At 41.4% G+C, this 56,700-nt stretch carries 69 protein-coding genes, 1 other RNA gene and 1 riboswitch; of the genes, 53 read left to right on the forward strand and 17 right to left on the reverse strand.

Annotated elements, in window-relative coordinates; genetic code table 11:
* Positions 1-173 precede the first annotated feature (173 nt).
* The 11 genes from secG (at position 174) to EKC99_RS06805 (ending at position 9,319) form a co-directional block, all read left to right on the forward strand.
* Positions 174-407 carry a preprotein translocase subunit SecG gene (secG, locus tag EKC99_RS06755; protein ID WP_009362284.1) on the forward strand — a complete coding sequence of 78 codons (234 nt, stop codon included), beginning with the start codon at positions 174-176 and terminating at the stop codon, positions 405-407.
* A gap of 53 nt (positions 408-460) precedes the next feature.
* A complete protein-coding gene (locus tag EKC99_RS06760) occupies positions 461-1,198 on the forward strand; it encodes an alpha/beta hydrolase (protein ID WP_075039411.1) in 738 nt (245 codons plus the stop codon).
* Between the two features lie 20 nt (positions 1,199-1,218).
* Positions 1,219-3,495 (forward strand): ribonuclease R, encoded by a 2,277-nt coding sequence (gene rnr / locus EKC99_RS06765; protein ID WP_163151180.1) that lies wholly within the window; start codon positions 1,219-1,221, stop codon positions 3,493-3,495.
* A gap of 78 nt (positions 3,496-3,573) precedes the next feature.
* A complete protein-coding gene (gene smpB / locus EKC99_RS06770) occupies positions 3,574-4,038 on the forward strand; it encodes an SsrA-binding protein SmpB (RefSeq protein ID WP_003399367.1) in 465 nt (154 codons plus the stop codon).
* 100 nt (positions 4,039-4,138) lie between these two features.
* Positions 4,139-4,491, forward strand: a transfer-messenger RNA (tmRNA) gene (ssrA, locus tag EKC99_RS06775).
* Positions 4,492-4,657: 166 nt separating this feature from the next.
* A complete protein-coding gene (locus tag EKC99_RS06780) occupies positions 4,658-5,587 on the forward strand; it encodes an ABC transporter substrate-binding protein (RefSeq protein ID WP_163151182.1) in 930 nt (309 codons plus the stop codon).
* A 3-nt stretch (positions 5,588-5,590) separates the two neighbouring features.
* Positions 5,591-6,640, forward strand: coding sequence for a FecCD family ABC transporter permease (locus EKC99_RS06785; protein ID WP_163151184.1), 1,050 nt, complete (start codon positions 5,591-5,593; stop codon positions 6,638-6,640).
* A complete protein-coding gene (locus EKC99_RS06790) occupies positions 6,621-7,418 on the forward strand; it encodes an ABC transporter ATP-binding protein (protein ID WP_425339073.1) in 798 nt (265 codons plus the stop codon). Before EKC99_RS06785 ends, EKC99_RS06790 begins: the two co-directional genes overlap by 20 nt.
* A gap of 18 nt (positions 7,419-7,436) precedes the next feature.
* Positions 7,437-7,916: a HugZ family pyridoxamine 5'-phosphate oxidase gene (locus EKC99_RS06795; protein WP_055441484.1), complete on the forward strand. Its 480-nt coding sequence runs from the start codon at positions 7,437-7,439 to the stop codon at positions 7,914-7,916.
* A 17-nt stretch (positions 7,917-7,933) separates the two neighbouring features.
* On the forward strand, positions 7,934-8,989 hold the full coding sequence (locus EKC99_RS06800) for a Surface layer protein (protein WP_240468824.1): 1,056 nt from the start codon (positions 7,934-7,936) through the stop codon (positions 8,987-8,989).
* Between the two features lie 18 nt (positions 8,990-9,007).
* Complete coding sequence (locus EKC99_RS06805; RefSeq protein ID WP_163151188.1) at positions 9,008-9,319, forward strand: antibiotic biosynthesis monooxygenase; 312 nt, start codon at positions 9,008-9,010, stop codon at positions 9,317-9,319.
* A gap of 36 nt (positions 9,320-9,355) precedes the next feature.
* Here the strand turns inward: EKC99_RS06805 and EKC99_RS06810 are convergent, their stop codons facing one another.
* The 4 genes from EKC99_RS06810 to EKC99_RS06825 all read right to left on the reverse strand — a co-directional run bounded on the left by EKC99_RS06810 (position 9,356) and on the right by EKC99_RS06825 (position 11,411).
* Positions 9,356-9,526, reverse strand: a complete 171-nt coding sequence (locus EKC99_RS06810; RefSeq protein WP_003398351.1) for a hypothetical protein — start codon at positions 9,524-9,526, stop codon at positions 9,356-9,358.
* A 74-nt stretch (positions 9,527-9,600) separates the two neighbouring features.
* Positions 9,601-10,752 carry an HD-GYP domain-containing protein gene (locus EKC99_RS06815; RefSeq protein ID WP_163151190.1) on the reverse strand — a complete coding sequence of 384 codons (1,152 nt, stop codon included), beginning with the start codon at positions 10,750-10,752 and terminating at the stop codon, positions 9,601-9,603.
* 71 nt (positions 10,753-10,823) lie between these two features.
* Positions 10,824-11,147 (reverse strand): spore coat protein, encoded by a 324-nt coding sequence (locus EKC99_RS06820; protein WP_055441481.1) that lies wholly within the window; start codon positions 11,145-11,147, stop codon positions 10,824-10,826.
* 12 nt (positions 11,148-11,159) lie between these two features.
* Positions 11,160-11,411 (reverse strand): hypothetical protein, encoded by a 252-nt coding sequence (locus EKC99_RS06825; RefSeq protein ID WP_055441480.1) that lies wholly within the window; start codon positions 11,409-11,411, stop codon positions 11,160-11,162.
* Positions 11,412-11,574: 163 nt separating this feature from the next.
* On the opposite strand from EKC99_RS06825, the gene EKC99_RS06830 reads away from it, so the two are divergent.
* On the forward strand, positions 11,575-12,492 hold the full coding sequence (locus tag EKC99_RS06830; RefSeq protein WP_032101373.1) for a proline dehydrogenase family protein: 918 nt from the start codon (positions 11,575-11,577) through the stop codon (positions 12,490-12,492).
* 19 nt (positions 12,493-12,511) lie between these two features.
* Here the strand turns inward: EKC99_RS06830 and EKC99_RS06835 are convergent, their stop codons facing one another.
* Positions 12,512-12,658, reverse strand: coding sequence for a YuzL family protein (locus tag EKC99_RS06835; protein ID WP_009362277.1), 147 nt, complete (start codon positions 12,656-12,658; stop codon positions 12,512-12,514).
* 148 nt (positions 12,659-12,806) lie between these two features.
* On the opposite strand from EKC99_RS06835, the gene EKC99_RS06840 reads away from it, so the two are divergent.
* From EKC99_RS06840 to EKC99_RS06885, 10 genes are all read left to right on the forward strand, one after another.
* A complete protein-coding gene (locus EKC99_RS06840) occupies positions 12,807-15,185 on the forward strand; it encodes a 3-hydroxyacyl-CoA dehydrogenase/enoyl-CoA hydratase family protein (RefSeq protein ID WP_163151192.1) in 2,379 nt (792 codons plus the stop codon).
* A 12-nt stretch (positions 15,186-15,197) separates the two neighbouring features.
* Positions 15,198-16,370 (forward strand): acetyl-CoA C-acetyltransferase, encoded by a 1,173-nt coding sequence (locus tag EKC99_RS06845; RefSeq protein ID WP_009362275.1) that lies wholly within the window; start codon positions 15,198-15,200, stop codon positions 16,368-16,370.
* A 15-nt stretch (positions 16,371-16,385) separates the two neighbouring features.
* Positions 16,386-18,167: an acyl-CoA dehydrogenase family protein gene (locus EKC99_RS06850; protein WP_021093670.1), complete on the forward strand. Its 1,782-nt coding sequence runs from the start codon at positions 16,386-16,388 to the stop codon at positions 18,165-18,167.
* Between the two features lie 72 nt (positions 18,168-18,239).
* On the forward strand, positions 18,240-18,599 hold the full coding sequence (locus tag EKC99_RS06855) for an arsenate reductase family protein (RefSeq protein WP_021093669.1): 360 nt from the start codon (positions 18,240-18,242) through the stop codon (positions 18,597-18,599).
* Between the two features lie 57 nt (positions 18,600-18,656).
* Positions 18,657-19,040 (forward strand): glycine cleavage system protein GcvH, encoded by a 384-nt coding sequence (gcvH, locus tag EKC99_RS06860; protein ID WP_021093668.1) that lies wholly within the window; start codon positions 18,657-18,659, stop codon positions 19,038-19,040.
* A gap of 42 nt (positions 19,041-19,082) precedes the next feature.
* Positions 19,083-19,322, forward strand: coding sequence for a YusG family protein (locus EKC99_RS06865; protein ID WP_021093667.1), 240 nt, complete (start codon positions 19,083-19,085; stop codon positions 19,320-19,322).
* Positions 19,323-19,419: 97 nt separating this feature from the next.
* Positions 19,420-19,767, forward strand: coding sequence for a ribonuclease M5 (locus EKC99_RS06870; protein ID WP_021093666.1), 348 nt, complete (start codon positions 19,420-19,422; stop codon positions 19,765-19,767).
* Positions 19,768-19,775: 8 nt separating this feature from the next.
* Entirely contained in the window at positions 19,776-20,045 is a 270-nt protein-coding gene (locus EKC99_RS06875) for a thioredoxin family protein (protein ID WP_035062821.1), read from the forward strand.
* A 129-nt stretch (positions 20,046-20,174) separates the two neighbouring features.
* Positions 20,175-20,474, forward strand: coding sequence for a hypothetical protein (locus EKC99_RS06880; protein WP_021093664.1), 300 nt, complete (start codon positions 20,175-20,177; stop codon positions 20,472-20,474).
* A 64-nt stretch (positions 20,475-20,538) separates the two neighbouring features.
* On the forward strand, positions 20,539-21,831 hold the full coding sequence (locus EKC99_RS06885; protein WP_075039414.1) for an O-acetylhomoserine aminocarboxypropyltransferase/cysteine synthase family protein: 1,293 nt from the start codon (positions 20,539-20,541) through the stop codon (positions 21,829-21,831).
* Positions 21,832-21,870: 39 nt separating this feature from the next.
* Here EKC99_RS06885 and EKC99_RS06890 read toward each other — a convergent pair whose 3' ends face one another.
* Positions 21,871-22,470, reverse strand: coding sequence for a response regulator transcription factor (locus EKC99_RS06890; protein WP_055441469.1), 600 nt, complete (start codon positions 22,468-22,470; stop codon positions 21,871-21,873).
* Between the two features lie 385 nt (positions 22,471-22,855).
* Between EKC99_RS06890 and EKC99_RS06895 the strand changes: the two genes are divergently transcribed.
* The 17 genes from EKC99_RS06895 (at position 22,856) to EKC99_RS06975 (ending at position 38,266) form a co-directional block, all read left to right on the forward strand.
* Positions 22,856-23,329, forward strand: a complete 474-nt coding sequence (locus EKC99_RS06895; protein ID WP_055441468.1) for a hypothetical protein — start codon at positions 22,856-22,858, stop codon at positions 23,327-23,329.
* A 331-nt stretch (positions 23,330-23,660) separates the two neighbouring features.
* Positions 23,661-23,766: riboswitch (SAM riboswitch) on the forward strand.
* Positions 23,767-23,840: 74 nt separating this feature from the next.
* Positions 23,841-24,869: a methionine ABC transporter ATP-binding protein gene (locus EKC99_RS06900; RefSeq protein ID WP_021093662.1), complete on the forward strand. Its 1,029-nt coding sequence runs from the start codon at positions 23,841-23,843 to the stop codon at positions 24,867-24,869.
* The gene (locus EKC99_RS06905) at positions 24,859-25,527 is read left to right on the forward strand and encodes a methionine ABC transporter permease (protein WP_009362265.1); all 669 of its coding nucleotides are present in this window, start codon (positions 24,859-24,861) and stop codon (positions 25,525-25,527) included. The genes EKC99_RS06900 and EKC99_RS06905 overlap by 11 nt, the downstream gene beginning before the upstream one ends.
* A gap of 17 nt (positions 25,528-25,544) precedes the next feature.
* Positions 25,545-26,369, forward strand: a complete 825-nt coding sequence (locus EKC99_RS06910; RefSeq protein ID WP_021093661.1) for a MetQ/NlpA family ABC transporter substrate-binding protein — start codon at positions 25,545-25,547, stop codon at positions 26,367-26,369.
* Positions 26,370-26,440: 71 nt separating this feature from the next.
* Positions 26,441-26,785, forward strand: a complete 345-nt coding sequence (locus tag EKC99_RS06915; RefSeq protein ID WP_021093660.1) for a carboxymuconolactone decarboxylase family protein — start codon at positions 26,441-26,443, stop codon at positions 26,783-26,785.
* 182 nt (positions 26,786-26,967) lie between these two features.
* The gene (gene sufC, locus EKC99_RS06920) at positions 26,968-27,747 is read left to right on the forward strand and encodes a Fe-S cluster assembly ATPase SufC (protein ID WP_021093659.1); all 780 of its coding nucleotides are present in this window, start codon (positions 26,968-26,970) and stop codon (positions 27,745-27,747) included.
* Positions 27,748-27,762: 15 nt separating this feature from the next.
* Entirely contained in the window at positions 27,763-29,067 is a 1,305-nt protein-coding gene (sufD, locus tag EKC99_RS06925) for a Fe-S cluster assembly protein SufD (protein ID WP_163151194.1), read from the forward strand.
* Complete coding sequence (locus tag EKC99_RS06930) at positions 29,067-30,287, forward strand: cysteine desulfurase (RefSeq protein ID WP_163151196.1); 1,221 nt, start codon at positions 29,067-29,069, stop codon at positions 30,285-30,287. Before sufD ends, EKC99_RS06930 begins: the two co-directional genes overlap by 1 nt.
* Positions 30,277-30,723 (forward strand): Fe-S cluster assembly sulfur transfer protein SufU, encoded by a 447-nt coding sequence (sufU, locus tag EKC99_RS06935; RefSeq protein WP_009362259.1) that lies wholly within the window; start codon positions 30,277-30,279, stop codon positions 30,721-30,723. Before EKC99_RS06930 ends, sufU begins: the two co-directional genes overlap by 11 nt.
* 17 nt (positions 30,724-30,740) lie before the next feature.
* Positions 30,741-32,138 (forward strand): Fe-S cluster assembly protein SufB, encoded by a 1,398-nt coding sequence (gene sufB / locus EKC99_RS06940; protein ID WP_009362258.1) that lies wholly within the window; start codon positions 30,741-30,743, stop codon positions 32,136-32,138.
* Between the two features lie 78 nt (positions 32,139-32,216).
* Positions 32,217-33,065 (forward strand): DUF72 domain-containing protein, encoded by an 849-nt coding sequence (locus EKC99_RS06945; RefSeq protein WP_163151226.1) that lies wholly within the window; start codon positions 32,217-32,219, stop codon positions 33,063-33,065.
* 13 nt (positions 33,066-33,078) lie between these two features.
* Positions 33,079-33,897 (forward strand): sulfite exporter TauE/SafE family protein, encoded by an 819-nt coding sequence (locus tag EKC99_RS06950; protein ID WP_163151198.1) that lies wholly within the window; start codon positions 33,079-33,081, stop codon positions 33,895-33,897.
* Between the two features lie 23 nt (positions 33,898-33,920).
* Positions 33,921-35,309 (forward strand): bifunctional metallophosphatase/5'-nucleotidase, encoded by a 1,389-nt coding sequence (locus EKC99_RS06955; RefSeq protein ID WP_163151200.1) that lies wholly within the window; start codon positions 33,921-33,923, stop codon positions 35,307-35,309.
* A 53-nt stretch (positions 35,310-35,362) separates the two neighbouring features.
* On the forward strand, positions 35,363-35,665 hold the full coding sequence (locus tag EKC99_RS06960; protein WP_009362254.1) for a YunC family protein: 303 nt from the start codon (positions 35,363-35,365) through the stop codon (positions 35,663-35,665).
* 51 nt (positions 35,666-35,716) lie between these two features.
* Positions 35,717-36,463: a sporulation protein YunB gene (gene yunB, locus EKC99_RS06965; protein WP_019417417.1), complete on the forward strand. Its 747-nt coding sequence runs from the start codon at positions 35,717-35,719 to the stop codon at positions 36,461-36,463.
* 187 nt (positions 36,464-36,650) lie between these two features.
* Positions 36,651-38,162 (forward strand): sodium-dependent transporter, encoded by a 1,512-nt coding sequence (locus EKC99_RS06970; RefSeq protein ID WP_163151202.1) that lies wholly within the window; start codon positions 36,651-36,653, stop codon positions 38,160-38,162.
* Entirely contained in the window at positions 38,162-38,266 is a 105-nt protein-coding gene (locus EKC99_RS06975) for a methionine/alanine import family NSS transporter small subunit (protein WP_009362251.1), read from the forward strand. The genes EKC99_RS06970 and EKC99_RS06975 overlap by 1 nt, the downstream gene beginning before the upstream one ends.
* Positions 38,267-38,285: 19 nt before the next feature.
* On the opposite strand, the gene EKC99_RS06980 is transcribed toward EKC99_RS06975, so the two are convergent.
* On the reverse strand, positions 38,286-39,257 hold the full coding sequence (locus EKC99_RS06980; RefSeq protein ID WP_163151204.1) for a M23 family metallopeptidase: 972 nt from the start codon (positions 39,255-39,257) through the stop codon (positions 38,286-38,288).
* Between the two features lie 125 nt (positions 39,258-39,382).
* Here EKC99_RS06980 and lipA point away from each other — a divergent pair, with 125 nt between their 5' ends.
* Positions 39,383-40,297: a lipoyl synthase gene (gene lipA, locus EKC99_RS06985; protein WP_327850487.1), complete on the forward strand. Its 915-nt coding sequence runs from the start codon at positions 39,383-39,385 to the stop codon at positions 40,295-40,297.
* 49 nt (positions 40,298-40,346) lie between these two features.
* On the opposite strand, the gene EKC99_RS06990 is transcribed toward lipA, so the two are convergent.
* Complete coding sequence (locus EKC99_RS06990) at positions 40,347-40,982, reverse strand: YhcN/YlaJ family sporulation lipoprotein (protein ID WP_163151206.1); 636 nt, start codon at positions 40,980-40,982, stop codon at positions 40,347-40,349.
* Between the two features lie 111 nt (positions 40,983-41,093).
* Here EKC99_RS06990 and EKC99_RS06995 point away from each other — a divergent pair, with 111 nt between their 5' ends.
* Positions 41,094-41,369 carry a YutD family protein gene (locus EKC99_RS06995; RefSeq protein ID WP_003398297.1) on the forward strand — a complete coding sequence of 92 codons (276 nt, stop codon included), beginning with the start codon at positions 41,094-41,096 and terminating at the stop codon, positions 41,367-41,369.
* Between the two features lie 22 nt (positions 41,370-41,391).
* Here the strand turns inward: EKC99_RS06995 and EKC99_RS07000 are convergent, their stop codons facing one another.
* On the reverse strand, positions 41,392-41,664 hold the full coding sequence (locus EKC99_RS07000; RefSeq protein WP_009362247.1) for a hypothetical protein: 273 nt from the start codon (positions 41,662-41,664) through the stop codon (positions 41,392-41,394).
* 37 nt (positions 41,665-41,701) lie between these two features.
* Positions 41,702-41,968 carry a DUF3055 domain-containing protein gene (locus EKC99_RS07005; RefSeq protein ID WP_009362246.1) on the reverse strand — a complete coding sequence of 89 codons (267 nt, stop codon included), beginning with the start codon at positions 41,966-41,968 and terminating at the stop codon, positions 41,702-41,704.
* A 115-nt stretch (positions 41,969-42,083) separates the two neighbouring features.
* Between EKC99_RS07005 and EKC99_RS07010 the strand changes: the two genes are divergently transcribed.
* The 3 genes from EKC99_RS07010 to EKC99_RS07020 all read left to right on the forward strand — a co-directional run bounded on the left by EKC99_RS07010 (position 42,084) and on the right by EKC99_RS07020 (position 44,070).
* Positions 42,084-42,524, forward strand: coding sequence for a DUF86 domain-containing protein (locus tag EKC99_RS07010; RefSeq protein WP_163151228.1), 441 nt, complete (start codon positions 42,084-42,086; stop codon positions 42,522-42,524).
* 50 nt (positions 42,525-42,574) lie between these two features.
* Entirely contained in the window at positions 42,575-43,207 is a 633-nt protein-coding gene (locus tag EKC99_RS07015; protein WP_009362244.1) for a helix-turn-helix transcriptional regulator, read from the forward strand.
* 92 nt (positions 43,208-43,299) lie between these two features.
* On the forward strand, positions 43,300-44,070 hold the full coding sequence (locus tag EKC99_RS07020) for a TIGR01457 family HAD-type hydrolase (protein WP_163151208.1): 771 nt from the start codon (positions 43,300-43,302) through the stop codon (positions 44,068-44,070).
* A gap of 31 nt (positions 44,071-44,101) precedes the next feature.
* Here the strand turns inward: EKC99_RS07020 and EKC99_RS07025 are convergent, their stop codons facing one another.
* A complete protein-coding gene (locus EKC99_RS07025; RefSeq protein ID WP_009362242.1) occupies positions 44,102-44,599 on the reverse strand; it encodes a phosphatidylglycerophosphatase A family protein in 498 nt (165 codons plus the stop codon).
* 133 nt (positions 44,600-44,732) lie between these two features.
* Here EKC99_RS07025 and yutH point away from each other — a divergent pair, with 133 nt between their 5' ends.
* The 5 genes from yutH (at position 44,733) to thrB (ending at position 50,115) form a co-directional block, all read left to right on the forward strand.
* On the forward strand, positions 44,733-45,671 hold the full coding sequence (yutH, locus tag EKC99_RS07030; RefSeq protein WP_163151210.1) for a spore coat putative kinase YutH: 939 nt from the start codon (positions 44,733-44,735) through the stop codon (positions 45,669-45,671).
* Between the two features lie 47 nt (positions 45,672-45,718).
* Positions 45,719-46,690: a 2-hydroxyacid dehydrogenase gene (locus EKC99_RS07035; RefSeq protein ID WP_163151212.1), complete on the forward strand. Its 972-nt coding sequence runs from the start codon at positions 45,719-45,721 to the stop codon at positions 46,688-46,690.
* A 154-nt stretch (positions 46,691-46,844) separates the two neighbouring features.
* Entirely contained in the window at positions 46,845-48,146 is a 1,302-nt protein-coding gene (locus tag EKC99_RS07040) for a homoserine dehydrogenase (RefSeq protein ID WP_163151230.1), read from the forward strand.
* A complete protein-coding gene (gene thrC, locus EKC99_RS07045) occupies positions 48,146-49,204 on the forward strand; it encodes a threonine synthase (protein ID WP_019417407.1) in 1,059 nt (352 codons plus the stop codon). The genes EKC99_RS07040 and thrC overlap by 1 nt, the downstream gene beginning before the upstream one ends.
* Positions 49,201-50,115, forward strand: a complete 915-nt coding sequence (gene thrB / locus EKC99_RS07050) for a homoserine kinase (RefSeq protein WP_163151214.1) — start codon at positions 49,201-49,203, stop codon at positions 50,113-50,115. The genes thrC and thrB overlap by 4 nt, the downstream gene beginning before the upstream one ends.
* 52 nt (positions 50,116-50,167) lie before the next feature.
* Here the strand turns inward: thrB and EKC99_RS07055 are convergent, their stop codons facing one another.
* Positions 50,168-50,404, reverse strand: coding sequence for a NifU family protein (locus tag EKC99_RS07055; RefSeq protein ID WP_003398276.1), 237 nt, complete (start codon positions 50,402-50,404; stop codon positions 50,168-50,170).
* A gap of 94 nt (positions 50,405-50,498) precedes the next feature.
* Between EKC99_RS07055 and EKC99_RS07060 the strand changes: the two genes are divergently transcribed.
* A complete protein-coding gene (locus tag EKC99_RS07060) occupies positions 50,499-50,804 on the forward strand; it encodes a YuzD family protein (RefSeq protein ID WP_163151216.1) in 306 nt (101 codons plus the stop codon).
* Between the two features lie 11 nt (positions 50,805-50,815).
* Here the strand turns inward: EKC99_RS07060 and EKC99_RS07065 are convergent, their stop codons facing one another.
* Both EKC99_RS07065 and EKC99_RS07070 read right to left on the reverse strand, forming a co-directional pair.
* Positions 50,816-51,172, reverse strand: coding sequence for a hypothetical protein (locus tag EKC99_RS07065; RefSeq protein ID WP_163151218.1), 357 nt, complete (start codon positions 51,170-51,172; stop codon positions 50,816-50,818).
* A gap of 159 nt (positions 51,173-51,331) precedes the next feature.
* Positions 51,332-52,399: an NAD(P)/FAD-dependent oxidoreductase gene (locus EKC99_RS07070; protein ID WP_009362234.1), complete on the reverse strand. Its 1,068-nt coding sequence runs from the start codon at positions 52,397-52,399 to the stop codon at positions 51,332-51,334.
* A gap of 166 nt (positions 52,400-52,565) precedes the next feature.
* Here EKC99_RS07070 and EKC99_RS07075 point away from each other — a divergent pair, with 166 nt between their 5' ends.
* Positions 52,566-52,805: a YuzB family protein gene (locus EKC99_RS07075; RefSeq protein ID WP_163151220.1), complete on the forward strand. Its 240-nt coding sequence runs from the start codon at positions 52,566-52,568 to the stop codon at positions 52,803-52,805.
* Between the two features lie 4 nt (positions 52,806-52,809).
* Here the strand turns inward: EKC99_RS07075 and EKC99_RS07080 are convergent, their stop codons facing one another.
* Positions 52,810-53,493 (reverse strand): DUF2225 domain-containing protein, encoded by a 684-nt coding sequence (locus tag EKC99_RS07080; RefSeq protein ID WP_009362232.1) that lies wholly within the window; start codon positions 53,491-53,493, stop codon positions 52,810-52,812.
* A gap of 145 nt (positions 53,494-53,638) precedes the next feature.
* Here EKC99_RS07080 and dapF point away from each other — a divergent pair, with 145 nt between their 5' ends.
* Positions 53,639-54,493, forward strand: coding sequence for a diaminopimelate epimerase (dapF, locus tag EKC99_RS07085; protein ID WP_163151222.1), 855 nt, complete (start codon positions 53,639-53,641; stop codon positions 54,491-54,493).
* 16 nt (positions 54,494-54,509) lie between these two features.
* Positions 54,510-54,872: a HesB/IscA family protein gene (locus EKC99_RS07090; protein ID WP_163151224.1), complete on the forward strand. Its 363-nt coding sequence runs from the start codon at positions 54,510-54,512 to the stop codon at positions 54,870-54,872.
* Between the two features lie 27 nt (positions 54,873-54,899).
* Here EKC99_RS07090 and EKC99_RS07095 read toward each other — a convergent pair whose 3' ends face one another.
* Positions 54,900-55,895, reverse strand: coding sequence for an NAD(P)/FAD-dependent oxidoreductase (locus EKC99_RS07095; protein ID WP_026011616.1), 996 nt, complete (start codon positions 55,893-55,895; stop codon positions 54,900-54,902).
* Between the two features lie 212 nt (positions 55,896-56,107).
* On the reverse strand, positions 56,108-56,700 hold a 593-nt coding region (locus EKC99_RS07100), incomplete at its 5' end, for a UPF0236 family transposase-like protein (protein ID WP_205597784.1).

Consider the following 56,700-nt stretch of genomic DNA (forward strand, 5'->3'; position numbering starts at 1 on the left):
AAAAGCGCTTACATATAACGATTTTATAAAACCATATATAACCAAAAAAATCGGTCGAGAAAAAAATCTCCCACAAAGTCTTGACTCAAACGTATCTTTTCGTCCGTTGTACAAATGAATCGTGTTATGTTAAAATGAAATTATTGTGATGTGCGTTGTTGGGGGTGTGAAGTATGCATACGTTTCTTGTTACGTTGCTCGTAATTGTTTCCATTGGAATGATTGCGGTCGTTTTATTGCAATCCGGTCGAAGCGCAGGGCTTTCTGGTGCGATTACAGGCGGCGCTGAACAATTGTTTGGCAAGCAGAAAGCGCGTGGTATCGATGCGGTATTACACCGTGTGACAGTTGTGCTTGCGGTATTGTTTTTCGTGTTAACAGTAGCTGTCACTTATTTTGAACTGTAACAGCGGTCCAGCGATGCGGATCGCTTTTTTCATGGAAGAAGGGAGGAATCGTTTTGAAGCTAGTTGCCCCACAACCGTTTACGTTTGAAGCTGGTGAACGCGCTGTCTTGTTATTGCACGGATTTACAGGGAATTCTGCCGATGTGCGGATGCTTGGGCGTTTTTTACAATCAAAAGGATACACGTGCCATGCGCCCATTTATAAAGGACACGGAGTGCCGCCAGAGGAGCTCGTTCATACCGGCCCAGAAGACTGGTGGCAAGATGTGATAAACGCTTACGAATATTTAAAACAAACCCATGAAAAAATCGCTGTTGTTGGATTATCGCTTGGCGGTGTGTTTTCGTTAAAACTTGGCTATACTGTTCCTGTCGTTGGCATCGTACCGATGTGTGCCCCGATGTATATCAAAAGCGAACAGACGATGTATGAAGGAGTTTTAGCATACGCTCGCGAATATAAAAAGCGAGAAGGAAAAAGCGAGGAGCAAATCGAGCGCGAAATGGCGGAGTTTGCGAAAACGCCGATGAAAACATTGAAAGCATTGCAACAACTTATTGCCGAAGTACGCGATCATTTAGATTTCATTTATGCGCCTGTTTTTGTTGTACAAGCGCGTCATGATGACATGATTAACCCGGATAGTGCAAATATTATTTATAACGGCGTTGAATCTCCAGTAAAACAAATAAAATGGTATGAGGAGTCAGGACACGTCATTACGCTTGATAAAGAAAAAGAACAGCTTCATGAAGACATTTATACGTTTTTAGAATCATTAGATTGGTAATCCTCAAAAGGAGGGATTGAATGAAAGAAAAATTATTAGCGTTTATGCGCGATGAAGCGTACAAACCGCTTACGGTGCAAGAGTTAGAAGAAGCGCTTCATATTACGGATGCGGCCGAGTTTAAAGAGCTTGTTAAAACACTTGTGGCGTTAGAAGAAGAAGGATTGATCGTCCGGACGAGAAGCAATCGGTATGGATTGCCAGAGAAAATGAACTTAATTCGCGGCAAAGTGACAGGTCATGCGAAAGGTTTTGCGTTTGTCGTCCCAGAAGACTCAACGCTCGATGACATTTTTATTCCACCGTCGGAATTAAAAAATGCGATGCATGGCGACACCGTTCTTGTGCGTGTGAACGGACAGCCAACAGGGGCGCGTCAAGAAGGGACGATCGTCCGCATTATTGAGCGGGGCATTACAGAAGTCGTCGGCACGTATACAGAAAGCAAAAACTTTGGCTTTGTTATTCCAGACGATAAAAAAATCGTCAACGACATTTTTATTCCGAAACATGCCGCAAACGGTGCCGTCGAAGGGCATAAAGTTGTCGTTCGTTTAACGACGTATCCGGAAGGACGTATTAGTGCAGAAGGGGAAGTTATTAAAATTTTAGGGCATAAAAACGATCCGGGGGTCGATATTTTATCGATCATTCATAAACATGGATTGCCGCTTCAATTCCCAGAAGACGTCCTTGAACATGCGAACAGCATTCCAGATACGATTTCGGAAGAAGATTTACAAGGACGGCGTGATTTGCGCAATGAAATGATCGTCACTATTGACGGGGAAGACGCAAAAGATTTAGACGATGCAGTGACTGTAACGAAATTAGAAAACGGAAACTATAAACTCGGTGTTCATATTGCTGATGTCAGTCATTATGTTACAGAAGGGTCGCCGATTGACCGCGAAGCATATGAGCGCGGAACGAGCGTTTATTTAGTTGACCGCGTCATTCCGATGATTCCGCATCGTTTGTCGAACGGCATTTGCTCGCTCAATCCGAAAGTCGATCGGTTAACGTTATCGTGTGAAATGGAAATCAATGACCGTGGCGAAGTCGTTCACCATGAAATTTTCCAAAGCGTCATTCGCACGACCGAACGCATGACATATTCTGATGTAAACCGCATTCTCGTTGATCGTGATGAAACGCTGCGAGAAAAATATGCTCCGCTTGTGCCAATGTTTGAGTTAATGGCACAATTAGCGGATATTTTACGAAATAAACGAATGAAACGCGGTGCAATTGATTTTGATTTCAAAGAAGCAAAAGTGCTTGTCGATGAAAATGGAAAGCCTTATGATGTCGTCTTGCGTGAACGTTCCGTTGCTGAACGATTAATCGAAGAATTTATGCTAGCAGCGAACGAAACGATTGCTGAACATTTCCATTGGATGAACGTGCCGTTTATTTATCGTGTGCATGAAGATCCGAAACCAGAGAAGTTACAACGCTTTTTAGAGTTCATTACAAACTTCGGTTATGTCGTCAAAGGAACGGGCAATCAAATTCATCCGCGTGCTTTGCAGGAAGTGTTGGAAGCGGTACGTGGCGAGCCAGAAGAAATGGTCGTGTCGACCGTCATGCTTCGGTCGATGAAGCAAGCGCGATATGATGCTGAAAGTCTCGGTCACTACGGATTATCAACGGAATTTTATACGCATTTTACATCACCGATTCGTCGCTATCCAGACTTAATTGTGCACCGACTCATTCGCACGTATTTAATCAACGGGCAAATCGATGAACAAACGCAACAAAAATGGGCGGAGAAGTTACCGGAAATTGCCGAACATACGTCGAATATGGAACGTCGTGCAGTCGAGGCAGAACGCGAAACGGATGACTTGAAAAAGACAGAGTTTATGGAAGATAAAATTGGCATGGAGTTTGACGGCATTATTAGCTCGGTGACAAACTTTGGACTGTTTGTCGAACTACCAAACACAGTCGAAGGGCTTGTGCACGTCAGCTATTTAACAGACGATTACTACCATTACGACGAGCAACATTATGCAATGATTGGTGAACGGACGGGGAAAGTGTACCGCATCGGCGACGAAATTACGGTGCGCGTCATTAACGTCAATAAAGAAGAACGTATCGTTGATTTTGAAATTGTCGGCATGAAAGGGCGAAAAAACAAACAGCCAAAAGCTGCTCCAGTCGTTATTGAAGGAAAGCGGAAAAAGAAAAAAGAAGAACAATGGCCGACGAAAAAAACAAAGAAAAGTAAAAAGTTTTTCGAAGACATCCCAAAAATGAAAAAGAAGAAAAAGAAAAAACGATAAGAAAAGCCTCGTCAGTAGAGGCTTTTCCTTTCTTCTTATTTTTGCTAAAATATTGGTTGTCTGAAGGGAGGGAAACAAATGCCAAAAGGGGAAGGAAAGCTGATCGCTCAAAATAAAAAAGCGCATCACGATTATTTTATCGAAGAAACGTACGAAGCAGGACTTGTGTTGCAAGGAACGGAAATTAAGTCCATTCGCGCAGGGAAAGTGAACTTAAAAGATTCATTCGCAAAAGTGGAAAAAGGCGAAGTGTTTTTACATAATATGCATATTAGCCCGTATGAACAAGGTAATCGCTACAATCACGATCCGTTGCGGACTCGCAAATTATTGCTTCATCGCCGCGAAATCAATAAACTCATCGGTTATACGAAAGAACAAGGCTATACGCTTGTTCCGTTAAAGCTTTACATTAAAGACGGCTTTGCAAAATTGTTATTGGGCGTCGGCAAAGGAAAGAAAAAGTACGACAAGCGCGAAGATATGAAAAAGAAAGAAGCGCAGCGTGAAGTCGAACGCGCTTTCCGCGAACGGCAGAAATAAACCCAGTATGTTACAATTGCAAAACACATGAAATGTGATATAATAAAACGTGTCAGCCAGTTACGAAAGCTTAAGCTTCCTTCGTACGTTTCTCTTATACGGGGACGTTACGGATTCGACAGGGGTAGATCGAGCTTAAGCTGCGAGCCGAGGGGATCGTCCTCGTAAAAACGTCACTTAAAGATAACTGGCAAAGAAAACTACGCTTTAGCTGCTTAATTTATGCGGCTAGCTCCTACCGCCATCGCCCATGTGGCGGCCTAGGGGTTCATAACAAGTGGGCTACGCCCAAGTCCGCCGTCTGAGGACGCGGGAAGAGAACAATCAGACTAGCTGCTCGGATGCCTGTCGGTAGGCGGAAGAAGCGGCGAAACATAAATATACCGACTACGCTCGTAGATGCTTAAGTGGCGATATCTCTGGACGTGGGTTCGACTCCCACCGTCTCCATACTTAATTAAAGATGAAAACGACTGCGTTCGCGGTCGTTTTTTATTTATTATCCCGTTTTTACCGTTAGCAACTTATATACTAAAAAAACTTATTGACAAAGATTATCAATATCGATTATGATTTTTTTGTAAATGATAATGATAATCATTAGAAAGGGGAAGGCGAGATGAGGAAAATATTTTCTTATGTGCTATCGCTCTGCCTGCTTGTTGGCTTGTTTACTTTTACAGGTGAGCTTACTGAGGCATCGACTAAGCTAACGATTAAAGATTTAGCAGGGCGAACGGTAACGTTTAATCGCGCACCGCAACGTGTCGTTGTATTAAGCCCGGGGGATCTACATACGCTTCGAGCGCTCGGTGTACAAGTGGTTGGGCGACCGACTACTGCGACGCCTGTTGATGCGAGCTTGCAATCAGTACCACAGGTAGGAAACATTCATCAACCAAACTTTGAAAAAATCGTTAGTTTACAACCAGACGTCGTTATTGCAAGTACATCTTTTTTAGGACATATTCAAAAAGCAGAATCATTGGGATTGAAAGTCGTTATCACTTCTGGTAGTTCTGTTCGTGATATTCAATCGTCTATTACGTTGCTAGGAAAACTATTTAACAAAGAACAAACAGCGAAAGTATTAGTCAGAAAAATTGATAATAAAGTAAAAAAATATAGTAAAACAAAAACGAAAGTGCGTGCTGTCATTTTATTCGGCTCAGGTGCTAGCTCACTTGTTGCTCTACCAACATCGTTTTCTGGTGATGTATTAGCAAAAGCTGGCGGGGAAAATATTGCGGCGAGCTTTTCGCAATTGAAAGACTATCCTGGCTACGCTAATTTGAGCACGGAGCGCATTATCGCAAGCAATCCGGATGTTATTTTCATTATCACACATGCGAATCATGCGGAAACAAAAAAAGCGATGATTAAACTCATGTCAACAAGTTCATGGCGCAACTTGAAAGCGGTGAAAAATAAAAATGTTATCTTTTTACCGAGTGAGTTATTTGCAGCAAACCCTGGTGTGAAAATTACTGATGCATTAGATCATATGAATAAAGAGCTATTAAAAGTGCGTGCGAAAACGAAAAAGTAGTGGATGAGGGATGACATCGTGGAAACGTTTCTCAGCGACATAAAAGAAAGAAAACATCCTTATGCGAAAAGAAGAGTATGGACGTTCGTTTTCCTTCTTATCTCGATCGTATTCGTATGTTTATACTCTGTCGTTACAGGAAGTGTAAAATTGCAATTGCACGAAGTTTGGGAAGGTCTTACAGGAGAAAAAGATTCTATGTTTTATACGATCGTATGGGACTTACGGTTGCCGAGAACGATCGTTGGATTAATTGTCGGCATGTGTTTAGCTATTTCTGGAACGATTATGCAAGGGGTAATGAAAAACCCGCTAGCTGATCCTGGCATTATCGGTGTATCGTCAGGAGCAGCATTAATGGCGGTCATTATTACAATTGTACTGCCGCAATATATCATTTTGTTGCCGTTTGCAGCGTTTATCGGAGGATTTGTCACAGCGATGCTTATTTATGCTTTAGCGTGGCAAGGTGGTTCATCAATTGCAAGAATTATTTTAGTTGGGGTGGCTATTAATGCGATTATTGGAGCAACGATGAGCGCCATTATGTTGCTGTACAGCGATCGCGTGCAAGCTGTTCTCCCCTGGATGGCAGGCGTCATTTCAGGAGCGACGATGGAACAGGCTAAATTACTTGTGTTTTACAGCATTCCGAGTTTGATTTTGTCACTCTTTGCTATTCGCCACATTCGCATTCTACATTTAGGGGATGAAATGGCGAAGTTGTTAGGGCATCATGTCGAACGTTCTCGTTTCCTTCTGATTGTAATTAGTACATTTTTAACAGGTATCGCTGTTAGCGTCTCTGGACTTATTGGCTTCATTGGTCTTGTTGTTCCCCATATGATTCGACTAATTGTTGGGAGCGATGATCGTTTTGTATTGCCGCTATCAGCATTAGGTGGTGGGGTGCTTCTTGTATTTGCAGATACGATTGCGCGCAGCTGGTTTGATCCAATTGAATTGCCTGTCGGTTTGTTACTATCCTTTTTAGGTGGACCATTCTTTTTATATATTCTCCATAAAAGGGGGAATGTGCGTGCTTTCGGCTAAATATGTCACCTATCAACATTCAGATCATTTCTCAATTGAGGATGTGCATGTCGACATTCAAAAAGGGGAAGTTGTTAGTCTAATCGGTCCAAACGGCTCTGGAAAATCGACGCTTCTTCGCCTTCTTTCCCATGTGTTAAAGCCAATTGGTGGGACGGTTTTATTGGACGGAAGTGAAATGCATACGTTAAGTCGTAAGGCGATCGCTAAAAAAATGGCGATGTTGCCACAAACGAACAATCATCAGTTAGATATGACTGTTCGAGAGCTCGTAGAGTTTGGAAGAAACCCTCATAAAGGTTGGTTTCAATCGTTAAACGAAGAAGATGAACAAGTCATTCGCTGGGCGCTAGAGATGACCAATTTACAATCGTACGAGTATCGTTTTTTACATTCTTTATCCGGTGGGGAGCGTCAACGCGCTTGGATTGCAATGGCTTTGGCACAGCGTCCACAAGTGTTGCTTCTTGATGAACCGACAACGTATTTAGATATCGCGCATCAGTTGGAAGTGATGGAACTCATTCAAATGTTAAATCAACAATTAGGAATGACGGTTGTGATGGTTTTACATGATATTAATCAAGCTGCACAATATAGCGATCGAATGATTGTGATGAAAGACGGAAAAATCCAATATGATGACCGCACGCAATGTGTGATTTGTAAGCAAATGTTTCAACATATATTCGGCATAGATGTAGATATTCGATATGAGGGGGATAAACCGTTTTTCATTCCCCTTCGAAAAAAGTGTTCCATTCCGTGCTTGACTTAGAAAAGGTGGCTGAACGCATTGGAAGATAAAAAAAGAGAGCGCTATGTGCAATTTTTAAAAGAGTGTAAAACGTTGATCATGAGTACGATAGATGAATGCGGGCATCCGTTCATTAGTTATGCACCGTTCGTTATGGATGAAGGTCATTTTTACATTTTTATTAGTCGAGCTGCTGAGCATTTTCAATATATTGAACGTTGTGAACGTATTTCGGTACTTTTGATTGCGGATGAATCGTCATCACCTCACTTGTTTGCGAGAGAGCGCGTTCGCTTCACATGTAAACGAACACATATAGAAAACGAAGGAAACGACCATATTTTTGCGAAGTTTCAACATATTCATGGAAAACCGATGATCAATTTGTTGCGAAGTATGGATTTTTCACTTTTCCAACTTACTCCGATCGAAGGGCGTTATGTTGCAGGTTTTGGGCATGCGTTCGATGTCGATTTGTTTGGTGAACGATTTGCGCATGTTGTCATTGATCAAAAATGAGAAGGGAGAATAGGGAGATGGTGAATGCAAAAAAAATGATAAGTATAGTCATGATGAGTTTTCTGTTTTGTAGTTTACTTTTTTCATTTCAGCCAACGGTTTCTGAAGCGAAGGGAAATGTCGCTACAACCGTTCATGAGGCGAAAGCGCAAATGAAAAAGGCGCATGCTACATATGTGACGCACGTTCAAAAAACAGGGAAACTTCCACCGCATGCTACCGTTTTAGCAGAGTATAAAAAAGCACACCATTTATATGTACAGGCGAAAAGAGTTGTTCAAACATCCGCGGGAAAAGAGAAAAAGAAATATGTGAGCGAGTTAGATGGGACGTATAAAACGTATATGGCTAAACGAGTGATTCCTTATTTGAATGCGTCCGTTGTATTTGAAGGATCAACGAAAGCAAGAATGGCTGTAGAGCAAGCTGTTGCCGATGAAGATATCGATGCGTTACAAACGGCGCATAAACAGCTACAAGTATACGTCCAAAATCGTCAACTTCACGCGTATAACAAAGTATTCGAAGCAAACGTTCGTCAATTGTTTTTAGGGGAGTTTTCTAAAGGTAAAACGCTTTACGACAAGTACGCACGCGATGTAAAGGTGTATGAGCAACTATTAAAAGCTCATGAATATCTCGAAGATGGAAAGGTTGTCGAAGCGAAAAAAGCGCTCGATATAGTTGAAGGGCTGTTAACAAAATTATCGGATACGTTTCGAACAGATTTGATAAATGAGTATCACACTTTGTTAGAGGTATATAACGATTTAATGACTTCGCCTGTAGCCGGGTTAGATTATGTTGAAGCAACAAACGGTGCTCTTACATTGTACTTTGATATCGCAGTTTCTTCATTGACGGCTGCTGATGTGAAAATCACCATGTCATTAAATAAAGGGGAAGAGCAAGTCGTTCAACCATTGGAAATTACACTAAGCGATGATCGAACAATGGCGACGATTACAGTTCCAATGATTCCGCAAACGGATCAGGAACAATCTGTCGTGTATGCAGTTGAGTACGCGGGGGGCAAAGTCTCTGCTGACCCTTTCACCATATCTAAAAAATAAAAATGGGAGAGATGAAAGATGTACGTTGTTACAAATGCAATTCGTGTAAAAAAAGGATATGCTCCACAGTTAGTTGAGCGATTTAAAGAAAGAAAAGGTATTGAGCAATCACCAGGGTTTATTCGCTTAGAATTGCATATTACACAAGGGCTTGAAGATCACGATGAAGTACGTGTATGCACTACGTGGGAAAATAAAGAATGTTTTGAGGCTTGGACAAAAAGTGAAGCATTTCGTAAAGCGCATGAACATAGGTCTAAAGATCGTCCTGACTATGTGCTTGGAAACCAAATGTTTTCATATGAAGTTGCCCTTTCTTTTCAAGCATAGAAAAAAAGCTAGGGAGCTAGTGCTCCTTAGCTTTATTTAATAATACCATCCGCCATATGGGTAAAACGGATACGGACGCGGTGGATAATAATATGGGCGTGGTGGATAAAACGGATAAGGCGTTAATGCGCTACCGAGCAATCCGCCTAAAAATCCTCCGAAAAATGGGGCGCCGAAAAAGCCGAAAAACGGTCTGCGACCATACATTGAGCCATCCCTCCTCTAAAATTCATCATTACATTTATACGATATGCAAGGCGTTTGTCCAATGGTTGGGCGACTTATCGTTTTCGTGATAAATCAATCGCTGTTCCATCATGTTTTTGAACGATAGGGCGTAATGGAGTATGAATGTAGTCTGTAAATCCAATGATCGTTGCCCACTCGTACGGACGGATTTGGATCAATTGTCCAACTTTATATAAAGTTGTTTTATCTAAAAAAATACGCAAAATGTGCGGGTCTAATTTTTTCTCCCGTTCGTTCCATACTGCTTCTAAAGCTTCGAATGATGTGTAACTCTTTTCACCAATATATCCGCCGACAAGTTCATCATAATATTGCGCAATGGCGATGATGCGACCGTATAAATGAATCGATTCCCCTGATTTTTTGTTCGGTGAATGGACGCCATCAAAATGTTCATGATGATCAAGAATGCCGTAAATAATTTCCTTCTTTCGGCAATATGTTGATGTCGAAATAAGCTCGATGGAATGTTTGAGATGTAATTGAATTAACTCTTTGTTTGCTCTTTCATTGTTTAAGTACACAACAAATTGTTCTTTAGGGACTTCTGTAAAACCGATATCTGCAAATAATGTCGCTAGACAAAGATTGATTAAATCTTCGTCACGCAGTTCTAAAGTTAAGCCGATCATTAAAGCGATAGATGTCGTGTTAATGCTATGAATGGCTAGTACGTCATGATATCGTTTTATTTTTTCATATAAATTTAAAATTTCTTTATCTTTTGAAATGATAAGATTTAGCCGTTCATCCATCTCTTTTGCTCGCCGTAGTAGACGAGTAGAATCTAATGTTTTTTCAATTAATCCCCATGTAGGCGCGAAGACGTTTAATTCGGATAAAAAGATCGGCTGTACATTTGTTTCTTCTGCTATCTCTATATCATATATCGCTGCTGTAATTGGAACTTGAATAAATTGTTTATGTATGTCAATAAGTTGTTTCATAGCTTCTATAAAAGCACGACTTGTATGTTCGCCAGCAAGCATAAACTCGTTCAGCTGTGGTTCAGATGATACAACGAGAAATGGAAAGTCGCGAGGGAACTGCTTTTTTATATGTTCAATAATCGATTCGCTTAACTTTTTATGTTTTTGTACGAATAATAATCCGTCGGGACGATATAAAGGATGTAAAAGAATATCTCCTGGAACGAGCTCATACGTCTGTTTTTGTTGGAACATACTAATCCCTCATTTCTAAAGCATTTTTCCTCATTATACAAAAAACCGACTGCATAAGCAGCCGGCTTTTCTCATTGCATCATATTGTTGTATGGAAATTGGCTCGCATATCCTTGGAATTGCTGATACGACTGTTGCAGTTTTTGTTGATCCGCTTGCTCGAGTGCATACCATCCTTTTTTGAACATTAAGTTGTACAATTCACGTTGACAGTTTTGTGTTTCGGTAAACATATGCAAAATTTCGTCATACAAATGTTGATGACTTGCTTCGTTTAAAAATGTACAATAACTGTCTGTCATATATTTTTCAGTCGATAACATATCATTAATAAAATCGCGATCGTTCATTTGTGGCGTTTTTGGAATTTGTGTTTCTGGATTTTGCACCTTCATGTCATGTCCTCCTTATTGAATATGCGCTGATGGTTGTAGTTGATGTAACAATTGTTGATAATGGCGCTGGTGCATTTGTCCAACGCGTTCAATCGCTTGTTTAATTTCTTGATCTTGACATTGTGAAGCGAAAAAATGTGCTTTTTTCATCGCAAGTAAATTCCATGAGAGCGCATCCGTTAAATAAAGAGCGTCTTTTGTTGAAATCATTTCAGGCGGTTGAGCCATCATTCCATGTTGATGCATGTTTATTTGCTGTTGCATGATCATCCCTCCATATAAAATCATGTTCGACTGTATATTACCCACGTGCTGTATAGTTATACGTATGTAGACAAAAAATATGATTATTCGACAAAAACATATTCAAGCTACTGAAAACGTGTTACAATACGGGTGGATGCGCTTGCAAAAGGGGGAAACAACAATGGAACAACTCATGCGCGATTTTTTCTTGTTTTTGTCAAAAAATAAAACGTTAACAAAATTGGCGAAACGGTACGGTCTTCGTTTCGGTGCGTCGCGTTTTGTAGCGGGAGAAACAATTGAACGGGCAGTGGAAGTCATTAAAGAACTCAATCGTAAAGGACTAGCGGTCACGATCGATTATTTAGGGGAATTTGTTGATAATGAACAAGAGGCCAATGAAATGGCGAACCATTCGATTGAGGCGATTCGTGCGATCGGCGCCAATCAATTAAATTCTCAACTATCACTAAAAATGACATCGATGGGATTAGACATTTCCGATGAGCTTGTCATGAAAAATATGCGCCGTATTTTAGATGAAGCAAAAATACATGGCGTATTTGTTACGATTGATATGGAAGATTATTCTCGTTGTCAAAAAACGATTGATATTTTTAAACAGTTGAAAAAAGAGTATGACAATGTCGGGACGGTACTACAAGCATATTTGTATCGGACAGAAAAAGATATTGAAGATTTAAATGCATATCATCCGAACTTGCGCCTTGTGAAAGGTGCGTATAAAGAGTCGCCGGAAGTCGCTTTTCCAGATAAAAAAGATGTAGATGAAAACTTTAAAAAGATTATTAAAATGCATTTGTTAAATGGTAACTATACAGCTGTTGCTACGCACGATGATGCGATTATCGAATATACGAAACAATTGGTAAAAGAGCACAATATTCCAAACAATCAATTTGAGTTTCAAATGTTATACGGCATTCGTCCAGAGCGCCAAGAACAATTAGTGCGCGAAGGCTATACGATGCGCGTCTATGTTCCATACGGAACGGATTGGTATGGCTATTTTATGCGTCGTCTAGCGGAACGTCCAGCCAATGTGGCGTTTGTGTTAAAAGGCATATTCAAAAAATAAAGGTGGGTATCTCCCACCTTTATTCATTTCCCATATTTTCTTTTCCGTATTGTTGGTTTTGGCTCGTTTTCTTTCCGCCTCCATCACGTTCTACCGTCGGACCAGCATTTCCTTTCACACTTGCAGCACTCACACCTGCTTTAGACGGGTGTTTTTTCATTTTCATCGCAAACTCACCTCCTTTCGTATCATGTCCTAAATCATTGACAAAATTCGCTACATTTATTTGTTGCGAAAATTTGAAATATAATTTATATTTAAGATAAAGGGAAAATGAATGATCATTCATTCAATTCGGATAAGGGGGAAGGAGCATGCGAATTAAAAAAGCAGCTGTTCTCGGTTCCGGTGTCATGGGATCGGGAATTGCGGCGCATTTAGCGAACGTTGGCATTCCGACATTGTTGTTAGACATCGTACCGAAAGAGTTGACAGCCGAAGAAAAAGCAAAAGGGTGGACGCTTGAACATAAACAAGTACGCAATCGCATTGTCAATCAAGCGGTCGAACGTTTAATGAAGCAAAAGCCAGCACCGCTCATGTCGAAAGAAAATTTAGCGTTCATTGAAGTCGGTAACTTTGAGGACGATTTTCACCGTTTAGCAGAATGTGACTGGATTATTGAAGTCGTTGTTGAGCGGCTTGATGTGAAAAAAAGTGTGTTTGAAAAAGTGGATGAAGTAAGAAAACAAGGAAGTATTGTCAGCTCGAACACATCTGGCATTTCCATTGAAGCGATGGCAGAAGGACGATCGGAAGATTTTAAAAAGCACTTTTTAGGCACGCACTTTTTTAATCCGCCGCGCTATTTAAAACTATTAGAAGTCATTCCGACAAAACATACTGATCCGGCAGTTGTGGCGTTTATGAAACAATTTGGTGAAAACGTGCTCGGTAAAGGAGTCGTTCTTGCAAAAGATACGCCAAACTTTATCGCCAATCGGATCGGTACGTACGGCTTGCTTGTGACGGTACGTGAAATGATGAAAGGCGGTTATAGCGTTGGTGAAGTTGACTCTGTAACAGGTCCATTAATCGGCCGTCCGAAAAGCGCAACGTTCCGCACGCTTGATGTCGTTGGTTTAGATACGTTTATTCACGTTGCTAACAACGTGTTTGAAAAAGTAGAAGGTGAAGAAAAAGAAGTATTTGCTGTTCCATCTTTTATGAAAACAATGGTTGAAAAAGGATGGCTCGGCAGTAAATCTGGTCAAGGATTTTTCTATAAGAAAGGAAAAGACATTTTTGAATTAAATTACGAAACGCTTGAGTATGAACCGACGAAGAAATTGAAGGCACCGTCTGTTGAAATGAGCAAACAAGCAAAAGGAACAACGAATAAATTGAAAGCGCTTGTATATGCGAACGATCGGGCAGGGCAATTGCTTTGGAACATTTTAAGTCCAACGTTATTATATTCGGCTGAGCTGCTTGGAGAAATCGCAGATGACATCGTAGCGATTGACCGTGCGATGAAATGGGGGTTTGGCTGGGAGCTCGGTCCTTTCGAAACGTGGGATGCAATCGGTGTGAAGCAGTCTGTTGAAAAAATGAAAGCGGAAGGTCGTCAAGTTCCATCATGGGTAGAACAGATGTTGGAAAAAGGGCATGAAACGTTTTATAAACACGAACATGGCCGAGTATCGTACTACGACCGTGGGCAATATAAACCGGTTGAAGAAAACGAAAAAGTCATCCATATTCAACGCTTAAAAGAACAAAAAGGGGTAATTAAGAAAAATAGTGGTGCAAGTTTGATCGACCTCGGTGACGATGTGGCGTTACTTGAGTTTCATTCACCAAACAATGCGATCGGTTTTGATATTGTTCAAATGATTAACTATGCGTTAGAAGAAGTTGACCGCAACTATAAAGGACTTGTCATCGGAAACCAAGGGAAAAATTTCTGTGTCGGTGCGAACCTTGCGATGATTTTAATGGAAGCGCAAGATGACAACTATTTTGAAATCGAAATGGTCGTTCGTCAATTCCAACAAGCGATGATGAATATTAAATATAGCGCAAAACCGGTTGTCGTTGCCCCATTTGCGATGACGCTTGGCGGCGGAACGGAAATTTGCTTGCCAGCTTCACGCATTCAAGCATCCGCTGAAACGTATATGGGACTTGTCGAAGTCGGCGTTGGTCTCATTCCTGGTGGCGGTGGAAATAAAGAGCTGTATATTAAACATTTGAGCGGCATGCCGAACGGTGTGGAATTTGATCTACAAAAAGTTGCAAATAAAGTGTTTGAAACAATTGCGATGGCGAAAGTATCAACGTCTGCCGCGGAAGCGCGTGAATTGAATTTCTTAAACGGGCAAGATGGCATTTCGATCAATGGCGACCATCTCATTCATGACGCAAAACAAGCGGTGTTAGCGTTATATGAGAGCGGATACAAGCCACCGGTGCGCAAAAAAATTCCGGTTGTCGGGGAAACAGGCTATGCGACGTTGTTGCTCGGTGCGCAAGGAATGTATCATTCCGGTTACATTTCGGAACATGATTTAAAAATCGCGAAAAAACTTGCTTACGTCATTGCTGGTGGAAGCGTACCGTACGGAACAGAAGTGGACGAACAATATTTGCTTGATTTAGAGCGGGAAGCATTTTTAAGCCTTGTCGGCGAGCCGAAAACACAAGCGCGCATGCAACATATGCTTGTGAAAGGAAAACCGTTAAGAAACTAAGGGGGGATTGACGTGAAAGAAGCGGTCATCGTTGCCGGAGCGCGTACGCCTGTCGGCAAAGCGAAAAAAGGGACGTTAGCTAACGTCCGACCAGATGATTTAGGGGCGATCGTTGTCAAAGAAACGTTGAAACGAGCAGGGAACTACGAAGGAAATATTGATGATCTGATTATCGGATGTGCCATGCCAGAAGCGGAACAAGGACTAAATATGGCGCGCAACATTGGTGCGCTTGCTGGTTTGCCATACACGGTACCAGCGATCACGATTAACCGTTATTGTTCATCAGGACTACAAGCCATTGCTTATGCGGCTGAAAAAATTATGCTTGGACACGCGGATACAATTATTGCTGGCGGCGTGGAGTCGATGAGCATGGTGCCGATGATGGGGCATGTCGTACGTCCGAACGTGAAGCTCGCAGAAAGCGCGCCAGAGTACTACATGTCGATGGGACATACGGCTGAGCAAGTGGCGATGAAGTACGGTGTGACGCGGGAAGAACAAGATGCATTCGCGGTTCGTAGCCATCAAAGAGCAGCAAAAGCGATTGCAGAAGGAAAATTTGTCGATGAAATTGTACCAGTTGATGTGACTGTCCGTCATATTGAAAATAATAAATTAGTAGAAAAAAAGGTGACGTTCAGTCAAGATGAAGGGGTTCGCCCAGACACAAATATGGAGACGCTTGCGAAGTTGCGTCCTGCGTTTTCGGTAAACGGAACAGTAACAGCTGGAAACGCTTCGCAAACGAGTGACGGAGCAGCTGCGGTGATGGTCATGGATCACGAAAAAGCGAAAGCGCTCGGTTTACAACCACTTGGTAAGTTCCGTTCGTTTGCAGTGGCAGGTGTTCCACCAGAAGTGATGGGCATCGGTCCGATTGCAGCGATTCCAAAAGCACTTGAGCTTGCGGGACTTGAGCTTTCTGATATCGGTTTAATTGAATTAAATGAAGCGTTCGCATCGCAAGCGATTCAAGTCATTCGTGAACTCGGATTAGATGAAGAAAAGGTGAACGTGAACGGAGGAGCGATTGCTCTCGGTCATCCGCTCGGTTGCACCGGAGCGAAGTTAACGTTGACACTTTTACATGAAATGCGTCGTCGCAACGAACAATTTGGTATTGTCACGATGTGTATTGGTGGCGGCATGGGTGCTGCTGGCGTATTTGAATTATTATAAGAGGGGGAATAAACAATGGAAAAAGCATTACAAATTGCGCAAGGTGGTAGCTTTTTAATTGAAGATATATCGCCAAATCAAGTGTTTACACCAGAAGATTTTACAGATGAACAAAAAATGATTGCGAAAACGACAGAAGAATTTGTCGTTAATGAAGTGTTGCCACAACTTGAGCATTTAGAAAATCATGAATTTGATCGCTCAGTTGCTCTTTTAAAACAAGCAGGCGAACTTGGATTGCTCGGCGCAGATGTGCCAGAAGAATACGGCGGCTTGAGCTTAGATAAAATTAGCTCCGCATTAATTGCTGAAAAAATGGCGCGCGCTGGAGGTTTCTCTATTTCGCACGGTGCGCACGTCGGAATCGGTTCGCTTCCAATCGTCTTGTTCGGAACAGAAGAGCAAAAACAAAAATATTTACCAGCGCTTGCGACAGGCGAAAAAATTGCTGCTTATGCGTTAACTGAGCCAGGTTCTGGTTCGGATGCGCTCGGTGCAAAAACGACAGCAAAACTCAATGCGGAAGGTACGCATTACATTTTAAATGGAGAAAAGCAATGGATTACAAACGCTGGATTTGCTGATGTGTTTGTTGTGTACGCAAAAGTAGACGGTGAACACTTTACAGCATTTATCGTTGAGCGCGAATTCCCAGGCGTATCGACAGGCGCAGAAGAGAAGAAAATGGGCATTAAAAGCTCATCGACGCGCACATTAATTTTACAAGATGCCCTCGTTCCGAAAGAAAATGTACTTGGCGAAATTGGAAAAGGTCACGTCATTGCGTTTAACATTTTGAATATCGGTCGTTATAAACTCGGTGTTGGTGCTGTCGGTGGAGCAAAACGTGCGCTTGAAGTGACGATTCAATATGCAAATCAACGTCAACAGTTTAAAACGCCAATTTCGAAGTTTTCGTTAACACAAGAAAAATTAGCAACAATGGCATCGAAATTGTATGCAGCTGAAAGTTCCGTTTATCGCACAGTCGGTTTATTTGAAGCGCGCATGGGACAATTAACAGATGAACAAGCAAAAGATGGAAAAGAAACGGCAAAAGCGATCGCCGAATATGCGATTGAATGTTCGTTAAATAAAGTGTTTGCGACAGAAATGCTCGATCACATCGTAGATGAAGGCGTACAAATTCACGGTGGCTATGGTTTCATGCAAGAATACGAAATTGAGCGCATGTATCGCGATTCGCGCATTAATCGTATTTTCGAAGGAACGAACGAAATTAACCGCCTCCTTGTGCCAGGTATGTATTTGCGTAAGGCGATGAAAGGTGAATTGCCACTTTTACAAAAAGCACAACAACTGCAAGAAGAGTTAATGATGCTTATGCCTGAAGAAGTAGGCGATGGCGTGCTTGAACAAGAAAAATATCTTGTTCGCAACGCGAAAAAAATTGCTTTAATGATCGCAGGATTAGCGGCTCAAAAATTCGGTCCGAAACTTGAAAAAGAACAAGAAGTGCTTGTAAATATTGCAGATATTGTCAGCAACGTGTATGCGATGGAGTCAGCACTATTGCGTACGGAAAAAGCAATTGCGCAATCTGGGGTTGAGAAAAATAAACAAAAAGTATTGTATACACAAATTTTCTGCCAAGAGGCGTTTAACGAAATTGAAGCGCATGCGAAAGAAACGATCGTTGCTGTGGAACATGGGGACATGTTGCGCATGATGCTATCGGCGTTGCGGAAATTAACGCGCCATACGCCAATCAACGTCATTGCGAAAAAACGTGAGGCGGCAGCAACGTTAATTGAAGCAGAGCGATATGTTGTGTAATAATGGAAGTACCAGACACATCGTCTGGTACTTTCGCTTTGTTATTGTACATAAGGATGATGAGGTGAGAAAATGACGACATTTTATTGGTATCCAAAATGCGGCACATGTCGCAAGGCGAAAAAATGGCTAGATGACAACAACATTTCCGTACAAGCTGTACATATTGTAGAACAGCCCCCGTCAAAAGAGCAGTTGCGGACGTTATATGAAAAAAGTGGGCTTGATTTGAAAAAATTTTTTAATACGAGTGGCATGAAGTATCGTGAACTTGGATTAAAAGACAAATTAAAGACGATGACAGAAGAAGAAATGTTACAATTGTTGTCATCGGACGGCATGTTAATTAAGCGTCCAATCATCACAAATGGAGAGCAAGTCATTGTCGGATTTGACGAACAAAAATATCATGAAATGTTTAAATTGTCGTGAAATCGTGTCGAAAATCGTGTATGATGAAAAGGAAAACAATGTGTTGGAGGGACAACGATGAGCATTCCAAAAGAGCTGCGTTATTCACAAGAACATGAATGGGTGCGTGTCGAGGGGGATACGGTTCGCATTGGTATTACAGATTTTGCCCAATCGGAACTCGGCGATATCGTATTTGTTGAGTTGCCAGAAGTCGGCGCACAACTTACAGCAAACGAGCCATTTGGTAGTGTTGAATCAGTAAAAACAGTATCTGAACTATATGCACCGATCAGTGGCAAAGTGATAGCTGTGAATGAAGAGTTAAACGATAATCCAGAGTACGTGAATGAATCACCGTATGATAAAGCGTGGATGATCGTCATCGAGCCAAGCGATATGAGCGAAGTAGACAACCTACTAACTGCTGAACAATACGAACAAATGATTAATCAAGACTAAAAAACAAATCGCAGGGCACCCTACAACACAGGGGTGTCTTTTTTGTTGAAACAAAAAACAATTGATATTACAAACGATGTTGTTGGGAAATTAAATAAGCATGGAAGTTTTCAGCTGTTTTATGACAACGAATGTGTTGGAGAGTTTGCTCAGGAAACGAACGAATTCAAGCTGAAAAGCGGATATGTAGAACAACAAGGGCGCATTTTGAAAACGGTGACAGTTACTGAACATCCAGATGCGAAATATGTGGATTGCGACACAGAAGGTGGTTGGTGTTAAGGACAGTGGCATCGCTGTCCTTTTCGATTTCATAAAAGGAGAAAAAGTGAACGACAACGAATATAATATACATAAATGAATGTGCAAGGTGATGACGATGGCGATCATTGAAGTGGAAAAAGTGATTATTGTCGAGGGGCGGTCAGATAAAAGAAAGATCGAGAGCATTATTAGTGAGCCAGTAGAAATTATATGCACAAACGGAACGCTCGGTACCGCCAAACTTGATGAATTAATCGAAGCTTTGTATGATAAAGATGTGTACATTTTAGTTGACTCTGATGAGGCGGGAGAAAAATTGCGTCGCCAACTTCGCCGTGAGTTTCCGGAAGCTGAGCATTTATATATTGATAAAATGTATCGTGAAGTTGCAGCTGCTCCGAAACATCATATTGCGGTCGTATTATTAAGCGCAAATATCGATGTACACGCACAATATTTGTAGAAAGTTGTGTGATGATTGTGAAGGTCGTTTATATGTACACGCCATTATGTGGCACATGCCAAGTGGCAAGCCGTATGGTTGATGTGCTTGAACAGTTATTGCCAACTGTCACGTTTGAGCGTCAAGACTTAAATTATGTGCCTGACAAAGCGATCGAATGGCATATTGAAAGCGTTCCATGCTTACTTATTTTTAAACGTGGTAAACTCGTGAAAAAAATATACGCCTTTCATTCCGTTCCACATGTATATGAAACGTTGCGAAAGCTGGCTGAATAAGCCAGCTTTCGACATATTTCTTGGGAAATTGACGAGGAAGGAAGACATTTGTCGAGCAGTTATAGAAGGAACTCACCGTCTTCGTATGGAAACAATGAATACGACAATACATGGGACGGGGGCGGTTGTATGAATATGTTAACACCAATTTTACCAAATGACGGTTTATATATTCAATTGCAATGGGAAAGCGGGCAAATTTTATTAAGCATATCAAAAGAAGGAATTCAACGCGTTGAAAAAGCGAACGAGGATCGGGTCATATCGATTCGTGGTTCCGCACAGGCCATTATGTCACTACTACAAGGATCGTTAAAACTTCAGCAACAACTTCGCTTAAACGAATTGTCCGTCACAGCATCGTTTCGCCACATTTTATTATTAGAGTCAGTTTTCTTTCTTGCTAAACCGTACGATCTTGTTCATTGACGAGCAGTTTTTATCGTGTTAAAATTCAAAATATTCAACAATTATTCGTTCAGGGGGAGAAATGATGAAATTTGAAACGATTGCTGTACACGGGGGACTACAAACCGATCCGATAACGAAAGCGCGTGCGGTACCGATTTATCAGTCAAATGCGTATTTGTTTGATAGCACAGAGCATGCGGCAAACTTATTTGCATTAAAAGAAGCAGGATACATTTACACGCGCATTCATAATCCGACGGTGACCGTATTTGAAGAGCGAGTAGCAAAGCTTGAAGGTGGTGTAGGGGCTTTAGCAGTGGCGAGCGGCATGGCGGCGATTACGATGGCCATTTTAAACGTCGCTCAAGCAGGAGATGATATTGTGTCTGCTTCCACGCTGTATGGAGGGACGTACAATTTGTTTGCAAATACGTTACCGAAATACGGCATTACAACTCATTTTGTCGATCCAGCTAACCCAGAAAATTTCCGCGCTGCAATTACACCGAAAACGAAAGCTATTTTTGCGGAAACGATCGGCAATCCGAGTTTGCATGTGTTAGATATTGAGGCGGTTGCAAACATTGCCCACGAAGCAGGTGTCCCGCTCATTATCGATAATACGTTTGCGACGCCGTATCTTTGCCGTCCGATTGAACATGGAGCAGACATTGTCGTTCATTCTGCGACGAAATGGTTGCTTGGCAACGGGACGACGCTAGGAGGCATCATTGTCGACGGTGGAAATTTTGATTGGAATTCGCCGAAGTTTCCATCGTTTACGACACCAGATCCAAGCTACCATAATCTCGTATACGCACACATTGGTGCAGCAGCGTATATCGTGAAAGCACGCGTGCAACTATTGCGCGATTTAGGACCAGCGATGAGCCCGTTCAACGCATTTCAGTTTAATTTAGGGCTTGAAACGTTACACGTACGCATGAAAGAACATATTGCCAACACGAGAAAAATTGTTGAGTATTTAGACAACCATCCAGCAGTCAATTGGGTGTTATATCCTGAGCATGACAATCACCCAGCAAAAGAGTTAGCGAAAAAATATATGCCCAAAGGGGCAGGTGCAGTCGTCGTCTTTGGCATTCAAGGCGGTCGTGAAGCGGGGGCGACATTAATTAACAACGTTAAACTTTGGTCGCATGTCGCCAACGTCGGCGATGCAAAAAGTTTAATCATCCATCCAGCAAGCACGACGCATCAGCAACTAAGCGGAGAAGATTTACAAGCGTCTGGTGTGACGGAAGATATGATTCGTTTATCAGTCGGAATCGAAAACGTGGACGATTTAATTGAAGACTTAGAGCAGGCAATTGAAGCGGCGACAGGTATTCGTTCTGTATATTCGCAAGTGTAGGTATGAAAGGTGCTAGTTATATATTTCGACTAGCACCTTTCATTTTATGAGTTGTAACCGTAGCGCTTCCGCAACCGCTCCAGTTCGTGACGAAACCTTTAGTTTTTCGAAAATACAAGAAAGGTGACGTTCTACTGTTCGTTTGCTTATCATTAGCTGTTCGCTAATTTGTGTACTCGTTTGATCATCCGCTAACATTTGTAATATATCGATTTCCATGTTTGTTAAACCGTGCTTTGTTAAATACGCAGTTTCATTATCCGCTAAAAAAAGTTTTTCTCCTTCGTTGCTGTATCGGATCACATGTGCTAAATGAGTGGAAACTTTTTCTTTTGACAATACGCCGGATACACCTGCTTCGTACGCAGATAAGGCGAGCGGTGGATAGTTGCATAGCATAATGATATTTATCGTGGGATGTGTCTCCTTCACATTTTTTACCCAGTCCCATGCTTTTGCTATGTGCATGTGTACATTTATTACAATGACGTCTGGTACATGTATATGTATGAGAGTATCTAGTGAATCAAGACAAGAAACAGAACCGATAACTGTTATGTTACTTTCGTTTTCCAATAATTTTTCCAACCCAAGCAAATAGATAGGATCAGAATCAATAAGCAATGTACGAATAGTCATGCGATTTCCCCTCCATTATTTTTTACTAGATTCTACTTCATTTAATAAACTTTGTCATTTATTTTGAAGAAATTGGCGGATTTTCGTCAAAAAATTGGCGGAAAATACGGATTTTTTTCTTTTCTATTTTTGGTAAAATGAAAATAGCTGATCAGCTATTTTTGGGAGAAGAAGCGGAGGAGTATGAGCAATGTATAAGTTGAGATAAAGAACGTCCGATTTTTATACAATATGTTGTACCTATGGTGAGTAATCAGCTAAATAAAAATTCCTGCTTATATTCATGATACCGATGTTTAACTGGCGCTAATGTACAAGTCTATCTCATTATGGACAAGTAGCGGAGAACTAGCATTACAATTGGACTATGTGAGGAGAGAAAATAATGAAAAGGCAATTTAGAAGGCTTATTTTAGTTGCTACCCTAGCACTAACTGCTACTCTGTTATTAGATGGTTTTTTTGGGTCGTTAATTACTACTGAAGCTAGTACGCTCCCGAAACGAGTATATAAAGAGGGGAATGTAACAATTACAGTTACTCCTGCAGTAGGGAGTTCAATAGCAAAATTAAGCAATTCAAAATCAAAAATTGCTCCACTTGATACGATTGTCCGAGGAAATAAAGAAACAAAAACGGTTCAGAGTATGTATGGTACAGTGACGATGACAGTTACGTACGATCGAAATCTAACGACTAAGACTTCTACTATTACGGGGATTTATTCTTTAGAAAACACTGATTCTTACTTAAAATTAGTTGATAAATGGTATACCTCTAGTGTTGCACAAGCTGACTACTATGACTCCTTTCATAAAGTGTACGTAACGATTAAAATTACAAAAGAAGAATGTAATTAAAGGATCCGTTTGTCATGTAACTATGTATGCCTACAATTGGAAAGTTTAACTTCATTTTTTGAACTGAAGAGGCTGATCTAAAACGCTAATGCGTTTTGGGTAAGCCTCTCACACTGTTTACATAACAAAAGCAGAGGGTTGTTCGTAGCCCGACATCCTAGGAGTAGCGATTCCTCAATGATATATATATTCAGTTCACTTAATCATGACGGGAAATAGTTGAAAAAATTTTTATTGACACCGTCCTTCTTTCGATGATATAATCACTTTCGTAGTTTAAAAATGTCCTTGAATGCATTAAAACGTTAACTGAATAAAGCGTTTAAAAGCGCTCTTATCAAGAGAGGTGGAGGGATGTGCCCGATGAAACCCGGCAACCGTCAGCGCTGCTGAAATGGTGCCAATTCACACAAAGCGTTTGCTTTGAGAGATAAGAGACAGAATGGACGATAACGCCTTTCTGTTCTCTTGAACAGAAAGGCTTTTTTCATGGAAGGAAGGTGACAGCGACGTGATTACTTTATCAAATGTAACGAAAGTATACAAAGCAGCAAGCGGAAATGTGACTGCGGTCGATCATGTAAACTTGCATATTGCAGAAGGAGAAATTTTCGGCATCATCGGTTATAGCGGAGCGGGAAAAAGTTCGCTCATTCGATTGTTAAATGGACTAGAAAAGCCGACAAGCGGTGAAGTCATTGTCGATGGAAAAGATATGGGGAAAATTAGTGGGAAACAATTACGACAAGCTCGTCAGCAAATCGGGATGATTTTCCAACATTTCAACTTACTTTGGTCGCGAACGGTGTGTGAAAATATTGCTTTCCCGTTAGAAATTGCGGGTGTGCCGAAAGAGGAACGGATGAAGCGTGTCGATGAGCTCATTCAACTCGTCGGCTTGCAAGGAAGAGAAAATGCATACCCGTCGCAATTGAGCGGAGGGCAAAAACAGCGCGTCGGCATTGCGCGTGCGTTAGCGAACAACCCGAAAGTGTTGCTATGTGATGAAGCGACGTCAGCGCTTGACCCACAAACGACGGACTCCATTTTAGATTTGCTCGTCGATATTAATAAACGTCTCGATTTAACGATCGTGTTAATTACACACGAAATGCATGTCATTCGTAAAATTTGCGATCGCGTAGCGGTCATGGAAAACGGAAAAATTGTTGAAATGGGCGAAGTGCTTCATGTATTCCGTAAGCCACAGCAACCGATTACGAAACGATTTGTCCAACAAGTGACGGAGCCGGAGGAAACGAAAGAAGCGATGTTGCATCTTCTTGAACGATATCCAAACGGCAAAGTTGTTCAACTTACATTCGTCGGCGAAGCGGCTGAGCAACCGCTCATCACGCAACTTATTCGCCATTTTGATTTAAACGTGAATATTTTACAAGGCAAAATTTCACAAACGCATCATGGCTCATATGGAGTGTTGTTCATTCATTTAGACGGTGCGAATGAAGAAGTTGAGCGAGCGCTCGCTTTTATTCGCCAGCAAGAAGTGGAAGCGGAGGTGTTGGCGAATGTGGAATGAACTATTCCCGAACGTCGTTTGGGATAAAATATGGGCGGCGACGATGGAAACATTGTATATGACAGCTATCTCTGTTATAGCAACATTTGTGCTTGGCATTTTACTTGGTTTATTGCTGTTTTTAACGTCTAAGGGAAACATATGGGAAAATCGTCTCGTTAACGGTGCCATTGCGTCGTTCGTCAACATTTTCCGCTCGATTCCGTTTATTATTTTAATTATTTTGCTTATTCCGTTTACAAAACTTGTCGTTGGCACGATTCTTGGAGCAAACGCTGCGTTGCCAGCACTCATTATCGGTGCCGCACCGTTTTATGCGCGCATGGTGGAAATTGCGCTTCGTGAAATCGATAAAGGTGTCATTGAAGCAGCAAAAGCGATGGGTGCGACGACATCGACAATTATTTGGAAAGTGCTCCTCCCAGAAGCGCTTCCAGCACTTGTATCTGGAATTACAGTGACGGCGATTGCGCTCGTCGGATATACAGCGATGGCAGGAGTTGTTGGCGCTGGAGGGCTCGGAAATTTAGCGTATTTAGAAGGGTTCCAACGCAACAATAACGATGTTACGTTTGTTGCAACAGTGCTCATTTTAGTCATTGTCTTTATTATTCAGTTTATTGGTGACTTTGTCACTTCTAAAATAGATAAACGATAAAAAGGAGGAAGAAACAAATGAAAAAATGGATCTCTTTACTTGTTGCTGCAATTGTTGTTTTAGCGCTTGCTGCTTGCGGAAAAAGCGAAAGTGCGGAAGAAAAAACGAATAAACTTGTCGTTGGTGCATCAAACGTACCACATGCGGAAATTTTAGAACAAGCAAAACCGATTTTAAAAGAAAAAGGGATTGAATTAGAAATCGTGACGTTCCAAGATTATGTATTGCCGAATAAAGCGTTAGCTGATAAAGAGTTAGATGCAAACTATTTCCAACACATTCCTTACTTAGAAGCACAAATGAAAGAACATGGTTATGATTTTGTGAATGCTGGCGGTATTCATATTGAACCAATCGGCGTATACTCTAAAAAATATAAAAGCCTTGAAGAACTACCGAACGGGGCAAAAATTATTATGAGCAACTCTGTTGCAGACCACGGTCGCATTTTATCGATGCTTGAAGAAAAAGGTTTAATTAAATTAAAAGATGGTGTTGATAAAACGAAAGCGACAGTTGATGATATTGTTGAAAATCCGAAAAACTTAGTGTTTGAAGCAGATGTCGAAGCCGGTTTACTTCCTCAAGTATATAAAAATGACGAGGGAGATGCGGTATTAATTAACGCTAACTATGCGTTAGATGCTGGCTTAGACCCAGCGAAAGATCCAATTGCGGTAGAGTCACCAGAAAACAATCCATATGTTAACATTATTGCGGTTCGTAAAGGTGACGAAACACGTAAAGAAATTCAAACGCTCGTTGAAGTGTTGCAATCAAAAGACATTCAAGACTTCATTTTAGAAAAGTATAACGGTGCAGTCATTCCAGCGACAAAATAAGGATGTCCATTCGGGCATCCTTTTATATTTTTCGGAAAACGACACATGATAAAAAGGAAGGAGGAGTGATTATGTCGATGGAACAATTTTTACACGAATATAAACAAGGGCTAGGAACGTTTACACAACAAATGCCGAAGGTTGGGCAAACGTTTAATGCGTTTACAGAGGCGTGTTTTGCGCAAGGGGCGTTGTCGAAAAAAGAAAAGCAATTGATCGCATTAGGCATTAGTGTTGCTAAACAAGATGAATATTGTACGATTTATCATACGAAAGGATGCATCGATGAAGGAGCGACAGAAGAACAAATATTTGAAGCATGTGCGGTTGCTGCTGCGTTAGCTGGCGGGACGACAATGAGCCAAGCAGTCACGCTCGTTCGCCAATGTATTGATGAATTTACTCGCACGCATTAAAAGGATAGGGCTCTCCTATCCTTTTTTACATATGTGATAAAGTAAACAAACTTTCTAAACAAAAAAGTATCAAAATGCTTGCAATAAGGTTGCTAATACTTTTCATCTGTTATAAAATTGTAATGAGAATAAAATGAGAATTACGTTTTTATGAACATAAGCGAAACTGGAGGTATTTTTTTATGGCAACATTAACGATTAAAGATCTTCACGTTGCAATTGATGGAAAAGAAATTTTAAGAGGGGTCAACCTTGAAATTAAAGGTGGCGAGTTTCATGCCATCATGGGACCAAACGGAACGGGAAAGTCGACATTATCTGCCGCAATCATGGGCCATCCAAAATATGAAGTGACAAAAGGAAGCATTACATTAGATGGGCAAGACGTATTAGAAATGGAAGTAGACGAACGTGCTCGCGCAGGTCTTTTTTTAGCGATGCAATATCCGAGCGAAATTAGTGGTGTGACAAACGCTGACTTCCTTCGTTCAGCCATTAACGCACGTCGCGGAGAAGGAAATGAAATTTCATTAATGAAATTCATTCGTCAATTAGATGAAAAAATGGCGTTTTTAGAAATGAATCCAGATATGGCGCATCGTTATTTAAACGAAGGATTTTCAGGTGGAGAAAAAAAGCGGAATGAAATTTTACAATTAATGATGTTGCAGCCGAAAATTGCAATTTTAGACGAAATTGACTCAGGTCTTGACATCGATGCATTAAAAGTTGTTGCAAAAGGTGTAAATGAGATGCGCAACAGCGAATTTGGCTGTTTAATTATTACCCACTATCAGCGCCTATTAAACTACATCACACCAGATTATGTGCATGTTATGATGCAAGGACGCATCGTGAAATCAGGCGGTCCAGAATTGGCGCAACGTCTTGAAGCTGAAGGATATGACTGGATTAAAAAAGAGCTAGGCATTGAAGATGAAGTCGTTGAGCAAGAAGCGTAAGCGTTAGGAGGATTTATGATGATTGAGACGAAACTACCATTCGACCAACAGTATGTGCGCTCTTTTTCCGAAGGGCGTGGAGAACCGGACTGGCTTTTAAACGTTCGCTTACAAGCTCTTGCACAAGCGGAACAACTTCCTTTACCGAAGCCAGATAAAACGAAAATCGATCGTTGGAACTTTACACAATTTTCTACTCATCTCGTTGAAAGCGCTCCGCTTTCTTCTTTAGAAGAGTTGCCAGAGCAAGTGAAAGTGCTTATTGATATCGATGAACAACAAAAAAACGTATATGTGCAACGCGACCATACATGTGCATACGTATCGCTTGCGGATGAGTTGAAAGAAAAAGGCGTCATTTTTACTGATTTAGCGACAGCTGTTCGCGAGCATAGCGATCTTGTGCAAAAATATTTTATGGACGGTGTGAAAGTAAATGAGCATCGTTTGACAGCGCTTCATGCTGCCCTTGTAAACAGCGGGGTGTTTGTATACGTGCCGAAGCATGTACAAATTGACGTGCCGTTGCAAGCGGTGTACGTGCATGAAAAAGCGGAAGCGTTGTTTAATCACGTCATTATTGTTGCGGATGTGGGCAGTAAAGTGACGTATGTGGAAAACTACATTTCAACATGTGAACGTTCGGAAGCGATCGTCAACATCATTACAGAAGTGTTTGCGCGAGATGATGCGCAAGTATTTTTCGGTGCGGTAGACAATTTGGCAAAGGGAACGACTGTCTATGTTAACCGCCGCGGTGTGACAGGGCGTCATGCGCGCATCGAATGGGCGCTTGGTTTAATGAATGACGGAAATACAATTTCAGAAAACATTACGCGCTTAATCGGTGATGGATCAGTCGGCGACACGAAGACAGTCGTTGTGAGCCGTGGTGAGCAAGTGCAAAACTTTACGACAAGCGTCATTCACTACGGAAAACATACAGAAGGCTACATTTTAAAACACGGCGTTGTCAAAGATGAAGCGACATCGATTTTTAACGGCATTGGAAAAATTGAACACGGGGCATCGAAATCGAATGCGGAACAAGAATCGCGTGTGCTTATGTTAAGTCCAAAAGGACGAGGAGATGCGAATCCGATTTTATTAATTGACGAAGATGACGTGACAGCAGGCCATGCGGCATCGGTCGGTCGCGTGGACCCAACGCAATTATATTACTTAATGAGCCGCGGTATTCCGAAAACGGAAGCAGAGCGATTAATTATTCACGGCTTTTTAGCACCTGTTGTGAATGAAATTCCAATTGAGCGTGTGAAAAAACAATTAATTGAAGTGATCGAAAGGAAAGTTAAGTGATGAACGTAAAAGAACTTCGTCAACTATTCCCGATTTTAGATCAACAAGTCAATGGCAAACCGCTCGTTTATTTAGATAGCGCGGCAACATCGCAAAAGCCGTTGTCGGTTATTGAAGCGATTGACAATTATTATCGCCAATACAATTCGAACGTTCATCGCGGTGTGCATACGCTTGGCACAAAGGCGACGGATGCCTACGAAGGGGCGCGCGACAAAGTGCGCCGCTTCATCGGTGCTGCCTCGACGGAAGAAATTATTTTTACACGCGGGACGACAACGGCGATTAACTTAGTGGCGGCAAGCTATGGTCGAGCTCATGTGCGTGAAGGCGATGAAATCGTTATTACGTACATGGAACACCATAGCAACATTATCCCTTGGCAGCAAGTTGCGAAACAAACAGGGGCAACGTTAAAGTATATCCCGCTACAACCAGATGGTACGATTCGATTAGAAGATGTCGAACAAACGGTGACACCGAATACGAAAATTGTAGCTGTCATGCACGTATCCAACGTGCTCGGTACAATCAACCCAGTAAAAGAAATTGCCCAAATTGCTCATAAGAACGGCGCGGTTGTTGTTGTTGATGGAGCGCAAAGCACTCCGCACATGAAAGTAAACGTGCAAGACATCGATTGTGACTTTTATGCGTTTTCAGGCCATAAAATGTGCGGTCCGACAGGTATCGGGGTACTATATGGAAAAAAACATTTGCTTGAGCAAATGGAACCTGTTGAGTTCGGTGGGGAAATGATTGATTTTGTCGGGTTGTATGAGTCAACATGGAAAGAGCTTCCGTGGAAATTCGAAGGTGGTACACCAATTATCGCTGGAGCAATCGGCTTAGGAGCTGCGATTGATTTTCTTGAGCAAGTCGGTTTAGATCATATCGCTGAGCACGAACATCGTTTGGCGCAATATGCGCTTGAACAGCTCGCGACGATTGAAGGATTAACGATTTACGGTCCGAAAGAGCGGGCAGGGCTTGTGACGTTCAATATCGATGGTGTGCATCCGCATGATGTAGCAACGGTTTTAGATGCGGAAGGCATTGCTGTTCGTGCTGGTCATCATTGTGCGCAGCCACTTATGAAATGGCTAAATGTGACAGCAACCGCACGCGCAAGCTTTTATTTATACAATACAGAAGAAGAAATTGACGCACTCGTTTCAGCATTAAAGAAAACGAAGGAGTATTTCAGCTATGTCTTTTAATAGCCATTTAGATACGTTGTATCGGCAAGTGATTATGGATCATTATAAAAACCCGCGAAATCGCGGGGTATTAGAAGGGGAACACGTCGATATAAACATGAACAACCCGACGTGTGGCGACCGTATTCATTTAACGTTAAAAGTAGAAGACGGAAAAATTGTCGATGCGAAATTTGAAGGAGAAGGTTGTTCTATTTCGATGTCATCTGCATCGATGATGACAGAGGCGATTAAAGGGAAAACGATTGAAGAAGCGTTGAAGTTATCAACGATTTTTTCCGACATGATGCAAGGGAAAGATTATGACGATTCAATCGATTTAGGAGATATTGAAGCGCTTCAAGGCGTATCGAAATTTCCTGCACGCATTAAATGTGCAACGTTAGCTTGGAAAGCGATGGAGAAAGGGTTGCACGGGCAACAAGGACAGTCATAAAAAAGGAGGCGAACGGAATGGCGAAAAAAATGCCAGAAATCGGTGAATATAAGTACGGTTTCGCCGATAAAGACGTATCTGTTTTCCGCGCTGAGCGCGGATTAACGCGCGAAATTGTAGAAGAAATTTCGCGAATGAAAAATGAACCACAATGGATGCTTGAATTTCGTTTAAAAGCGTTAGATATTTTTTACAGCATGCCGATGCCACAATGGGGTGGCGATTTATCGAGTTTAGATTTCGATGAAATTACGTATTACGTTAAACCATCAGAAAAATCTGGACGTTCATGGGATGAAGTGCCAGAAGAAATTAAAGCAACGTTCGATAAACTCGGTATTCCAGAGGCAGAGCAAAAATATTTAGCAGGGGTATCTGCGCAGTACGAATCGGAAGTTGTATACCATAACATGAAAGAAGATCTCGAGAAATTAGGGGTCATTTTTAAAGATACAGACTCGGCGTTAAAAGAAAATGAAGATTTGTTCCGCGAGCATTGGGCAAAAGTCGTTCCGCCGACAGATAATAAATTTGCGGCACTAAACTCAGCCGTTTGGTCGGGTGGCTCATTCATTTACGTTCCAAAAGGTGTAAAAGTTGATACGCCGTTGCAAGCGTATTTCCGTATTAACTCTGAAAATATGGGACAATTTGAACGGACGTTAATTATTGTCGATGAAGGAGCGCATGTTCATTACGTCGAAGGCTGTACGGCGCCTGTATATACGACAAACTCGCTTCATAGTGCGGTCGTTGAAATTATCGTGAAAAAAGGCGCGTATTGCCGTTATACAACGATTCAAAACTGGGCGAATAACGTCTTTAACCTTGTTACAAAGCGCGCGGTTTGTGAAGAAAACGCAACGATGGAGTGGATTGACGGAAACATTGGATCGAAATTAACGATGAAATATCCAGCGGTCGTTTTAAAAGGAGAAGGTGCACGTGGATTGACCCTTTCGATCGCGATTGCTGGCAAAGGGCAACATCAAGATGCTGGTGCGAAAATGATTCATTTAGCACCAAACACGTCATCAACGATCGTATCCAAATCCATTTCAAAACAAGGTGGAAAAGTCACATATCGCGGTATCGTTCATTTCGGACGAAAAGCGGACGGTTCCCGTTCAAATATTGAGTGTGATACGCTCATTATGGATAATCAATCGACATCCGATACGATTCCATATAACGAAATTTTAAACGACAATATTTCGCTTGAACATGAAGCAAAAGTATCGAAAGTATCGGAAGAACAACTATTTTATTTAATGAGCCGCGGCATTTCCGAACAAGAAGCGACAGAAATGATCGTGATGGGCTTTATCGAGCCGTTTACAAGAGAATTGCCGATGGAATACGCGGTTGAAATGAACCGTCTCATTAAATTCGAAATGGAAGGTAGCATTGGATAATAAATAGCTGATGATCTGCGCCATGCAGATCATCGGCTTTTTTTGTATGTTGTGGTAAGATGAATGTAGGTGATGAATATGATTTATGTCGGATTAACGGGATGGGGCGACCATGACAGTTTATATCCGTCTCGGCTTGCGCCAAAAGATAAGTTACAAGCATATGCGGCTCACTTTCCAACCGTTGAAGTTGATGCGTATTTTTATGCCATTCAACCGCGTCAAAACGTTGAAAAATGGTTGACGGAAACGCCTGCGTCATTCCAATTTATCGTGAAGGCGTATCAAGGAATGACGGGGCATCAACGGGGCGACATTCCATATGCAAACAAAGACGAGATGTTTACTGCATTTCTTCAATCGATTGAGCCGTTTCAACAAGGAAATAAGCTCGCCATGGTATTGTTTCAATTTCCGCCGTGGTTCGATTGTAAAAAAGAGCATGTTCACTATTTGCGTTGGTGTCGGGAGCGAATGAAAGATATTCCTGTAGCGCTTGAATTTCGTCATCAATCGTGGTTTTCCCCTCCGTTTTACGAGAAGACGTTGCGTTTTATGGAGGAAGAGCGGTGGATACATAGCATTTGCGATGAACCGCAAGCGGGGGAAGGATCGGTACCGACCGTTCTTCATCCAACAGATCCAAATAAAACACTTATTCGTCTACACGGACGCAATGTCGCAGGCTGGAATAAAAGAGATGATGAAAATTGGCGTGCCGTCCGTTATTTATACCGCTACAACGAGCAAGAGCTACAAGAGTGGGCACAACATATTCGTATGTTACAAACAAAATGTAAACACATTTACGTACTATTTAACAACAACTCAGGCGGAGATGCTGCTCATAATGCAAAACAGTTGTTGCAGTTGTTAGGCATTGAGTATACAAATTTGGCACCGCGACAATTAGATTTGTTTTCATAATGGGGGATCAAAAATGGAATATATATTTCTTTTAATCATCGGTCTTTTAGCAGGAACGATTGGTAGCCTTGTCGGTTTAGGGGGAGGGGTCATTATCGTTCCCGCGCTTCTTTTTTTTAGTGCTGCGCACATATTGCCGACCATTTCACCGCAAGCAGCTGTCGGAACATCGCTTGTTGTCATTATTTTTAACGGATTATCATCAACTTTAACGTATATGAAGCATAAAATGGTTGACTATAAAAGCGGTTTGTTTTTTTTCATCGGCAGTGGACCAGGGGCGATGCTTGGCGCATGGGTGAATCAACATGTACATATGCACCATTTTTCGCTTTATTTTGGATTGTTTCTCATTGCCGTTTCGTTTTTGCTTATGTTTCAATCACGTTTCTCCCCATCTAAAAAACGAACGTTTCCTGTTGTGCGTACATATGTCACGAATGAAGGGGAGGAAGTGACGTATGGGTATCATCCGTTTAGCGCTACGCTCATTGCGTTTGTTGTCGGGTTTGTTGGTGGATTTTTTGGTATCGGTGGCGGGTCGCTTATGGTGCCTGCGATGATGCTATTATTTTTATTTCCTCCTCACGTTGCCGTTGCGACATCGATGTTTATCGTCTTTTTATCATCTATTGTTAGTTCAATGACGCACGTCTTTATGGGGAATGTCGCTTGGACGTTTGCTCTTTCGCTTATTCCTGGCGTATGGATTGGGGCGAAATGTGGGGCGTGGCTTAATCGACGATTAAAAGGAAAAACGGTCGTGACGTTATTAAGAATGGTACTTATTTTACTTGGTGTTCGTTTAATCATGCAAGGACTTGGATTGTAAAAAAGAAAGGTGTGTTGCAAGCGTTGAGGGAGACAATACATATTTATCATACAAACGATGTGCATAGCCATTTTGAGCGATGGCCAAAAGTTGTTCATTATTTAAAAACAGTAAGAAAAAAGCATCAACAAAATCGCGAGCATATGGTTTTACTTGATATTGGTGATTTTATCGATCGATTTCATCCGATCACGGAAGCATCCTCTGGAAAGGGAAACGTCATTCTTTTAAACGATGCCGCATACGATGCGGTTACGATCGGGAATAACGAAGGAATAACACTTAGTCATGAACAGCTCGATACGTTGTATACGCACGCGACGTTTTCGGTCATCGTGGCGAACGTATTTTATGAAAACGGAGAGCGCCCGCATTGGATGAAGCCATATGTTATGATGACGTTTGGACATGTTCGCGTTGCGTTTATTGGGGTGACCGTTCCGTTTCAGACGTTTTATGAATTGCTTGGATGGCGTGTTGCCGATCCGTTTGATACGGTTGCTAAGCTCATTGAACAACTTTCGGAAAAAGTAGATGCCATTGTTTTATTGTCTCATTTAGGGATAAGTGATGATGAAAAAATGGCTCATATGTTTCCACAATTGACTGCAATTTTAGGTGGCCATACACATCACGTATTTGAACATGGCAAGCGCGTGAATGAAACGTTGCTTTGTGGAGCAGGGAAGTTTGCGCAATATGTCGGATGTTTAACATTGTCAATTGATAAAAATAGCCGAAAAGTTGAGTCATGCGCATATGTCCAACATACCGATGCATTAGAACATGAATGTGCGGAAACGAAACAAACATTAAATCATATGATTGAGCAAGCAACAAATGCATTGGCACAACCGATTGTGCATTTGCCCGAACCGTTACATATGGACTGGTTTTCCCCTTCCCCATTTGCGTCGCTTCTTGCGCAAGCGTTGAACGAATGGTGTGAAGGTGATATAGCGATGGTCAATGCGGGTGTTTTGCTTGCATCATTGCCAAAAGGCGTTGTGACGAAAGGGGATATTCATCGCATTTGTCCGCACCCAATTAATCCGTGCAAAGTATATTTACGTGGAAGCGAATTAAAAGAGGTCATTTTGCAAGCGGAAACGGAACAAATGAAACAGTTGCGGGTGAGAGGATTTGGATTTCGTGGTGAAGTGATGGGACAGATGGTGTACAATGGCGTCACAATTGAGAAAGAGACCATGTCGGACGGTCAAGCACATGTGCGTCGCATTTTGATTCATCATCAGCCAATTGATGAGCAAAAAACGTATGCGGTCGCAACAATTGATATGTTTACGTTCGGACACTTGTATCCAGAAATATATCGTGCGAAAAAGAAATATTACATGCCTGAAATGTTGCGGGATGTGCTTGCGTGGAAGCTAAAAAACATGTATCAATAGGCACCCTTCGATCTTTTATTCATACATTGAATAAAAGAAAGGAGCGTGAATATATGATCGAATTAAAGCCGTTATGGATTGACGGAGAGCCGTTTACGGCCATTTCTGTTCAGTTGCCTAAAACGACGTTGTTAGCTGTTGCTAATGATAAAGGATATATTATGTGTGGGGCGTTAGATGTGGCTTTGTTAAACGAAAAATTGCGCGACCGTGGCATTGTAGCTGGAAGAGCGGTAGGAGTGCGGACAATTGATCAACTGTTAGAGGCACCGCTTGAGTCTGTTACATTTGCTGCTGAACAATTAGGTATTTCACGTGGCATGAAAGGGAAAGACGCCTTGCTCCTGATGAAATAAAATAATAATCCCCTGCTTGATCGCATACATATAGCGTGAGAGGGGGGATTTTTGTTGTATCAACAACTACGTAAAAGAAGAAAACCGCTACCCATCCGCTATATTTTTTTAATTACTTTCGTTTTTTTTATCATTTCGACTGTTGCGAGCCTTTGGTTTATTAATAGAGGAATCGAACCAACGCTGATGGCGATCGCAGAGAAAGAAACGCGCCGCTTAGCGAATTTAGTGATCAATAATGCGATTAATCAACAAATTGCTGAGGACGACTTTCGCGTTGAAAATTTTATCAAAATTGAAAAAGATGAGCATGGGAAAATTTCTGCGATCGATTTTAATGCTACCGTTGTGAATCGAGTATTAGCTAAAACGACAAATCGTGTTCAACGAAATTTAAAAGCGGCATCAGAAGGAAAACTATCCGCGCTTGAGTTTCCAGATGTTCAAATTGAAACAGAAAAAGAACAAGGAATCGTCTATTATATCCCGCTCGGACAAGCAACGAATAACGTATTGTTAGGAAATTTAGGACCGCGCATCCCGGTTCGTTTTTACGTTATTGGGGATGTTCATTCGGATGTAAATAAAAATATACGTCCGTTTGGCATAAATAATGCTTTAATAGAAATAGCAATTCATATCGAAGTCAACGTGCAAATTATTATTCCATTTGCAACAAAAACGGCAACGATTCAAAACGACATTCCTGTAGCGATTCAAATTATTCAAGGGGAAGTTCCACAATTTTATAATCAAGGTGGGGAAGGAAATACGTCAATTGAAATTCCAGTTGAATAATAAAAAATTCTGAAAATTTTATTTTTTAAAATATTATTTTGACAAAAGGCTTGTCCGTTGATATACTTAAAACTAAAATGAAACAAAAAAGTCTGAAAAATTAAAATAATCGAACGAGGAGGTGTTCATCTTTTTATTACGTAATGATATGAAAAAATGAAAAACTGACTGAGGAGGGTATTTTATTATGGAGAGTCGTCAACAATGGGGCACACGCGCTGGCTTTATTTTAGCAGCTGCTGGCTCGGCAATTGGATTGGGAAACATTTGGAGGTTTCCGGCTGTTGCATATGAAAATGGTGGAGGGGCATTTTTTCTCCCGTATTTATTCGCATTATTAACAGCAGGTATTCCAATTCTTATATTGGAATTTGCGCTTGGACATAAGTATCGCGGTTCAGCACCGTTAACGTTCGCCCGTCTAAGCAAAGGAACAGAATGGATTGGTTGGTGGCAAGTCCTTATTTCATTCGTTATCTCAACGTATTATTCCGTCGTTATTGCATGGGCGATGTCTTATACGTATTTTGCATTTACATCGAAATGGGGAGAAAATACAGGGGACTTTTTATTCGGTGAATATTTGAAATTAGCAGAAACACCGGGTACGTTCGGAAGTTTAGTTCCAGCTGTTTTCATTCCACTTCTTCTCGTTTGGATCATTAACTTAGCCGTTTTGTATAAAGGTGTTCGAAAAGGAATTGAAGTCGCAAATAAAATTTTCTTACCAACGCTTATCGTTCTTTTCTTTATTATCGTCATTCGCGCTGTGACGTTAGACGGAGCGATCGAAGGATTAAATGCATTTTTCAAACCAAATTGGGATCAAATTATGAACGGAAAAGTATGGCTTGCTGCATATAGCCAAATTTTCTTTAGCTTATCGATTGCGTTCGCTATTATGATTACTTATTCAAGTTATTTACCAAAAAAATCTGATATTACGAATAACGCATTTATTACCGGTTTTGCAAACTCAGGATTCGAGTTATTAGCTGGTATCGGCGTATTTAGCGTCCTTGGCTTTTTAGCGCAACAACAAGGCGTAGAAGTAAGCGAAGTTGTGAAAGGTGGCGTTGGATTGGCGTTCGTCGTCTTCCCACAAATTATTAACCAGTTCCCTGCATTCAATGAGTTTTTCGGAGTATTATTTTTCCTTTCATTAACATTAGCAGGACTGACATCGCTTATTTCGATTTCAGAAACATATGTTTCAGCGATTCAAGAAAAGTTTGGTATATCTCGAACGAAAGCTGTTCTCGGCGGTGGTGGAGTAGCTGCGCTCATCGCATTAATATTCGCTTCGAACGGCGGATTATATTTCTTAGATGTCGTTGACTATTTCATTAACAACTTTGGCGTTGCGCTTGTTGGATTAGTGGAAGTAGTTGTCATTGCATGGGTGTTAAAAGAACTAAATGCCCTTCAAACACATGCAAATAGCGTATCAGATATTATGGTAGGCGCATGGTGGAAAATTTCGCTCTCTGTTGTCACACCAATTGTATTAGGATACATGATGTTTGATAGCATTAAAACAAATGTGAAAGAAAATTATGGTGGATACGATACGTTATTCGTCGTTAAATACGGATGGACTGTTGCGGCGCTTGTCATCGTTCTCGGTTTTGTTCTTTCAGTAAAACGTTGGAAAGATGGAGTGCTTTCCGTTCCGACAGACAAGGAGGTTTCAAGCTAATGGAAACAAGTGCACTTATTATGATGCTTGTCGGTATGGTAATTATTTGGGGAGGTTTTGCTGCGAGCGTCGCTCATGCAGTAAAGAAAAGTCGGCAATCATAAAAAAGATGGGGCAAATGCCTCATCTTTTTTTCATGCGTTCTTGTCGTTCCCACTGTTTTAAGTAAGGATATGGGTCAAACGACCATTCCGTATAGCCGTTATCTTTATACATGCCGTAGTGAAGATGCGGCGGAAATTTACCTGATGTGCCAGGTGGTCCGTAACCAGAACTTCCGACTGAACCGATCAACATGCCGGGCTCTACAATCGTTCCTTCCTCTAAGCCGTTAGCGAATCCATTTAAGTGCGCAAAATAATGATACGTATTGTTTATATCGCGAATGCCGATGCGCCAGCCTCCGTATTTATTCCATCCTTTTAATTCAACGATACCGTAACATGTTGAGCGAACAGGGGTACCGTAATGTGCAAAAATGTCTGTTCCTTCATGAATCCGTCGTCCGCCCCATCCGCGTGCATCTCCCCACGTACTGCGATAACTATATTCAAATCGTCTTGGAATTGGAAAGGCATATTGATCGAGTTGTAGCGTCCCAAAATGTTTATATAGCTTTACTTTTCCTAAAATGATATCGACGGTTTTGCTTCGCTCATAATAGTCCCACAGCGCCATTTTAATATGTGTATGGTCTGTGCCGTATGATCGTAAAAAGCGAGCAAACGCAAATAATACATCTTCATCGTTTGTTCGATCAGCGATACCGTCTCCATTCCCATCTATCCCCATTCCACCAAATTGGCTAATTGTAAATGGATTTTGATCTTCTTTATTTTGATTGAGTGGCCCAGCCCATCGTTCAGGGGGGATGTAAATACCGATAATTCCAGTTGGTTTTGGTAAATCGCGGCGCGCTTGGCGAATGCTCCGTTCATATTGATCAACAGCTGCGAAGTAGTACCACGGAATGAGCGAAATGGCTTCTGCTTTTTTATAAAGTTCCATTCGTTGATCATACAAATCATTTGGTGCAGCAGCGAATGATTGGAACGGAATGAGAAGAAAAACGATTATGCACCATAATGTTTTCACGCATTCTTTCTCCTTTCTCCGATGTTCATATCATTAGTTTGAGGTAATCGACTGTTTTCATAAATAAAAAATGTTGGAAAAACAAACTGTTTTGTATTGTAAGGCAATAACTCGTATAATGGGTAATGTACATTAACGAGTGGAGCGTGAAAATGATGTCAACAAAAGAACAGCACCTTCGCAAACCAGAGTGGTTAAAAATAAAGTTAAATACGAATGAACATTATACAGGCTTGAAAAAAATGATGCGCGAAAAACAATTGCATACGGTGTGCGAAGAAGCGCGTTGTCCAAATATTCATGAATGTTGGGCCGTTCGTCGCACAGCGACGTTTATGATTTTAGGCGATGTATGTACGCGCGCTTGCCGCTTTTGCGCTGTGAAAACAGGATTGCCAACGGAGCTAGATTGGCAAGAACCAGAGCGTGTTGCTGAATCCGTTCGTTTAATGAATTTAAAACATGTTGTTGTGACTGCTGTTGCGCGCGATGATTTAAAAGATGGCGGTGCAGCTGTATTTGCTGAAACGGTACGTGCTATTCGACGGAAAAATCCGTTGACGACGATTGAAGTATTGCCGTCTGATATGGGTGGTGTATATGAAAACTTAAAAACGCTAATGGACGCTCGTCCTGATATTTTAAATCATAATATTGAAACAGTTCGTCGCCTCACTCCGCGCGTTCGTGCGCGCGCAACGTATGAACGCTCACTTGAATTTTTGCGCCGTGCGAAAGAAATGCAACCGGATATTCCTACAAAATCAAGCTTAATGGTCGGGCTTGGTGAAACAAAAGAAGAAATTTTAGAAGCGATGGACGATTTACGGGCAGTCGGGGTGAATATTTTGACGATCGGGCAATATTTGCAACCGACAAAAAAACATTTAAAGGTAGAGAAATATTACCATCCGCATGAGTTCATGGAGTTAAAAGAAATTGCGTTAGCGAAAGGATTTAGTCATTGTGAGTCTGGCCCGCTCGTCCGCTCTTCTTATCATGCTGATGAGCAAGTACAATCGGCAAAAGCGAATGAGTAAACATATAATTAAGGATGTCCCTTTCATGTATGTGGGACATCCTTTTTCGTTATTGCATCATGTTCATTTCTTCGCGTTGCACACCGTTTTCATTTTCTCCGCTGCTCACTTTTCTACCTTGTGGCGACTTGAGCATTTCTTTAATCGTTTGTTGTAAAACTTGATCGATATTTTGACTATTTGCATCTAAACGGCCGAATCGTTCAATATCTTGAAACATGCGCGGATTGTCTGAAACGTATACGTGATAATAACGTGGAACGACAGAAATAGCTGTTTTTTTCACTTGATCGGCTGTTTCAAACCGATTTGTACTGTCTGTCTTGTAAACGACAAACACGGTATCGTCTGTGACGAGCGTCCCAACGTCATAAACGTTCGGAAGTTGGGTGCACAGTTTACTAATTAAATCGGCAACATTTTCTCTGTTTAATACAGGCATTGTCGCATACTGTGTTGTATCGCCCGGAATTGGGCTTTTTTGATGTCTCACGTAACCGAAATTTGTTAATCTCGAATCCATTCCGTTTCGAACACCATGTTCGTTATATAAATCGTTTCTTGAACGAACGTTGATCGTTGTTCCGCTTTTCTCATACAAAGATGTGGATTCGTCGTTTATTCCAGCGCATCCAGATAAGAAAGCGATTGTACTAATTCCTGTCAGTAACCATGTATTCCGCAAAACAACTCCCCCCTTCTTTTTTATTGTTCGTTTTATTCAAAGCGTTATAATGGTGATTGCTTGGGAGAAAGACATGTTTTATGATAGAAATGGAAAGAAGAGGTGAGATATATGATTTGCATTCATAATACATGTTACGAGCTTGTAGAAAATGTACGCAACGGATTTAACGAAGAAGCGTTTCGTGCGCGCTATACGGATATTTTAAATAAATATGATTACATTGTTGGCGATTGGGGATATAACCAGCTTCGTTTGCGTGGCTTTTTTGATGACCATAACCAAAAAGCGACATATGATACGAAAATAAGTACATTATCCGAATATTTGTTTGAATATTGCAATTTCGGTTGCGCTTATTTTGTGTTACGTAAAGTGAAAAAATAGGTCAGGCGTCCTGACCTATTTTTTATGAGTACGGTTGCTCGTTATTTTCGTTCGGATCATCGTGAACGGGATGTGCGCCTGGATCTTGGCGCGGAATGTTTTGATGAAGCGACTTATACTCGTAATTAAACGCGCTGTAATATCGTTGCCCTTTTCGCCATGGGGTACTTTTATTTTGAACAGGTTCATGTTCGCCCCGTGGGGAACCGTATGGACCTTCGGGCAACGTTTCTGGTACGAGGAAGTTTTTCATCGCTTCCACAGTTGAAAAATCGTGATATGTTTCATCGGTCATGTGAATTCTTCCTTTCGTTTTTTACATAGCGTACCACTTAACCGACGATTTCATGTAAAAAGCTTCGCAACTCGTTTGCCTCTTCTTCATTTAAGTTATATATGTGTTCAATATACCCAGGCTGTTGCAAGTCATCTGAACCGATAATCGCATATCGATTGCTTTGTAAATCAAGGACAAGCGCTTTCCCATAAAAACGGTCTGTTTGGACGATTGCTAAATCAAATCGTTCATTTTTTCCAACGAAGCTAACAAATCGTGTTTTCGTATCGACCGTATCGTCATATAAAAAGAAACGTTCCATATGGCATCCCTCCATCTCGTGTGTCGTTGCTTCTTCATCTTAACAAATTTCTGTTAGCTGTGTAAAAGAAAGCGCTATGATACAATAAAATAAAAAACAGAAAGGGAGATGAATGATGTATTTTGTCGATCGCCAAAAAATCGAAAAAACATTGAAATATATGGAGGAAGTCGTCTCCTATGTCCAACAACCGTTTCATACGCCAATAGAGAAGCTAGCGCTTGAACGGATCGGGCATGTCATTATTGAATCAATCATTGATGTTGGAAATGCGATGATTGATGGATTTATTATGCGCGATCCAGGAAGTTACGAGGACATTATTGACATTTTAGTGGATGAGCGTGTTCTTTCGGATGAAGATGGCGAGGCATTAAAACAAATCATCCATTTCCGTAAAACGCTTGTGCAACAATACATCGATGTACCACATGACGAATTATTGAAAGCGTTGCAAAACTATCGCCATGTTCTTCAATCTTTTCCGACCGCTATTCGCACGTATTTACATCATGAACTTGGACCTGTGTCCGCCTTTTTAAATGAAAATGTTTAAAAATTGTGTGTATAGGGAAAATCATATAAAATGGAAGAGGGTGAAAAGTGATGCGAAAAAAAACCTCTTCCACAAAAGAGCAAATTTTAAAAATGTTAAAAGTGCAAAAGCGGCTAACAGTCGGTGAAATGGCGGAGCAACTACAAATTACGGAGATGGCTGTTCGCCGTCATTTGAGTGCGTTAGAGCGTGAAGAGCTGATTGAATCGACGCTTGTTCGTCAGCCGATGGGAAGGCCGACAAACGTGTATCAATTAAGCGTAAAAGGACATCAACGGTTTCCGCGACACTATCAACAAACGATGCTCGATTTTTTAGCTGATTTAGAACAGATGGGCGGAAAGCAAATGGTAGCCGAGCTGTTTCAAAATCGGCAAGAACGGATGAAAAAGCTGTATGAGCAACAATTTGGCAATAAATCGTTTGATGAGAAAATGAAAGAGCTTGTGGCGGTACAAAATGAGCATGGGTATATGTCGGAATTGGTACAACACGATGATGGTTCGTTTGAGTTAGTTGAACATAACTGTCCGATTGCAGAAGTAGCTCAAGCGTATCCGATTGCTTGTGAATGTGAGCGACAGTTGTTTGAAACGCTCATTCATGAAGCCGAAATTGTTCCGAAAACGTGTTTAGCTGACGGTGATGACGCGTGTCGCTACCATATTAAGCGAAAAAAATGAACAATCGTTGACATTCGTTGCGCTCTTTTTGACAAGTGCAGCTGTTTTGCGTTAAAGTTTGAACGTGCAAGTTGTCAAAAGGAGTGGCAAAAGTGAAAACATATAAAGGATATTTAATTGATTTAGACGGTACGATGTATCGCGGAACAGAACGAATTGAAGAAGCGTGCGCTTTTGTGCATCGCCTTCATGAAAAAGGTATTCCGTATTTATTTGTAACAAACAATTCTTCTCGCACACCGGAACAAGTAGCAGAAAAGTTGCGGAAATTCGGTATCCCTGCAACGAAAGACCAAGTATTTACAACAAGTCAAGCCACGGCAAACTACATTTATGAAAAGAAGCCGAACGCCTCTGTTTATGTGATTGGAGAAGACGGTATTCGTCGTGCGCTTGAAGAAAAAGGATTTACATTTGCAAATGAAGATGCGGAAGTCGTTGTCATGGGGATTGATCGTAGCATTAATTACGAAAAATTAGCGATTGCTTGTTTAGCTGTTCGCAATGGGGCGCTGTTTATTTCGACAAACGGAGATATTGCAATTCCAACGGAGCGCGGACTTTTACCAGGAAACGGGTCGCTTACATCTGTCGTTGCGGTGTCGACACAAACGAAGCCGATTTTTATCGGTAAGCCGGAAAAAATTATTATGGAGCAGGCGCTAGAAGTGCTTGGTGTTCCGAAAGAAGAAACGTTAATGATCGGGGATAACTATGATACGGATATTATGGCAGGGATGAATGCCGGGATGGATACACTTCTCGTTCACACGGGTGTGACGACGAAAGAAATGTTGCAAACGTATGACCGACAACCGACGTATGTCGTAGATTCGTTAAAAGAATGGATGGAACGCATATAAAAAGGTGCCTAGTTGGGCACCTTTTTCCTATTTATTCGACATGGGCGGCGCGATGCGCTAGACGGCTTGAAGCAGCAGCAGCGATCGCTCCAACGATATCATCTAAAAATGTGTGGCATTGACCAGATGATTTATCATTTAATTGATGTAAAATGCCCGGTTTTTGTTTATCGATATATCCGTAGTTCGTAAAACCGATCGACCCATACACATTGACGATGGAGAGAGCTAAAATTTCATCTACCCCATATAATCCTTCGTCTTTTGCGATAAATGATTGAAGAGGTTCTTGTAGTAAACCTTTCTCTGCTAAAATATCGAGCTGAATGCCGGTAAACAGCGCGTTTTGTACTTCACGTTTAGCGATCACCCGATTTACGTTATGAATACATTCGTCCATTTGTAAGTCAGGATGATATTTAGATTGTAAATAATAAACGAGTTCAGCAATATGTTCGATTGTTACCCCGCGATCAGCAAGCCATTGTCGTGCGATTTGTTCCATTTTTCCTATTTTCTTTTCCTCCATCCAACTTCACCTATTTCGTTTTTTATTTTTTACAATGTATGTGACTTTTTTATGAAACGTGCGTTCATTTCCTCTCTCTTATGAAGTTTATACGTATTTTTGAAACATATACATGAAGGAAGGAGGGATGTGCATGGATTATTATTTTCGAGTCGATCATATGGAACAAGTAGGTGATCGCTTTCTCGTTCGAAGCGGAAATGACATATATATTGCGGTGCCGACGAATGAAAAAGAAAGCGATATTCAGCAGTTATATTACATGGCGATGTATATGCGAACGCAAGGTGACGAAACGATTGCAACGTTGCTTCCAACGAAAACAGGACGTTTGATTGGCATGTTACAAGGAAAGCAAGTGAGTGTATGGAGAATGGGAAACCGAATGAAAACAGGAGATACCGCGCAACAACTCGCCTTATTTCATCAGCGTGGTCGCACATATCCGTATGATGTTTCCGACCGAAGTCGATTTGGCAAATGGGGAGAACTATGGGGACAACGAATCGATCAATTAGAACATTTTTGGCAATTACAAGTGAGGTCTTCCGAAAAAAATGAGGTGGATGAACAATTTGTTGAGACATTTCCTTACTATTTAGGTGTTGCCGAAAATGCGGTTCAATATGTGATGGATACACAATTAGATGAAGTTCCGATGCGCAGCGATATGCCGACGATTTGTCATGAACAATTTCCGCCCGAAACATGGGAAATGGGGAAAATACCGACGGATTGGGTGTTTGATCACGCAAGTCGCGATGTTGCGGAATGGATTCGTAAGCAGTGGTTAACGAAACAATCAGATGAAACGATTGAGCGCTTTTTACAAACGTATGAACATGTGCAATCGCTTAGCCGTTTTTCTTGGCGAATGATTTATGCCCGATTATTATTTCCGCTTCATTACTTTCAGTCGATTGAAAACTACTATGGATCAGAAGGTGACATACGACAACGGTATGCGCAACAATTACGACAAGTATTTGAAGAGACTGACGTATATGAACAAAAACTTCGTCATTTTCATGATATGACTACTGTCTCTATTCCTCGTCTCGATTGGTTATAAATATGGTACAATAAAGCGGATAAAGATATGCTAAAGGGGACGAGGGTATGGGAAAACGATATGTTTTTATTACAAGAAAACTACCAGATGATGTCGTTGCACCGTTATATGACAAATATGATGTGAACATGTGGCCACATGAGCATCTTGTCGTTCCGCGCGATGTGTTACTTCAAGAAGCAAGCCGAGCGGAAGCATTAATTACGATGTTATCTGATCGCATTGATGAGGAGCTATTGCAACAAAGTCCGAAACTTCGCGTCGTTGCGAACGTAGCTGTCGGTTACGACAATATTGACGTAGAGGCAGCGAAAAAACGAGGAGTCATTGTTTGTAACACGCCTGATGTATTGACAGAAACAACAGCGGATTTAACATTTGCTCTCCTGTTAGCAACGGCAAGAAGATTGGTTGAAGCAGCCGAGTTTATAAAAGAAGGAAAATGGAAAAGTTGGAGTCCGCTTTTACTTGCAGGGACGGATGTTCACCATAAAACGATTGGGATTGTCGGGATGGGGAAAATCGGGCAAGCCGTTGCGCAACGCGCAAAAGGATTTCATATGCGTGTATTATACTATAATCGTTCACGAAATATGGAAGCCGAACGAACACTTGGTGCGATGTATTGTTCGTTTGATGCGTTGCTTGAACAAGCGGACTTTGTCGTCTGTTTAGCTCCGTTAACGAATGAAACGTATCGATTGTTTAACCGCGAAGCATTTATGAAAATGAAGCGATCAGCTATGTTTATTAACGCGGGACGCGGGGCGGTTGTGGACGAAGAAGCGTTATATGATGCGTTAATCAACCGACATATTGCTGGTGCGGGGCTAGATGTATTTGCACAAGAGCCGATTCGTTCGGACCATCCGCTATTACAATTACCGAACGTTGTTGCTTTGCCGCATATCGGGAGTGCGACGAAAGAAACGCGGTACGCGATGATGCAACTATGTTGTCGCAACGTGATAGCCGTGCTAGAAGGAAAGGAGCCTTATACACCTGTACAGAGCCAATAGGCTCTTTTTTTATTTTTTTAGAAAATTTTTAAACATAAAACGTTTTCATATGGTACGATAATGAAAATAAGGATTGTAAAAGAAATGGAGATCCTCTATAATGTCTACTATACAAAAACAAATGTTCATTACGGAAAAACAAGAGGTGGGGAAGATGGTAAAAAGCGTATCAGTTGGATTGTTAGGATTAGGAACGGTTGGCAGTGGAGTGGTGAAAATTATTAAAAACCATCAAGATAAATTGATGCACCAAATTGGTTGCCCTGTTGAAATAAAAAAAGTTGCTGTGCGTGATCGCGATAAAAAAAGAGATGTCGTTTTGCCAGAGTCAGTCTTAACGACAAACATAGAAGAAGTCATTCATGACCCAGACATCGATGTCGTCATTGAAGTCATGGGAGGCATTGAAGAAACGCGACGATATATATTACAGGCATTAAAAAACGGAAAACATGTTGTGACGGCAAATAAAGACTTAATGGCGCTGTATGGAACAGAGTTGCTTTCCGTCGCATCTGAACACGGTTGCGATTTGTTTTATGAAGCAAGTGTCGCAGGAGGAATTCCGATTTTACGCAGCCTTGTAGACGGATTAGCTTCTGATCGAATTACAAAAATGATGGGCATCGTAAACGGGACAACAAACTATATTTTAACAAAAATGAGTAAATTTAATAGAAAATATGAAGAAGTATTAGCAGAAGCGCAGGCGCTCGGTTATGCTGAGGCAGATCCGACATCAGATGTAGAAGGACTAGATGCAGCAAGAAAAATGGCGATTTTAGCTCGCCTTGGTTTTTCGATGAATATTGATTTGCAAGATGTATACGTCAAAGGAATTACTGGAATTACAGAAGAAGATTTAAATTACAGCAAACGACTCGGTTATACGATGAAATTAATTGGTATTGCCCATCGAGATGGAGAGAAAGTAGAAGTGAGTGTGCAACCGACATTGTTGCCGGACACACATCCACTTGCGTCTGTCAATGATGAGTATAATGCCGTTTACGTTTACGGTGAAGCGGTTGGAGAGACGATGTTCTATGGTCCGGGAGCAGGAAGCTTACCGACAGCAACATCCGTTGTGTCGGACTTAGTTGCCGTAATGAAAAATATGCGCCTTGGGGTAAATGGGAGAAGCGCAGTTACCCCACAATACGATAAGCAGTTAAAAGACGATAGCGAAATATACTCGAAATATTTCTTACGCATTCATGTAAAAGATCAAGTTGGAGCGTTTGCGAAAATTACATCACTTTTTTCAGAACGTGGAGTAAGTTTTGAGAAAATTTTACAATTACCTTTAAAACAAAAAGACTTGGCAGAAATTGTTCTCGTTACGCATCAAGCATCTTTAAAAGATTACCGTGATGTGTTGCAACAGTTGCGCGATTTAGAAGTTGTCGAAGAAGTGAAAAGTTCGTATCGAGTAGAAGGGGAAGGTGCGTTGTAATGTGGAGGGGATTGTTACATCATTATCGTGAATATTTACCGGTGACAGATAAAACACCGATGTTATCGTTAAATGAGGGGAATACGCCTCTCATTCCGCTTATTCATTTGTCGGAAAGACTCGGTGTAGAATTATACGTCAAAACAGAGGGGGCAAACCCAACAGGATCTTTTAAAGATCGAGGAATGGTTATGGCTGTTGCGAAGGCAAAGGAAGAAGGAAGCGATACAATTATTTGCGCTTCGACGGGCAACACGTCTGCCGCTGCCGCTGCGTATGCTGCACGAGCAAATATGCGCTGCATTATCGTCATTCCTGACGGGAAAATTGCGCTCGGAAAGTTGGCGCAAGCGGTCATGTATGGGGCAGAAATTGTTGCGATTCAAGGAAATTTCGATCACGCATTAAAAATGGTGCGTCGTTTAAGCGAAATGGCTCCGGTGACGCTCGTCAATTCGGTCAATCCGTATCGTATTGAAGGGCAAAAAACAGCAGCGTTTGAAATTTGTGAGCAACTCGGGCAAGCCCCTGATATTCTCGCCATTCCAGTCGGAAATGCAGGGAATATTACAGCTTATTGGAAAGGATTTAAACAATTTCATGAAAAGCATGGAACAACATTACCGCAAATGCGTGGGTTTGAAGCAGAAGGAGCGGCAGCAATTGTTCGTAACGAAGTGATTGAAAATCCAGAAACGATTGCAACAGCGATTCGAATCGGTAATCCAGCGAGCTGGGAATATGCTGTTCAGGCTGCGAACGAATCGGGAGGAAAAATTGATGAGGTGACAGATGCCCAAATTTTAGATGCGTACCGTCTACTTGCACGAGAAGAAGGAATTTTTGCAGAACCTGCCTCATGCGCGTCGATTGCTGGTGTCATGAAGCAAGTGGAGAGCGGAGAAATTGCAAAAGGAAGCCGAATTGTTGCGGTGTTGACTGGAAATGGGTTAAAAGATCCAAATGTAGCGATGGACGCGACGAATATTCAACCGATCGTTTTGCCAAATGACGAAGAAGCGGTGTTTGCGCATATTCAAGGAGCGGTCCTTCAATGAATGATGGAGAGATGTTAAAAATTGTCGTGCCGGGAAGCACAGCAAACCTTGGACCGGGTTTTGATTCGATCGGATTGGCTGTATCGTTGCATTTAACGTTAGAAGTTGTTCGTGCTGAGGTGTGGGAATTTATTCCGAAAACAAGTGAAGTAAAAAGTATTCCAACAGGTGAAAGTAATTTAATTTATCAAGTAGCCAGTCAACTCGCTCGTCAGTATGGTGTAGTGCTACCTCCGTGTCGCGTGTTTGTATCAAGTAACATCCCATTTACGAGAGGGTTAGGTAGTAGCGCAGCTGCCATTATAGCGGCCATTGAGCTAGCAAATGAACTTGGACATCTTGATTTGTCACAGGAGGAAAAAATGCGCATAGCTAGCGTATATGAAGGTCATCCTGACAATGTCGGTGCTTCTTTATATGGGGGAGTAGTCATTGGAAGTCATTTGAAAGACCGTACACATGTTGTGCACATCCCTTCCATTCCAGTTGATTTAATTGCTGTCATTCCAACGTATGAATTGGAAACAAAAAAGTCTCGCACTGTTCTTCCTAGCGCATTTACGCGCGAGCAAGCAGTCGAGGCAAGCGCAATTAGTAACGTACTTGTGGCGGCATTGCTTACAAACCATTGGTCGCTCGTTGGTGAGATGATGGATGCAGATTTATTTCATCAACCATATCGTGAATGTCTCGTACCCGAATTGCAACATGTGCGTACCATAGCAAAACGGAATGGGGCGTTTGGGGTCGCACTAAGCGGTGCGGGTCCAACTGTTCTTTGTTTTGCTGAACAAGGGAGAGGGAAAGAAGTATATGATGCGCTTGTGGCAACATTTCCACATTGTGATGTTCGAATGTTGTCAGTAGAGACGAAAGGTAGTTGTGTATATAAAATGGCGTTAGAGAAATAAATGATTTTCTTCATATGAAAAGGGGTGCACATTTCGTACACCCCTTTTTTCCTTAAAATACTTGTTCAACTTCAACCACGCCAGGAACTTCTTCAAGTAATGCGCGCTCAATACCAGCTTTTAATGTGATCGTTGAGCTTGGGCAGCTGCCGCACGCACCGAGAAGGCGAAGTTTAACAACACCGTCTTCTACATCGACTAATTCGCAATCTCCGCCATCGCGAAGTAAAAATGGACGAAGTTTATCTAACACTTCTTGCACTTGTTGTTTAATATCTTGATCTGCCATTTTCATCGACTCCTTTCACTAATTTTATTATAATCATCATGATGAAAAAAATCTATTAACGTTACTTAACTTTTTTCCAGGGGAGAGAATAAATATGATTGAAATATGTGTGTATGGAGCGGATATGATTTGTGCTTCTTGTGTCGGTGCACCATCATCAAAAGATACGTATGAATGGCTTCAAGCTGCCATTTCGCGCAAATATCCGAACGATTCATTTCAATTTGTGTATGTTGATATTTTTCATCCACCGGAAGATGAAGAAAAACGTCAATGGGCACAAAAGGTCATTGACGAAGACTTATTTTATCCCGTCATTGTCATTGATGGTGAAATTGTTGACGAAGGAAATCCGAAACTAAAAAACATTTATGAAGCGATTGAAAAAAGGGCGAAGTAACTCGCCCTCATTCATTTTACATAACGCAAATCAGTAATTTGTGCTTCATGTTCAATGGAACGTTTAGAAAGTACATCTAAAATACGCTCTTGTCTTTTCTGATTTGCTTCAATATTTTTGACGATTTCATTCGTTTCAAGTACAGCTTGTTGGATCATTTTCAAGTCTTGCTTTGAGGCCATGGCTTTGAGGTCTTCTTTTGTGGCCATGTTTTCGAGATCTTGCTTTGTAGCCATAGCTTTGAGGTCTTCTTTTGTGGCCATGTTTTCGAGATCTTGTTTTGAGGCCACTGTCTGTTTCATATTATTGATTTCTGCTTGAAGTTCGTTTAACTTTGTGAGAACTTGCTGGAGAACGGTTTCCAACATTTATCCCTCCTTTCTACTTGTTATGTGTATAAAGAAAACACCTTAATAAAAATCTAAGGTGTTTTCGTCATGAGAAGATCATTATTTTGTTATGCTATGCTTATCATACCATAGTGTCAAACAAAAAACAGCACATGTTTATACAAAAAGTCTAAGTAATTAATATCCGTTATGGTACTTGTACATCCATAAGACGCCTGATTTTAGTAGGCGTGGAACTCGTCCGGTTAGTGGGCGGTCGGCAACGAGGCCAAAGCCATGTTTTTTGCCTAATGATCCTAAAATACCTTTTAACTTAATTGGCGGAAATTCGCTTGGTGGTTCTTCGTCTTTCCATCTTTTTTGTAATACTTGAGCGATTTGTTCCGCTTGGCCTTCGGCAAGTTGGGCGCTCGGAGCGTGCGGTAAGCTTGCGCAATCTCCAACAACGTATACATTTTCTATATTTGGAATATGATGTCGAGGTGTTAATACGACACGCCCTTGACTGTCTTTTTCCACATCGAGTTCGCGGACGACACGATTCGGTTGAATGCCGGCAGTCCATACAATCGCATCGCAATGGATTGCTTCATCGTGATTATACAACGTATGTTCCTCAACTTTTGTAATGTTTGATTGACGAATGAGTTCCACACCATGCGAATGAAACCATTGCTCTACATAATGGCTTAGCCGTTCTGGAAACATGGATAAAATGCGTGTGCCGCGATCAAACAGTTTAACGTGTAAATCTGGACGACTTTCAACTAATTCGCTTGCCAATTCTACACCGCTTAATCCCGCACCGACGACACCGACGATGCTATGTGGCGGGAGATTGCTTAGTTTTTGATACGTTTCTCTTGCTTTATCAATTGTTTGAATGCTATAAGTAAAAATGTCTGCACCGGGTACACCGTGATATTTATCTTCACAACCTAATCCGATGACTAAGTCATCATACGGAATACACGTTCCGTCTTGAAGATGAACAACTTCATGATGTAAATCAATTTTTTTGACCTCACCAAAAACGTAAGATAGGCGAGGGTGTTCTGGGAATGGAACGCGAATGTGTTGGTCACTAATCGTCCCAGCAGCTAAAGCATAATATTCTGTTTTTAAACAATGGTATGGAACACGATCAATTAATGTAATATGGATATGTTCTGGTAAATTCGGAAGGATGCGGAGTAAGATGCGCATATTTCCGTATCCGCCGCCAAGTAGCACGAGGTTTCTCATGGAAGCTTTCCCCTTTTGATAAAATTCGACCACTAAAAGTATAGCGAAATTGTGACAAAATAACAACATTTTTTCGAGAAACATGAATAATTAAGATGTTTTTCTTATGTCAATATTACATCATTTTTAGTGAAAGTGTTATAATATTAAGATTGAGGTGAATACATTGTTGAAACCGATCGTTGAATTTTGTATAAGTAATTTAGCAAATGGTTCACAACGCGCGCTAGAGCAACTTGAAAAAGATCCGAATTTAGACATTATTGAATACGGATGTTTAGGATACTGTGGAAAATGTGCCAATATGTTATTTGCGATGGTAAATGGGGATATTGTGACAGCAGAGGATCCAGAGCAGCTCGTTGAGCGAGTGTATGAGTATATTGAAGAAAATCCAATGTTTTAGGGGGCTATTGTGCCCCCTTTTTTTCTTCACGAATTTCTTGCCAACGGTCGTAAGCCATATTGACAATTCCTTTTTCAATCGTCTCTTTTTTCCTAGCAATGACGCGCGAAAAGTAAATGATCGCCTGTTTTTCTTTTCCTAGCCTACGATACAATTCCCCGATTAAATACAATAAGCGCACTTCGGACATATGTGTGTGAACAAAATCATCTGCTTCATAAGAAGCGATATATTGCTCGAGCGCTAATCGCATAAATCGCCGTTCTTCTTCGCTTTTTTGGTTTGAACGATATAGCCATGCAAGACGCATATAAAGTCCAGCGAGCGTAATATGTTTTTCCTTTTTCAATGTGGCGGAATAAATGCCGAGCTTGTATGTATCAATGGCCTCAGCAAATGTACGAGCCCCACTGTAATTTTTCCCTCGCCAATTGGCGCAAATGTTTTGTTGAATGGCCTCAAGCGTTTGTGGAGGGAAATATGTTGAAAATTCTTCTGTGGCTGCAAATCCGCAATGTGGACAAACGTGTACATAATACAAAAGCGGATTCGCTTCTTCGCTCGCATAATATGAGCAAAAGTCGGTATCGTGCCGGATGGGACGAATGAAACGCGAACGGACTTTTTTCGTTGTATATGTTTGTTTACAAACAAGACATGTGACGGTACGATCATATAAAATATCCATTATGTTCCCTGCCTTGTAGGATTGATAGTCATATTATACTATATGTTTCTCAGATTGCTTGTGACTTTTTATATATTTGTAAAAAAGTTGTCACGTTCATGGCAACGATGTATAGTGTTATTAAACATGTATGCGGAGGGACAGTATGAGAAGTTTTTCGTTCACGAAAATGCATGGATTAGGCAATAGTTATATTTATGTCAATATGTTTACAGAGCGTTTAGCAGAAGAGGAATTGTCGTATATTGCAAAGCGAGTGGCAAATGTACATACAGGGATCGGATCAGATGGACTCATTTTAATTTGCCCATCTGATGTGGCACCGGTGAAAATGCGAATTTTTAATAGCGATGGATCGGAAGGGAAAAATTGTGGCAACGGGTTGCGATGCGTAGCGAAATATGTATATGAGCACGGCATCGTTCAAGAGGAACAGTTTATGATTGAAACGTTATCAGGTCTTGTTCAAGCTCGCGTTTTTGTAGAAGATGGAAAAGTCAATAGTGTGGAAATCAATATGGGAAAACCTCGTTTATCTCGTGGAGAAATACCGATGGTCGGAGAAGAAAACGATGTAGTTATTAACGAACGAATTGATTTTGCAGGGCATACGTATTATATGACAGGTGTATCGATGGGGAATCCTCATGCGGTATTTTATGTTGATCGTATTGAGGAGGCGCCAGTAACGACGCTTGGACCGACCGTTGAAAAAGATGAGCGCTTTCCAGAGGGAATAAATGTCGAGTTTGTAGAAGTGGTGAATGAACGTGAGCTTCATTTTCGCGTATGGGAGCGAGGATCAGGAGTAACCGAGGCGTGTGGCACTGGAGCATGTGCAGCGGTTGTGGCGTCGGTGCTAAATGGAAAAACGAAGCGAAATGAAGAAACGGTTGTTCATTTAGCTGGTGGAGATTTGTATATTACGTGGAAAGAAAATGGCGATGTGTTGATGCGCGGTGCTGCAGAAACGATTTGTACAGGTGTATACTATTATTAAAAAGGAGCGAAGTTCAATGGAACAAATTGTGATACTCACAGAAAAAGCGGCGGAGCAAGTGAAACAGATGATGAAAGAAAGCGGAGAAGAAAACGTTTATTTTCGTGTCGGTGTTTATGGTGGAGGATGTAGCGGATTATCTTATGCGATGGGGTTCGAGCATCAGAAGCGTGAAGAGGATTATGAGTTTGAACAAGAAGGTTTGCGTATATTAGTCGATAAAGAAAGTGCACTTGTATTAAAAGGAACGACGATTGATTACGAACAAGGAGCGATGGGTGGCGGATTTACAATTCATAACCCGAATGCCATTGCTTCGTGCGGCTGCGGTTCATCGTTCCGTACAGCGACACATGCTGGTACGCCAGAAGAATGTTAAAAGGCCCCCGATGAGGAGGCCTTTTTGTTATTCAAACATGGATGTAGAATGAAGCGGTTGTACTTTTGCGCTTGGATCAATGTATGATTTTGCGTTGTTGACCGCTGTTGGCGCTTCACCGAATCCGCAAGCGATTAACTTGACTTTTCCTTCGTATGTGCAAATGTCGCCGGCTGCATACACACCTGGGATGTTTGTTTCCATTTTGGAGTTTACTTTAATGCAGTTTTTCTCGATTTCTAATCCCCACTCTTTAATTGGACCGAGCGAAGAAATGAAGCCATAGTTAACGATCACAGCATCGACATCAACGATTTCGCGCGCTTTCGTTTTCACTTCTTCTAAAACGACTTGTTTGATACCGTTTTCATCTCCAATTAATTCAACAGGAACGAACGGTGTTTTGACGTCGACAGACGAGTTCATTAAGTTTTCAACGCTATGCTCATGAGCGCGGAATTTATCGCGTCGGTGCACGATCGTTACTTTTTTAGCAATTGGCTCAAGCATAAGTGCCCAGTCAACTGCAGAGTCGCCACCCCCGCATACAAGTACATTTTGACCGGCGAATTGATTTAAATCGGCAACGAAGTAATGTAAGTTCTTTCCTTCATACTGTGCGGCGCTTTCGAGTTCTAATCGACGGGGTTGGAACGCGCCATTTCCGGCAGTAATAATGACCGCTTTAGAATAATGAATTTCTTTATTTGTTGTTAGTTTAAATGTACCATCTTCCAATTTTTCTAACTTTTCGACAGACTGTTCTAAGCAAACGGTTGGGTTAAATTTACTCATTTGCTCTTTTAAATTGTCAATCAGTTGTTGGGCACGAATTTTTGGAAATCCCGCTACATCATATATGTATTTTTCAGGGTAAAGTGCAGAAAGTTGTCCGCCAAGCTGCGGTAAACTCTCGATAATTTTCACCGTTGCTTGTCGCATTCCTCCGTAAAACGCCGTAAACAAGCCAACAGGTCCTCCACCGATTACAGTAATATCGTACAGTTTTTGATCTTCTTTCACGTTCATTCCTCCTAAAACGTAAATTCTCACGTATTATCATACCATAAAAAATGGTTGAACGCTTTTGTTGTTTTGAAAATGTTTGAGTCAAGACTTTGTGGGAGATTTTTTTCTCGACCGATTTTATTGGTTATATATGGTTTTATAGGCTTGTTTCATGTAAGCGCTTTTATCCTCTCTTATCCTGTAGGTATGTGCCTATATCTGTGTTTTTAAAAACCTTTCAATGCTTGTAATACCTCGTAAATCGGTGTTCCTGAAGACTGACGGAAATACGGAATGTTGTCCCGAATCACTTCCTTCATTCGAGATGAGACGCGTTTCATTGCCTTTTTCACGATCGTTTCTCGTTTCGTTTCTTCTCGTTCTTCCACGCCATACATCACCCCACGGCGTGTCCGAATGAGTAACGTATCTTTTATCGCGGCGATCGCTCGCAACATTGCTTCAATCCCTGCATCTTTCCAACTTCGACCGTTTTTACTTCGTTTCGCAAACACATGCATCGTTCCTTCCGCACTCCCCATCGCTCTCATGTTTGTCGTGTCGATCCCTTTTTCCTTCAGCCATATGCGATAGTCACGCAAACATCCTGGCATCTCCTCGATTCGACGAACAAGCGCCTCGAGTTGCTTTTCCTTCTCCTCATGTTCTAGCGTACCGATGGCACTTGTGAGTTCTCGCAACACACCCTCTTCATCCCATGATGCGAATTTCTTTCGAATCACCCGATATCTTGCATGACCTCGGAACAATTGACGAATCTCTCTCGCCACATGGAACCGATCGAGTTGAAAGTACCCTC

It is taken from the genome of Anoxybacillus sp. MB8 (genome assembly GCF_011006755.1).
Taxonomy (GTDB): Bacteria; Bacillota; Bacilli; order Bacillales; family Anoxybacillaceae; genus Anoxybacillus; species Anoxybacillus gonensis.

Coding starts and splice junctions, on each gene's coding strand:
- secG (WP_009362284.1), top strand. CDS start 174: ATGCATACGTTTCTTGTTACGTTGCTCGTAATTGTTTCCATTGGAATG.
- rnr (WP_163151180.1), top strand. CDS start 1,219: ATGAAAGAAAAATTATTAGCGTTTATGCGCGATGAAGCGTACAAACCG.
- smpB (WP_003399367.1), top strand. CDS start 3,574: ATGCCAAAAGGGGAAGGAAAGCTGATCGCTCAAAATAAAAAAGCGCAT.
- EKC99_RS06780 (WP_163151182.1), top strand. CDS start 4,658: ATGAGGAAAATATTTTCTTATGTGCTATCGCTCTGCCTGCTTGTTGGC.
- EKC99_RS06785 (WP_163151184.1), top strand. CDS start 5,591: ATGAGGGATGACATCGTGGAAACGTTTCTCAGCGACATAAAAGAAAGA.
- EKC99_RS06790 (WP_425339073.1), top strand. CDS start 6,621: ATGTGCGTGCTTTCGGCTAAATATGTCACCTATCAACATTCAGATCAT.
- EKC99_RS06800 (WP_240468824.1), top strand. CDS start 7,934: ATGGTGAATGCAAAAAAAATGATAAGTATAGTCATGATGAGTTTTCTG.
- EKC99_RS06805 (WP_163151188.1), top strand. CDS start 9,008: ATGTACGTTGTTACAAATGCAATTCGTGTAAAAAAAGGATATGCTCCA.
- EKC99_RS06810 (WP_003398351.1), bottom strand. CDS start 9,526: ATGTATGGTCGCAGACCGTTTTTCGGCTTTTTCGGCGCCCCATTTTTC.
- EKC99_RS06815 (WP_163151190.1), bottom strand. CDS start 10,752: ATGTTCCAACAAAAACAGACGTATGAGCTCGTTCCAGGAGATATTCTT.
- EKC99_RS06820 (WP_055441481.1), bottom strand. CDS start 11,147: ATGAAGGTGCAAAATCCAGAAACACAAATTCCAAAAACGCCACAAATG.
- EKC99_RS06825 (WP_055441480.1), bottom strand. CDS start 11,411: ATGCAACAGCAAATAAACATGCATCAACATGGAATGATGGCTCAACCG.
- EKC99_RS06830 (WP_032101373.1), top strand. CDS start 11,575: ATGGAACAACTCATGCGCGATTTTTTCTTGTTTTTGTCAAAAAATAAA.
- EKC99_RS06835 (WP_009362277.1), bottom strand. CDS start 12,658: ATGAAAATGAAAAAACACCCGTCTAAAGCAGGTGTGAGTGCTGCAAGT.
- EKC99_RS06840 (WP_163151192.1), top strand. CDS start 12,807: ATGCGAATTAAAAAAGCAGCTGTTCTCGGTTCCGGTGTCATGGGATCG.
- EKC99_RS06850 (WP_021093670.1), top strand. CDS start 16,386: ATGGAAAAAGCATTACAAATTGCGCAAGGTGGTAGCTTTTTAATTGAA.
- EKC99_RS06855 (WP_021093669.1), top strand. CDS start 18,240: ATGACGACATTTTATTGGTATCCAAAATGCGGCACATGTCGCAAGGCG.
- gcvH (WP_021093668.1), top strand. CDS start 18,657: ATGAGCATTCCAAAAGAGCTGCGTTATTCACAAGAACATGAATGGGTG.
- EKC99_RS06870 (WP_021093666.1), top strand. CDS start 19,420: ATGGCGATCATTGAAGTGGAAAAAGTGATTATTGTCGAGGGGCGGTCA.
- EKC99_RS06880 (WP_021093664.1), top strand. CDS start 20,175: ATGAATATGTTAACACCAATTTTACCAAATGACGGTTTATATATTCAA.
- EKC99_RS06885 (WP_075039414.1), top strand. CDS start 20,539: ATGAAATTTGAAACGATTGCTGTACACGGGGGACTACAAACCGATCCG.
- EKC99_RS06890 (WP_055441469.1), bottom strand. CDS start 22,470: ATGACTATTCGTACATTGCTTATTGATTCTGATCCTATCTATTTGCTT.
- EKC99_RS06895 (WP_055441468.1), top strand. CDS start 22,856: ATGAAAAGGCAATTTAGAAGGCTTATTTTAGTTGCTACCCTAGCACTA.
- EKC99_RS06905 (WP_009362265.1), top strand. CDS start 24,859: ATGTGGAATGAACTATTCCCGAACGTCGTTTGGGATAAAATATGGGCG.
- EKC99_RS06910 (WP_021093661.1), top strand. CDS start 25,545: ATGAAAAAATGGATCTCTTTACTTGTTGCTGCAATTGTTGTTTTAGCG.
- EKC99_RS06915 (WP_021093660.1), top strand. CDS start 26,441: ATGTCGATGGAACAATTTTTACACGAATATAAACAAGGGCTAGGAACG.
- sufC (WP_021093659.1), top strand. CDS start 26,968: ATGGCAACATTAACGATTAAAGATCTTCACGTTGCAATTGATGGAAAA.
- sufD (WP_163151194.1), top strand. CDS start 27,763: ATGATGATTGAGACGAAACTACCATTCGACCAACAGTATGTGCGCTCT.
- EKC99_RS06930 (WP_163151196.1), top strand. CDS start 29,067: ATGAACGTAAAAGAACTTCGTCAACTATTCCCGATTTTAGATCAACAA.
- sufU (WP_009362259.1), top strand. CDS start 30,277: ATGTCTTTTAATAGCCATTTAGATACGTTGTATCGGCAAGTGATTATG.
- sufB (WP_009362258.1), top strand. CDS start 30,741: ATGGCGAAAAAAATGCCAGAAATCGGTGAATATAAGTACGGTTTCGCC.
- EKC99_RS06945 (WP_163151226.1), top strand. CDS start 32,217: ATGATTTATGTCGGATTAACGGGATGGGGCGACCATGACAGTTTATAT.
- EKC99_RS06950 (WP_163151198.1), top strand. CDS start 33,079: ATGGAATATATATTTCTTTTAATCATCGGTCTTTTAGCAGGAACGATT.
- EKC99_RS06960 (WP_009362254.1), top strand. CDS start 35,363: ATGATCGAATTAAAGCCGTTATGGATTGACGGAGAGCCGTTTACGGCC.
- EKC99_RS06970 (WP_163151202.1), top strand. CDS start 36,651: ATGGAGAGTCGTCAACAATGGGGCACACGCGCTGGCTTTATTTTAGCA.
- EKC99_RS06975 (WP_009362251.1), top strand. CDS start 38,162: ATGGAAACAAGTGCACTTATTATGATGCTTGTCGGTATGGTAATTATT.
- lipA (WP_327850487.1), top strand. CDS start 39,383: ATGTACATTAACGAGTGGAGCGTGAAAATGATGTCAACAAAAGAACAG.
- EKC99_RS06995 (WP_003398297.1), top strand. CDS start 41,094: ATGATTTGCATTCATAATACATGTTACGAGCTTGTAGAAAATGTACGC.
- EKC99_RS07000 (WP_009362247.1), bottom strand. CDS start 41,664: ATGACCGATGAAACATATCACGATTTTTCAACTGTGGAAGCGATGAAA.
- EKC99_RS07005 (WP_009362246.1), bottom strand. CDS start 41,968: ATGGAACGTTTCTTTTTATATGACGATACGGTCGATACGAAAACACGA.
- EKC99_RS07010 (WP_163151228.1), top strand. CDS start 42,084: ATGTATTTTGTCGATCGCCAAAAAATCGAAAAAACATTGAAATATATG.
- EKC99_RS07015 (WP_009362244.1), top strand. CDS start 42,575: ATGCGAAAAAAAACCTCTTCCACAAAAGAGCAAATTTTAAAAATGTTA.
- EKC99_RS07025 (WP_009362242.1), bottom strand. CDS start 44,599: ATGGAGGAAAAGAAAATAGGAAAAATGGAACAAATCGCACGACAATGG.
- yutH (WP_163151210.1), top strand. CDS start 44,733: ATGGATTATTATTTTCGAGTCGATCATATGGAACAAGTAGGTGATCGC.
- EKC99_RS07035 (WP_163151212.1), top strand. CDS start 45,719: ATGGGAAAACGATATGTTTTTATTACAAGAAAACTACCAGATGATGTC.
- EKC99_RS07040 (WP_163151230.1), top strand. CDS start 46,845: ATGGTAAAAAGCGTATCAGTTGGATTGTTAGGATTAGGAACGGTTGGC.
- thrC (WP_019417407.1), top strand. CDS start 48,146: ATGTGGAGGGGATTGTTACATCATTATCGTGAATATTTACCGGTGACA.
- thrB (WP_163151214.1), top strand. CDS start 49,201: ATGAATGATGGAGAGATGTTAAAAATTGTCGTGCCGGGAAGCACAGCA.
- EKC99_RS07055 (WP_003398276.1), bottom strand. CDS start 50,404: ATGGCAGATCAAGATATTAAACAACAAGTGCAAGAAGTGTTAGATAAA.
- EKC99_RS07060 (WP_163151216.1), top strand. CDS start 50,499: ATGATTGAAATATGTGTGTATGGAGCGGATATGATTTGTGCTTCTTGT.
- EKC99_RS07065 (WP_163151218.1), bottom strand. CDS start 51,172: ATGTTGGAAACCGTTCTCCAGCAAGTTCTCACAAAGTTAAACGAACTT.
- EKC99_RS07070 (WP_009362234.1), bottom strand. CDS start 52,399: ATGAGAAACCTCGTGCTACTTGGCGGCGGATACGGAAATATGCGCATC.
- EKC99_RS07080 (WP_009362232.1), bottom strand. CDS start 53,493: ATGGATATTTTATATGATCGTACCGTCACATGTCTTGTTTGTAAACAA.
- dapF (WP_163151222.1), top strand. CDS start 53,639: ATGAGAAGTTTTTCGTTCACGAAAATGCATGGATTAGGCAATAGTTAT.
- EKC99_RS07090 (WP_163151224.1), top strand. CDS start 54,510: ATGGAACAAATTGTGATACTCACAGAAAAAGCGGCGGAGCAAGTGAAA.